The sequence below is a fragment of the Streptomyces roseifaciens genome (assembly GCF_001445655.1).
Taxonomy (GTDB): domain Bacteria; phylum Actinomycetota; class Actinomycetes; order Streptomycetales; family Streptomycetaceae; genus Streptomyces; species Streptomyces aureoversilis.
Genome location: NZ_LNBE01000001.1, coordinates 116,624 through 174,294 on the forward strand (window position 1 = coordinate 116,624; position 57,671 = coordinate 174,294).

Below are 57,671 nucleotides of genomic sequence, written 5' to 3' on the forward strand. Positions count from 1 at the left end.
CGGCGGTGACGAGCAGGAATGGGAGCTGACCTGGCGCAGGACGGTGGCTGCATGCGCTGCCGAAACCGTCGGCGCGGCCCCGGACCGGACCATAGAGGCGGCCTCTGCCCCCTATGCCGGCCTGGCCTCTTTCCAGGAAGCCGATGCCGACACGTTCTTCGGCCGTGAGAATCTCACCGGCAAGCTGGTCGAACACCTGAAGAAGAAGCGATTACTTGTTCTGTTCGGAGCTTCGGGGTCGGGAAAGTCCTCGGTACTGCGGGCCGGAGTGCTTCCCAAGTTCTCCGGAACACCCGCCCTGGTTTTCACTCCCGGCCCACATCCATTGGAAGAATGCGCGATCCAATTGGCGGCCCGAGCCCGGATCACTCCGGGCCCCCTGTACGCCGAACTCGCCGCGGAGCCGCGCACGCTGCACCGTGTCGCGCGCCAGACACTGGCCCGCTCGCCGAATCCGACGGACGGCGACCTCATCGTCATCGTGGACCAGTTCGAGGAACTGTTCACCCTCTGCCGTGACGCGGAGGAACGCGACGCCTTCGTCACCTCACTCCTGCACGCCGCACAGACCCCCGACAGCCGCTGCCGCGTCGCCCTCGCCGTACGGTCCGACTTCTACACCCACTGCACCCGGCTCCCCGGCCTCGTCGACGCCCTGGCCGACGCCCACATCCCCGTCGGTCCGATGACCATCGACGAACTGCGAGCAGCGATCGTCCGGCCCGCCGTCCGCGCCGGGCTGACCGTCGAGGGCGCCCTCCTGGCGGCTCTCACGGCTGCCGCCCACGGCCGGCCCGGGACGCTGCCCCTGCTCTCACACGCACTCCTGGAAACCTGGCACCGCCGGCGGGGCAACGCCCTGACCCTCGCCGGGTTCCAGGCAGCGGGCGGCTTCGAGGGCGCCCTCGCGCAGACCGCCGAAGCCTTCCACTCCGGCCTGAGCGACACCCAGCAGCGGATCGCCCGACAGCTGTTCCTGCGGCTCATCGCCCTGGGCGAGGGCACCGAGGACACCAAACGCCGCGTACCGCGCCACGAACTCGACGACACCTCCGACACCTCCGACACCGCGCAAGTCCTCGAACAGGCCACCCGGGCACGCCTGCTGACCGTCGACGGGGATCGCATCGAGATCACCCACGAGGCCCTGATCAGCTGCTGGCCCCGCCTCGGCCGCTGGCTGAGCGAGGACCGGGACCAGCTGCGCCTGCATCGCGCACTCACCGAAGCCACCGCCGTCTGGGAATCCTTGCACCGCGATCCCGACACCCTCTACCGCGGGGCACGCCTGGCCACCGTGAAGGATCTTCCGAAGGAAGCGCTGACCGCCCGGGAGAGTGCCTTCCTCGACGCGAGCGAGACCGCGGAAAGAACGGAGGCACTGCGCGTCCGCCGCCGGGTCCGCCGTCTGCGCCGGCTCGTCACGGCCCTCATCGTCCTGCTCGTCTGCGCCGTGACCGCCGTCGGCTTCGCCGTGCACTCCCAGCAGACCGTCACCGCGCAGCGCAACCACGTACTCGCGCTCAAGGCCGTCGACACCGCGGCTGCGCTGCGCACCCGCGACCGCTCGCTCGCCGCGCAGCTCGCACTGGCCGCGCACCATCTGGAATCGAACGCGGCCACGCGCAACGGCCTGTCCAGCGTGCTTTCGCGCACACTTGACAGTCACACCCACGCGCTGGCCGTCACCCGCGACGGCCGCACGCTCGCCACGGCGCGCGACGACGGCAGTCTCGAGCTGTGGAGCCTTGCCGATCCCCAGCGCCCCACCCGCCTGGGCGCCATCGACGACCACGCCGACAGCGCCTTGGCGCTGGCCTTCGGCCCACGGGGGGACGTTCTGGCCGGCGTCGGCCGGGACCGCGAGATGCGGCTCTGGGATGTGACCGACCCCCGGCACCCGCACCCGCTGTCGAAGACCTCCACCGGCCACACCGACCTCGTCTTCTCCCTGGACGTGAGCCCGGACGGCAGTACGATCGCCACCGGCAGCTACGACCACACCATCCGGCTGTGGAACGTGAGCGACCCGGCCCGCCCCCGCTTCCTGAACCGGCTGACGGGCCACTCCCTGAACGTCAAACCGGTCGTCTTCAGCCCCGACGGCACGACGCTGGCCTCCGGCTCCGACGACCGCACCGTCCGCCTGTGGGACGTGACCGACCCGCTTCACGCGCCAGCCATAGCCGTTCTCAAGGACCACGACGACTTCATCGATGCCCTCGCCTACAGCCGGGACGGTCGCACCCTCCTCTCCGGCAGCGACGACCACACGGCGCGCCTGTGGGACGTGACCAATCCGCGACAGCCCCGACGGCTGGGCCGCCTCGACGGCCATACCGGCATGGTCACCAGCGTGGAGTTCACCCCCGACGGCCGTACGGTCGTCACGGCCGGCCAGGACGGGACCGTACGCCTCTGGGAAGCGACCGACCGCTCCCACCCCGTCGAACGGGCCTCGCTGAGCAGCCTCTCGGGAGGACTCGCGGTCGTACTCCCTCTCTCGGCGCCCGGCGCGATCGTCACACTCAGCCACGATCACACGATCGACATCTGGAACACCGATCCGTCCTGGGCACTGGCCCACGCCTGCACGCACGTCCGCACCACCATCAGCCGCGCCCAGTGGTCCCGCCACTTCCCCGGCCTGGACTACCGTCCGCCCTGCGCCGGCTGGAACCGGACAAGTCCACACCCTTGACCGGGTTCAGAGGCGCCTCTAATTTTGGAGAGCTCTCTAAGTTTTACCGGAGGGGTGTGCGCGTATGCAGACGGTCGAAGGCGGGCTGCGTGAGCAGCACAAAGCCCGGCGACGGAACCGGATCCTCGAGGCGACGCGCGAACTCCTGCGGGACAGCCCGGAATCGGTGATCAGTACCGAGCGGATCGCCGAGCGGGCGGAGGTCGCCCCGGCCACCGTGTACAACCTGATCGGATCGCGCGACAAGATCTGGGAGGCGCTCGCCGACGGGTTCATGGACGAACTCGAGCGCCGTCTGGCGGCGATGGGAGCCGGTGACCCGCGGGAGGTCGTCAGGTCGACCGTGCGCCTGTTCGTGGACGACCCGGTCGTGTCGCGTCGCATGGTGCGCGAGTGGGAGGAAAGCGGCCTCGTACTCGACCGCAGTCCGCTCACCCAGCTCCGCCGGACGATGGCGGATGCGCGGACACAGGGCCTCCTGCGCGCCGACATCGACACTGACGCGCTGGCCGCCGTTGTCGGCACCGCGTGCGTAGGCGCGCTGCATCAGTGGGTCGTCGGCCTGATCGACGACGACCGGTTCCTCGCGCGCGCCCTGTTCGCGCTGGACGTCGCGCTCGCCGCGGCGGCTGCCGATCCCCACCGCGGCCAGCTGCTGGCGCCGCTGCGCATGCGAGGCGCGGTATGACGGCCGGCGCACTGCCACGCCCCCGAAGCTTCGTGGGCCGCGGCGGGATCCTGCTCGCGGCGGACGAGTGGGGCGAGGCGTCCTCGCCACCTCTTGTCCTGCTGCACGGCGGTGGCCAGACGCGACGTGCCTGGAGTCGGACCGGCCCTCGACTGGCCGCGCTGGGGTGGCGGGTCATCGCCCCGGACCTGCGCGGGCACGGCACCAGCGAATGGTCGGCCGATGGCGACTACGGCCTCCACCTGTTTGCCGAGGACGTCCGGGCACTCGTCGCCGAACTCGGCCACCGGCCGATACTCATAGGTGCCTCGCTCGGGGGCCTGAGTTCACTGCTTGCCGCCGGAGAGGCACCCAGGGCGGCGATCCGCGCTCTGGTGCTCGTCGACGTAGCCCATCGACCGGACCCCCGCGGGGTTCGCCGGATCATCGAGTTCATGCGCCGCCGACCGGACGGTTTCGCCAGCGTCGGGGAAGCGGCCGCGGCCGTCTCCGCCCACCTGCCACATCGCCCACCCCCGGATGACCCCGAGGGGCTACGGAACAACCTGCGACGCCACGGCGATCGCTGGGTCTGGCACTGGGACCCCCGGATACTGGACAGCTTCGACGGCCGGACGGACCCGCCCGGCATGGCGGACCGTCTCCTCGACGCCGCGCGCCACGCCGACGTGCCGATCCTGCTCGTCCGCGGCGGGATCAGCGACGTGGTGCGCGCAGACGTCGCCGAGCAGTTCTGCGACAGGGTTCCCAACGCGCGGCGCGTCGAGGTGGCCGACGCGGGGCACATGGTGGTCGGCGACCGGAACGAGCACTTCGTCGATGCGATCGTCCCGTTCCTGGAAGGGATCGAGTGAGCGTGGGACTCAGCTGAGATCAGGGTGGAGGACTCGGCCCCTGGGACGGCGGTCACATAACATGACCAGCCGGACGAGAGGAAGATCCCCTGTGAGCGCACAGTCCCCGCACGACGGGCCCAAGATGGATACTGCGCTCTACCCGGAGCTCAGCCCCGACGCCGGCGACCCGGGCGCTGGGCTACGGCGCTTCGCGGCAGCAGCCGGAATCACCCTGGCGCCCCTGCGCGTCACGGAATGGTCATCGGCACCTCAGGGGCCGGTCACGCTCGTCGTCGAGGCAGACCGCGGGATCGTCCATGTCGTCCTGGAACGCGACCGGCGCGAAATCCAGGTCGACCTGACGATGCCCTGGCTGGGAGCGGCTCTCTCCGGGCATGCCGAGACGCTGACGGACGTGGCGCAGGCGCTCGACGACTGGCAGCGTGGCGACGCACTCACCGTGATCGCCGGCCGTCGGGTGTGGCTCGCCGCCTCCCCCCGCGCAGTGGCACACGAGGAGGGACGCGCAGTCGAGTACGCGTGGGACGTGGCGAGGGCCGCGACCGCAGGCCAGCGGAATGCTCCCCTCGTGGAAGGGGCGTACAACACCCCGGAGCTGCGCCAACTCGCCCCGTTCGTCACCCACGGCACGCTCACATTCCACCGTTCCCCCATGCCGCCCTTCTCCCATGACCTCTTCGAGATAGGCCCCGCCGAGAACAACAGCTGGCGGGTCGGCAGCCGACAGACATCACTCGGCACGCACACCGTTGTCACCACCGTCGCCGAAGCGATCGCCCTGGTCGTAGAGGCGCTGCCCCCGGACTGCAAGCCGGCCATCCAGGCCAGTGACTCCGAACTCGACTAGCGGCGGTCTGGTCCAACTACGCCGCTCTTGGCCAGCGTCGTCCGATCTACACCAACACGGTGAGTGTCCTGGAAAGGCCCATGATCAGCCGGGCCATGGGCGGTGGCGAGGTCAGATGGGGCTCCCGTGGGAACCGTCCGTATCCCGACGGACGGCCGATCGGTGCAGGACATTGCCATGCAAGTAATCCAGGCAGCCGCTTGGTAGGGCCGGGCGACGGCTGGAAGCCGAGGGGCGTCGCCGCGGTCCATCGATCCCAGGGGCGTTTCACGGAGTGCTGCCGAGGACTCCGGCGGTGAACTTCGCCAGCCGGTCCCGTAGTTCCTCGCGCGGCATTTCCTTCTCGTCGGCCAGGTAGGTGACGAGGTCGGCCCGGGTGGCGGCGAGCAGGGCGTGGGCGGTGAAGTCGCTGTCGCCCTGCCCCGGGATGTGCTGCAGGAGGTCGCGGAGGAGGGTGTGCCAGCGCTCGTAGTGTTCCGTCCGGTAGGGGCTGTCCGTGCCGGTTCCTTCCAGGGCCTGCGCGAGGTGGCGGTTGTCGAGCTTGAAGCACAGGACGGCATCGAGCAGGGCCGGCACACGCTGCAGCGGTGGGGTGGCGGGGCCCAGGGGCGGCGGGCCCTCTTCGACGGCGTTCCTGATGGGTTCGAGTCGTGCCTCGTACAGCGCGCGGATCAGCCCGGTGCGGTCGCCGAAGGCGCGGAAGAGCGTTCCCTTGCCGACGCCGGCCGCCGCCGCGATGTCGGCCATGGTCACTTCTTCGGGGCTCCGGCAGTCTGCGAAGAGGGAGTCGGCGGCTGCGAAGACGGCTGCCCGGTTACGCGCTGCGTCCTTGCGGGGTTTGCGTTCGGGTTCGGGCATGGGGTTCCTCCGGTTGCGATGCGGACCGGCGGTCCGTATCGTTGGCGAAAGAAGCGGACCGCTGGTCCGTATCGTACGGGACGGAGAACCTCATGCCCGCAACGGCCACGCCGGCGGACCTGTACCGCCACAGCCTGAGCCTGCTCCTGGACAAGGACATTCGCGCCTGGGTCGGCCTGTGGGCCGAGCACGGCGTCATGGAGTTCCCCTTCGCTCCGCCGGGTTGGCCCGAGCGGCTGGAGGGACGGGAAGCCATCGCTGCCTACATGCGTGACTACCCCGACCACATCGACCTGCACGGCTTCCCCGACCTGAAGATCCATGAGACCACCGATCCCGCGACCATCGTGGCCGAGATGCGCGGCGTGGGCCGCCTGGTCGCGACAGGAAGTCCCTTCGACATGACCTACATCGCCGTCGTGACCGTCCGGGCCGGGCGCTTCACCTCCTACCGCGACTACTGGAACCCCCTCGCCGTCGAGGAGCTCGGCACGGACTTCGCCCAGGGCGGGGCCCGGTGACCACCACCGCCACCACGCTGGTCACCGGCGCCACCGGTACCACCGGCAGCCGCACCACCGCGCAGCTGATCGCCGCCGGCCACCGCGTCAAGGCCGCCGGCCGTCGGGCCACCCCGCTCCCGGGCGCCGAACCGGTCCGCTTCGACTGGTACGACCCCGCCACCTTCGGAGCCGCACTCGACGGAGCCGATCGCGTCTACCTCGTCCCGCCCGTCGGCGACGCCGACCCGGCCGTGGTCATGCTGCCCTTCCTTCATCAGGCCCGCGCCGCGGGCGTGCACCGCGCCGTACTCCTCAGCTCCTCGGCCATCCCCGCAGGGGGCCCGGCGGTGGGGGCGGTGCACCAGGCCCTGCCCGGCCTGTTCGGCCAGTGGGCGGTGCTGCGGCCCTCCTGGTTCATGCAGAACTTCACCGGCACGCACGCCCACGCCGACAGCATCCGCGAGCACGGCGTCATCGTGACCGCGGCGGGGACCGGCCGGGTCGGCTTCGTCGACGCCGACGACATCGCCGCCGTCGCCGTGCACGCCCTGACCGACGACCGCGCCCCCAATGCCGACCTGGTCCTGACCGGACCGGAGGCGCTCAGCCACGACGACATCGCCGCGATCGTCACCCAGGTCACCGGCCGCCCCGTGGCCCACCACCACCTGACCTACGACGACATGCGCGACCGGCTCGCCGCACTGATGCCGCAGGAGTTCGCCACGATGCTGGCCGGCATGGACCGCGCCATCGCCGAGGGAGCCGAGGACCGTACCACCGACACCGTCCAGCGCCTCACCGGCCGTCCACCCCACGGGTTCCGGGCGGTCGCCGAACGGGAGCTGTCCGGGCGGACAGCACCGGATCACGGACCGGGTCACTGAGAGCGTGCGGCACGGAGACCAGATCCAGGTCTGCCCTCTCCGGTTGGGCCAGTGATCGCATCCCGCACTGCCTACTGGTCGCGGGAACGCCGGAGGCGCTGGCTCCGTTCCGCAACGTGCAGGCCACCGCCATCGTCGACGACCTCGCGCAATCGGTGCAGTAGGCGGCCGCCAGGTCGACGAGGCAGGGCCTGGCCGCACTCCGCCCCGTGGCGAAGAACGCCTGTTCAGTCGATGACGGCGGTGGCCTCGACCTCGACCAGGTGCTCGGGTACGTCCAGTGCCGCGACGCCCAGCAGCGTGGCCGGCGGGACCGGGGCGACCCCGAGCTTCGCGGCCGCCCGAGCGATTCCCTCCATCAGCAGGGGCATCCTGTCAGGGGTCCAGTCGACGACGTGGACGGTCAGTTTCGCCACGTCGTCGAAGGAACCACCTACTCCGGCCAGGGCGGTGCCGATGTTGAGGTAGCACTGCTCGACCTGAGCGGCGAGGTCTCCTTCGCCGACCGTCACCCCATCGGCGTCCCACGCGACCTGCCCGGCGATGAAGACCAGTTTCGACCCGGTCGCGATCGACACCTGCCGGTAGGCGTCGATTTCCGGCAATCCGCCGGGGTTCACCAGGGTGATGGCCATGCTGCCTGCCTCCTTTGCCATGAGGCGCCCGTGAGCTCGCTTCCGCCAAGCCGCGACGCGCTCGCTCTCTTGTGGTTACTCAGGAACCGTAGGAGAGTGGCCGCTGACATGGAAGAACGCACTTTTCAGTGACTGGGGAACCTAATGGTGACCAAGCAGTTCACGGGTTCGCCCGACGAGGCGGACCTGAGGCGCGCGGACTCTCTGGCGCGGGAGATCTTCTCGGACGTCGCCAACAAGTGGGCGCTCCTGATCATCGAGGCCCTGGGGGAACGAACCCTGCGTTTCGGTGAGCTGCGGAACGAGATCGAGGGCATCAGCCACAAGATGCTCACCCAGAACCTGCGCATGCTGGAGCGCAACGGCCTGGTCGAGCGGACGGTGCACCCTGTCGTACCGCCACGGGTGGAGTACACCCTCACCGAGCCGGGCCGGGCCCTGCGGGTGACGATCGACGGACTGTGCGACTGGACCCACCGGTACCTCGGTCACATCGAGGGCTCCCGCCAGCGCTTCGACACCTGACGAGTGGGGCACCCGCTCGCCGCCATGTGGGCCCACGAGCGCGCGCCGCTTGTGCTCACCCGGTGGGCCGAAGCGCGGCCTGCTTGGAGCAGGTCTGGTCGTCGGCAGGCAGTTTGCCGGTGGCGAGGTACTGGTTGACCTTGTTGTCGACGCAGGCGTTCTCGTAGAGGCCGTAGACCGCGTGCCGGTTGGCGCCCTCGACGGTGATCAGCTTGGAGCTCGGCAGCAGACCGTGCAGGGCAACGGCACCCTTGTGTGCGGTGCGCGGATCGCCGGTGGCGGACACGATCAGCGCCTTGGTGTCGTGCTCCACCCGGGTGGGCTTCTCGCGGGGCCGGTCCCAGAAGGCGCACGGGCCGATGTTGTTGGCCAGCGCGCCGAAGCGCGGGTGTATGGCGCGGCTGCGCTCGATGTCCCGCCAGTAGACCTCGGGGTCGCGCGGGGCTGCCGAGTCCCCGCAGATGATCGCGGTCTGCACGCTGCCGTGGTGGGACTGTTCGCCGGTCGTCGCGAGCCGCAGGGTCGCGGCGAAGAGCGGCGACAGCCGGGTCGGCTGCCCGGCCGCGGCCTTGTTCAGCACGGACACCTGCTCGGCGAGGGATGCCCGGGACGTGTCGGTGTCGCTGTCGACGCCGGCGAGCAGAATGAACGGGATCTGCGTGTCGTCGAGCCGGAAGGTCTCCGGGGCGGTGCCGACGGTCAGCGGGCTGCGCGAGGAGGCCTTGACGACGCGGTCGATGGTGGCGAGGACCTCGGCACGGGTGCGGCCGAGGCCGTAGACGTCGTTGCGGGCGGCGGCCCAGGTGGCCCAGTCGGCGAGAGCCTGCTCGTTCTCGCCGACGGACTCCTGGAGCATCCGGGGGCCGAACTTGCGTGGGTCGATGGCGCCGTCCAGGACCACGCGGTCGGTGCGGCCGGGAAACATCTGGCTGTAGACGGTGCCCAGGTAGGTGCCGTACGAGTAGCCGAAGTAGGAGATCTTCTTCTCGCCGAGCGCGCCGCGGATGACGTCCATGTCGCGGGCCGTGTTGCGGGTGGTGACGTGCGGCAGCACGGAGGCGTTGGTGGCACGGCACTTGTCGGCCAGAGTCTTCTGGAAGGCGACCTGGCGATCGAAGCCCGCCCGGCCGAGACCGGCCGAGAAGAGGTTGGTGCCGACGGGCCAGCCGCAGTCCAGCGGGGTGCTGCGGCCGACGAAGCGCGGGTCGAAGCCGACGATGTCGTACCGCGGGCCGGCCTTCTTCATCCACGTGCGGAATTCCGGCGGGGACTCGAGGGCGGTGCCGCCGGGGCCGCCGTTGTTGAGCAGGATCGAGCCGATGCGGTGGCGGGTGTCGGTGGCCTTGAGCCGGGATATCGCGACGGTGATCGTACGGCCCCGGGGGTCGGCGTAGTCGAGCGGCACGGTGACGTCTGCGCATTGCACGCCGGCCTTGTCAAGATCGCGGCCCATGGTGTCGCCCGGGCCCGTGGCGCAGCTGCCCCAGCCGAGGCGCTGGCCGTAGTAACGGTCGAGCCCGGCTTCGGATTTCGAAGTGGTGGGGGCCGCCGCGGCCGTGGTGATGGGGGCCGCGCCCAGGCAGGCGGCGAGGGCGAGGCCCACGGCGGAGGCGCGGCGCACGGCGGAACCGGGGGCGGTCACGACGTCTCCTCGGGGTGCTGGGCGTAAGGGGATCGCTTCGTCCTGTTCTGTATGTGTCTCACACCGTCAGACGCTAGGCGGAGCAGCCGCCCCCACTCACTACGGCTGACCCCCCAAACCTGGTGGGGCCACCCTCAGCTACTCGCGAGGGGGGGAGGCTGTCTCTTTGCCGCGCCGAGCGTATGCACCTCGGCCATCTTTCCGGTGACGCACTACGCGGAGGGCGCGGCGATTCCGGAGTCCGCGGCAAAGGGTGCCTAATCTGCGGTCCTATCGATACGTAAACCGTTTTCCATGACGATCAGACCGCTTGACGCTGAAATACCGATGATGTCGCTATTCTGAAGATCATTCCGATTGTCTTGGCCTGTCGGTTTTGGGATGCCGCCCACCCTGGTGCTCTCAACCTGCAGGTAGGTGGATCAGTGCCGGCCTGACCTGCGGAGATTCATGTTTCACAGCCCTTCACCGTCCATGCCGCCCTACGTAACCGCTTCTCCCCACGCGCTCCCCAGCGCGTCCCATGCTCCCCGGAGGGGACCCGCTCTGCGACGACGTATGCGACTGGGTGACTGTCGGCCTCCGGGGGAGCCCAACGGCCCACCCGGCCGCCCCTCGGTGTGGGGCCGTCCAGCTGACCCGCAGTCAGTTCGCTGACGTCCTGGCGGCTCTTGGGCACGGCTGTGCCCTTCTGCCGCGGACGAACGCGGACAAGCCGTCGACGCGTGGGCGGCACGCGTCCGAACGTGGGCGCGGTACCTGGCCCGGTCTCCCATTGGCGTACTGCACACGGCGCCCGGGCCCGTGGGGGGAGTGAGGCGTACAGCATCGAATTGGAGGTGTGTTGTGTCCGGACTACGCGGCAACGGCATCAGGCGGTTGCTTCGCCCTACGGCTCTGACGGTCGCTCTGCTCACTACATTGACGTCGCCGGTCCCCCTGGCGGAAGCCGCCGGTACGGCGGAGCCGGTGGTACGGCCGTCCGCGCACGCGCGCGGATTCAAGCATCCGGGGGTGCTGGTGAGCAAGGGCCAGCTCGACCGCCTCCGCAAACGAGTCAAGGCCGGCGGTGAGTGGCGGTCGTCGTTCGCCGTCATGCGCCACAGCAGGTACGGGTCGCTCCACTACACCGCGAGGCCCGTCCGGGTCGTGGAGTGCCCGCCGGACGACCGGCCCGGATACGGGTGCGTCGAGGAACGGGAGGACGCGATCGCCGCGTACACGCACGCGCTCCTGTGGTACGTCACGCGGGACCGCGCGCACGCCCGCAAGGCCGTGCAGATCATGGATGCGTGGTCTGCCGTGGTCAGGGAGCACACCGAAGGCAATGCCGCGTTGCAGGCGGCATGGGCCGGCAGCTCCTGGGCGCGGGCTGCGGAGATCATGCGGCACACCCACGGCGGTTGGCCGCGCAACCGGGTGCGGCGGTTCGCCGGCATGCTGCGCACGGCCTACCTCCGCGAGGTGACGGTCCCCGTACCGGACTACAACGGGAACTGGGACCTGGTCATGACCGACGCCGCCATGGGGATCTCGGTGTTCCTCGACGACCGGCGCGGTTTCAACAGGGCCGTGCGCAGGTTCCGCGCCCGTGTCCCGGCCTACTTCTACCTCAAGTCCGACGGCCCCCTGCCCAAGCGCCCGCCGGGCAGCCACATCAGAACCCCCGACAGGACCAGGGAGTACTGGTTCGGGCAGCGGAGGTTCGTGAGCGGCCTCGGCCAGGAGACCTGCCGGAACTTCACCCACATCGGCTACTCCCTCGCGGCCACCGCCCACATCGCGGAGACCGCCTGGCATCAGGGCCTCGACCTCTACGGCGAGGTCGGCAAACGGATGCGGGCAGCGCTCACCCTCCACGCCCGGTACCAACTGGGCGCCCACGCGCCGCGCTGGCTGTGCGGCGGGCATCTGGACCGTGCCATGGGGCCGGACACCGAGGTGGCCCTCAACCACTTCCGCACCCGGCGGGGCATCTCGATGCCCCAGGCCCAGCGGGCTGCCCAGCGACTGCGGAAGGTGGGAACGGACGACCTCTTCGTCGCCTGGGAAGCCTTGACCCACGCGAAGAACCGCTGAGCGGGGTCGCTGATCGCCGACCGTCGGTCGTCCACCGTCGGTCGTCCCCCCCGACGTCCACCGTCGGACGGAAGCGGGCAGGCACACGCGGTGCGTGAACGCGTGTGCCTGCACGTTACCGTCGGTGGATGCGCATACCACCAGTACAGCCGGTACCGCCGGACCAGGCGTCCGCAGCGGAGAAGGCGGCGAGCTCGGCCCAGGCCGCGGTGCGTGAGGTCGCCCTGCCCATAGAAGAGGCGTTGACCGATGCGGACCACGCCGTCGGCATCTCCCTGGTGGTCGCCTTGCCGCTCACTGACGGCTTTCCCCCGCGCGTACCGCTGGTACAGGTCGCGCAGTCGGCTGCGAGCCGTGACGGCGTGGCCGACGTAGTCGGCGTACGGCCGATCAAGCCGCTTTCGCGCTGGTACCAGGAAGTGCGGCGGGCCGTCGAGTCGATGGCTTCGGGCCGGAGTGCGGTGCCTGTGGATGTCCTTGCGAATGTCCTTGTGGATGTCCGTTCCGATGGCACGGAGAGCCTCGTCGCAGCCATTGAGCAGCGGCTGGGAGTGGTACGGATCGCGGCGGAGGTCGACCTGTCCCACGACGGCGCCTACTCCGCCGCTTGGCGCAAGGACTTCCTACTGGTCACGCGGTCTCACGTCGCCGTGCTCGCCTTGACCGTCGACGACTGACGCACCCGGTGTCAGTCCGTCTGCTGCGCGACGCGCCGCCACCTGCCCGTCCCCACCGAATCCCGTCCCTCCTAGGGAACGAGGACGATCTTTCCCTTCACCCGCCCGCTCTCGATCAGGCGGTGGGCCTCGGCCGCCTCCGTCAGCGGCAGGACGCGTTCGACGTGCACCCGCAGCCGCCCCTGCGCGATGAGCGCGTTGAGCTTCTCCAACGAGGCGTAGTCGGGCTCGACGCCGAGGCTCGCGAAGCGCACCCCCCGCTCGGTCAGGTCCGGCACGGCCGCCGCCCGGGTGGCGCTCACCAGGATCCCGCCGGGCCGCAGTGTCTCCACCGCCCGCGCCGCGTCGTCACCTGCGACCAGGTCGAAGAGCATGTCGACGTCCCGTACGGCCGCACCGACATCGGTCGTGGTGTAGTCGACGAGCTCATCCGCACCGAAGCCGCGCACGAATGCGTGCTTCTCCGCCCGCGCGGTGCCGATGACGTACGCCCCGAGCGCCTTGGCGACCTGTACGGCCAGGTGGCCCGTCCCGCCGGCCGCCCCGAGGATCAGCACCCGCTGCCTGCTCGACACCCGCGCCGTGTCCACCAATCCCTGCCAGGCGGTGAGCGCCGCCATCGGCAGCGCCGCGGCTTCGGCGTGGGTGAGGGCGGCGGGCTTGTGGGCCAGATGGCGGGGCGGGGCGGTGACGTACTCGGCGTAGCCGCCGCCGCGCCACGGGAAGTGCACCAGCCCGTACACCTCGTCGCCCGGAGCGAAGCGGGTGACGCCCGGGGCGACCGCCTCGACCACCCCCGACACGTCCCAGCCGGGGACGAACGGCAGCGTCCCCCAAGGGACCACACCTGCCCGGAACTTCGCGTCCACCGGGTTCACACCTGCCGCCTCGACCCGCACCAGCACCTCGGTGGCCACCGGCTCCGGACGCTCCACCTCCGCCACGCGCAGCTCCTCCGGACCGCCGAAGGCAAGCTGACTGACAGCGCGCATACGCACACCCATCACGTACCCCTCTTACTGAGCTTCTTGCTGATCTCTCACGGTTGCCGCGCGGCACACACCAGCCTGCGCCAGGCACCGACACTTGAGAAGAAGGCACCCTCCTGATACCCAGGTTCCCTATGGATACCTGCAATGACCTGCGGCAATACGGTGGCGCCCATGCCTACTTCCAGACCTGCCCGTCCCGCCCGGTGCTCTCGCTGCTCACCAGCAAATGGGCCCTGCTCACGGTCGGCGCCCTCCAGCAGGGGCCGTTGCGCTTCAACGCACTGCGCCGCCGCCTGGACGGCGTCACGCAAAAGATGCTCACCCAGGCACTGCGCACCCTGGAGCGCGACGGCCTGGTCACCCGCACCGTCTACCCCACGATCCCGCCGAAGGTCGTCTACGAACTCACCGAGCTCGGTCACAGCCTCACCGGCCTGCTGACGGCGATTCAGGACTGGTCCGAGGAACATCAGGACGAGGTGCTCGCCGCCCGCCGGACCTATGACCGGCGGGCGGCAGCCGAGGTGGAGGCGGTGCGACCGGCCGGCGATTAAGGTCTCCGGAAACGCCTCCGTGCCGTGCTCTGGGCACCGCGGTGCCTGCCCCATGACGGTCTCGCTGCGCAAGACCGGAATCAGCTGGATCCGAGGAGTGGGAGTGGCTGGTCGGGATGTGTAACGTTCGCCCTGCGTGCGGGACCGGTGCTGCAGGGTGAGGAGGGGGCAGTGAGCGGGATAGTGATCTATCTGCCGCAGGGGAAGGGAGAGGCCGGAGGGGAGCCGCGCGGTGATGCGGTGACCTTACGGCTGGGCCCGGGGGAGGTGGCGCGTTTCGGGCGGGGCTCGGCGACGTGCCCGGTCGAGCTCCGCCTCGACGACGAGGCGATTTCCCGGTTGGCGGGGGAGATCCGGGTGACGGACGACCACTGGCAGCTGAGCAACCTCAGTACGACCCAGAGCTATCTGGTGGAGAACCCGGAGGGAGCGGGGGAGTACCTGAGGGTGCCGCCGCGGCGGGCCGGAGCGCCCATCCCCTTCGAGTTCTCGCGGGTTGTGCTGCCCACCCGCCGCAGTACCACGGTCGCCTTCCAGGTGTTCGCGCCCGACCACGTCTACCTGGACCTGGACCCGGACGGCATGGGCGACCAGTGGGGAAGCCGAACCATGACCGCGTACTCGCTGGACGAGACGGCCCTCTACTTCCTCGTCCTGGTCGCGCTCTGCGAACCGCGGCTGCGCGACGAGTCCCCGGTCGCGGTGCCGACCACTCCCGAGATCGTCGAGAGGCTCCGCGGCCACGCCGCCTGCGGCCAGTTGACGGCTCGGGCGGTCAGCTCGCACATCGACTACCTGGCCGACGAGAAGATGCGGATCAGCACTCCGGCCGAGTACGGGGCGCGCAGGGAAGCCCGCCGCAACGGCAAGCGGGAGGCGATCGTCGGACTCGTCCTGCGGTTCGGGCTCGTACGGGAGGAGCATCTCGCGCTGCTGCCGCCCCGGGCCGGAACGGGTGCACAGGAGCAGGAGACGGTGAGATGAGACGTGGTGGACCGGCGCGGCGATGCGGCCGGCGGACCGGAGGGAAACCCGGAGGGGGATACGGTGCACGGCTTGGCCGGCTCATCGGGCGGTGACCGCACGGAACTGCTTCCGCGCGGCTACCGCGTGGGCGACTGGGAGGTCACCGAGCCGATCGGGGCGGGCGGCTGGGCAACCGTCTATGCGGGACGATTAGCCGGTGACGGCGATGGCGATGGCGACGATGCAGGCCGGACGGCAGGGCCGGGTCACGGCGGCCTTCGTGGCGGCGTCGCGCTCAAAGTCCTGCCGACCGCCGGTCTTGCACCGCGCCAGGCCCGCAAGGCTGCGGAAACCGCCCGGCGCGAGGTCGAATTCGGCCGCCGGTCCTCCCATCCGAGGCTGATCCGCCTGCTGGACTCCGTCGTGCTCGGCGAACCGGACTCCCCTCTCCTGGACGGCGCCGTCGTGCTGGTCATGGAGCGGGCCGAGCGCAGCCTGCGGGACATGCTCGACGCCGGAGTGACCGAAGCCGGAGCTGGAGCCGAAACCGGCGCCGACGCCGACGCCGTAGGCGTCCGGCTGTTCGCCGAGATTTGTGAGGGCCTGGCCCATCTGCACCGCAGCGGCTGGGTGCACGGGGACCTCAAACCCGACAACATCCTGCTGATGCCGGACGGCTCGGTGAAACTCTCGGACTTCGGGCTGGCCACGGAACTGACCGGCACCCACGGCACCCACGGGTACGCACCTCCGATGGGCACCTTCGACTACCTCCCGCCCGAGCGGTGGAAGGCCCCGCTCGGCGAGCGGGGCGTGGAGGTCCGTCCGAGCGCCGACATCTGGGCCCTGGGCATCATGATCCACGAGGTGTTCGCCGCCGGTGCCTCGCCGTTTCCCGGTGCCACGCCCATGGCCCGCGGCGCCGCGACGCAGGAGTACGCCGAGGGGCGGTCACCGCTCCGCCTGGACAGCGCGGTTCCGCCGTTCTGGCGCGCGCTGGCCGCCGACTGCCTGGCCCCCACCCACGCCGCACGCGCCGCGCACACCGCCGAGAGCCTGCTGGCGCGCATCAGGGACCGGCAGGCCACGACAGCAAAGCCCACGGTGGAGACCGGTACCGGGCATCCGGTGCTACGCCGGCGAAGAAGAGCCCGCGCTGCACTCGCAGCCGTTGCGGCGTGCATGGTGGGGGCGGCGATCTGGCCGTACGCCGTACGCGACGGCGTGTCCAGCACGCATGGCACCCACGGCACGCGTAGCGCGCCCGGCAAGCCCGGCGTCGCGGCGGCCGAAGCGGCCGGCCGCGTCCGGGTCTTCAACGCCGAGCAGAGCTGCCGGGACCGTGCGGACCGGGACCCGCAGTGCAGTCTCGGCCTGGCGATCGACCCCCTCCGGCCGTACACCATCGACAACGTCGTACCGACGCGGGTCTGGCACGGCGATGAGCTCACCGTCGACTGCCTCCTCCCGCAAGGGATGCCCATCATCGACGAGGCGGACACGCAGTCCGCCGCCTGGTACCGCGTGCGCCTCCCACGGGGTTCCGCACGGCCCAACGCCTGGCTGCCCGCCGTGCGGACGAAGGACCATCCACCGGTCCCCGAGTGCCCGCGCCCCGTACCCGTGCGGTGAGCGAGGACTCCGGGAGCGCTGAGAATCCAGCACCGTGTTGTGTCGTGTCGTGCCCGGGCTGTCGCACTTCCCGAGTCCATCAGGAACCCCCGCGCGTGTCACCCCGGATCGTTCCGGATGCCTCGCCCGCGCCCCCGTGACTACCTTGCGGACCCTCGGTCTCTTCGAGCGGGGCCTGTTCATTCGGTCGCCGCAAACCGGTGCGGACGCCGTACACCCACGCAATCCCACTCACCGACCGATCACTCACCGACCGATCACCCACCGACCGATCGGTCACCGACCAGGAGGTCCCGTTGAGCGAGCACCGCCCCACCCGCAGGAACGTTCTGAAAGCCGTCGGCGGGGTCTCCGCCGCCATGGCCCTCGGCGCCGGGTCCGTCGTCGCGACGGCGTCGGCGGCCAACGCGGCCGGCGACGGTTTCGGGCTGCGCATCGTGGAGCGCGGCGAGGGCGACCCCCGCATGTGGTACTACCGGTTCGAGACGCGCGAGATCGGCTGGAAGCCCGCCGTCAACGTCCTCCTCCCCGACGACTACCACTTCAGTGGGCGCACCTACCCCGTCCTCTATCTGCTGCACGGCGGCGGCAACGACCAGGACTTCATCACCTTCGACCGCCCGCCCCTGAACATCCGGGCCTGGACCGCCGGCAAGCCGGTCATCGTGGTGATGCCCGACGGCGGACACGCGGGCTGGTACTCCAACCCGGTCAGCTCGACCGTCGGCCGCCGGAACTGGGAGAGCTTCCACATCAACCAGCTGATCCCGTGGATCGACGCGAACTTCCGGACCTTCGCCGAGTACGACGGCCGCGCCGTCTCCGGGTTCTCGATGGGCGGCTTCGGCGCGCTGAAGTACGCGGCCAAGTACTGGGGCCACTTCGCCTCGGTGAGCTCCCACTCCGGCCCGGCCAGCCTGCGAGGCCCCGCCGGCGGGATCCAGGGCGGCGTCGTCCACTGGGCCAACGCGTCCTCCGCAGCGATCGAACTGGGCGGCGGAACGGTCTACGGCGTGCCGTGGGACCAGAACAGGGTCAGCATGGACAACCCGTGCGAGCGGGTCGAGAGCTACCGGAACAAGCGGGTCTTCATGGTCGCGGGCACCAGCCCCGAGCCGACCTTCTGGGACAGGTTCAACGAGACTGCCGTGCTGGACACCCAGCGGGAGTTCCGCGGCTTCCTCGACAGGGCGGGCATCCCGCACGAATGGCACGAAGTGCCCGGCGGTCACTACGTCCGTCCTGATCTGTTCACCCGCGACCTCGACGGCATCATCGACCGGCTCCGCAAGGCGTAGCGCAGAACGCAGCCGCGTCGGACAGGGGGCGCCTGGCGGGCAATGGCCCGGACCAGGCGCCCGGAACGGTGCTTGCCGGTTGCGTCCAACCGGCGTGTTGCACAAACGAGTTGGTGGCATACGGGCTACGTTTGCCGTGTCATGCACATGGCATCGGCGGAGCGGGGCCGTCATACGCTTCCGGGCTCCTCCGGCGGTGCCGCACCGCAAGGAGGACACCGTCTCGTGAGGCGACCACTCGTCACCGTCATCAGCGCCCTGGGCCTCAGCGTGCTGCTGACCGTACCGGCCGGAGCGGCGACCGCCGCGCCCACGCCGGACACCACGGACTTCACCATCGTGACCGAGCAACCGACCCCGGACCCCGGGGGAGCGCCGTCGTTCGGCCTCGACGACCGCAAGGCCCACAAGGGCCTGCCGGAGGAGAGCGCGCAGGACATGGAGGAGCGCATCACCGCTTCCCGCACCCTGCAAACGCTGAAGAAGGAAGGAAGGACGCCGAGTTCCCTCGCCGAGCGGAAGGGCCCGGACGGGCGCCCCGAGGCCCCCGCCCTCCGGCGCACCGACCCCAACATCAACGTCTGCATGGAGAACAAGAAGACGTACCGGACCTACGGCTGGACCATCGACCACTTCTTCCACTGTCAGGGCACCACCCAGACCCTGTACAAGCAGAAGTGCAGGTGGCTGATCGGGTGCTACCCGGTCGGCTCCTTCAAGTTCCGCGCCACCACCATCGGCGAGGGCTACGAAGGGCAGCGCCGGATCTACTACGGCACGCTCCTCGACGAGATCGACGTCAAGGGCGACGTCTCCGGGCTGAAGCTGCGCCACAGCATCGCCTGCGCGAACCTCAGCGGTTCGCCCCGGTGCACCTCCGAGCCGGGCAATGGGCGCACCGACACCCTCACCGAGTGGATGCGCGACAGCACCGGCTCGTACCACTGGTTCAACTCGGCGCACGCGGGCGACGGGCCGGACAAGCGGGCGTACTACAACATCACCCAGCGGTTCACCGGTATCCAGGGCGGGCGGCACAAGTCCGTGACCACCGGCCGCGGTGGCTTCCGCTGCGACTCGGCGTCCTACATACCGGGGCGGAGCAGCGCGTGCGTCTTCGACGTCGTCGTCCCGGTGATGAGCAGCATCGGCATCCGGGACCGCGAGGTGCGGCAGACCGCGCGCAACATCCGTGACGCGCAGTTCCGGCCGGAGCGCACCAAGCCGGTGTACCGGGCGAAGGAGGTGCCCGGCGCACCGTCCAGCGGTCAGGCGCTGACCCGCAACTACTACGACAAGGCCATGCAGAAGCGCAGCGGTGACCGGGTGCGTGCCACCTGTGAGCGCTACTGGCCGGGCTACGCCTCCCGCGGCCTGCAGTGCGACGAGTATCCCTTCGCGTCGACGTACCAGAGCGCGGGCGCCCAGCCGGCCCATCAGAACTACGCGGCCAAGGCCATTCCGGCGGAGGACAACAGGAAGGGCGGGGAACGGATCGCCGAGTTCTACAAACTCGACCGTATTCTCGACTCCGACGCGTTCTACGTCCACATCCGCAGCTGACCGCTGGAGGTGAGCCGGTGACGGCCACACCCCCGTCCGCCGAACTCCTCGGCGCGCGGACCGCCGAGCCCTGCGTCTCGTACTTCACCTTCTTCCTGCGTGGCTTGGAGGACGGCGCCGATCCGCAGGCGGCCGCGAGCAGCGCCCCCAGGCGCTGGACGGTGCTCGCCGGGCCGGGCGGCGTGCTCTTCCGGTGCGCCACCACCGACTTCCACCCGCGTGTGCGGCTGGAGAGCTGGTCCGGTGAACCGCCGGCGCCGCCGGGCAGCTGGGACACCCTGGACACGGTGGAATTCGAGCTGTTCCGGCACGGGAAGGTGCAGCTCAACGAGTGGGACGGCCATCCGTCGGGCGAGCCGGTCGACCTCGGCGGTCCGGGCGTCTACGGGCTGCGCGCGGCGAGCCTGGGCCGCGTCGCGGCACGGGAGCGGCACACGGCCGGCGAGATGTTCTTCCACGGCACGGAGGAGTGGCTGATCCAGCTCTGGCCGCGCTGAGCCGCGGCCCCGAGCAAGGCGGCCCGCCCCGGGCGGAACGGACGGCCGGGGCGGGCCGCCGCACGCCGGAGCTTCAGCAGCCGGCCGGTAGCTGTTCGGTGCGCTCGTGCAGTCGCCGTGCTTCCTCGGCAGAGGACGCGGGGCCGTGCGGCCGGGCCCCGCGTCAGGCCGCCAGCACCTCCGGGTTGGCGCAGTGGGCCAGGGGCTTGCCGTCGAGGAAGCGGGAGACTTCCGCGGCGACGATCCGGGCCGCCTTGTGGGCGACCTGCCGGCTGCCGCCCGCGATGTGCGGGGTGAGCACCACGCCCGGTGCGGACAGCAACCGGGCGCCGGCCGGTACCGGTTCGGCCGGGAAGACGTCGAACCCGGCGCCGGCCAGGTGACCGGACTCCAGGGCGTCGCAGACGGCGTCGTAGTCGACCAGGGCGCCGCGCGCGCAGTTGACGAGGACGGAGCCGCGCGACATGGCCGCGATCTGCGCGCGGCCGATCAGGCCCCGGGTCTCGTCCGTCACGCGTGCGTGCAGGGAGACGATGCGGGAGCGGCGCAGCAGCTCCTCCAGGGTGACCTGCTCGGCCAGGCCGGCGAGTGCTTCCGCCGGTACGTACGGGTCGTGCACCAGGACGCGCGCGCCCATGGCGACCAGCACGCGGGCCACGCGCGAGCCGATGGCGCCGAAGCCGACCAGCCCGACGACGCAGCCCTCTATCTCGATGCCGCAGGCGTCGTAGTCGTAGTAGTCGCCGCGCCACGTGCCCCGCTTGAGGTCGGTGTGGACGTCGCCGATGCCCCGGGCGGCGGCCAGCAGCAGGGCGAGGGTGTGCTCGGCGGTGGCGGTGGCGTTGCGGCCGGGCGCGTAGCTGACGGAGACGCCGTGGCGGGTGGCGGCGGCCAGGTTGGCGTTGACCGGGCCGCCCCGGCTTATGCAGAACAGCTCCAGGTCGGGGCAGGCCCGCAGGACCCGTTCCGTCAGCGGTGCCATCTGGGTGACGCACACGCGCGCCCCGCGCAGCGCCTCGATCAGGGCGTCCTCCGTGCCCGATGCCTCCTCGACCTCGGCGACCGGCCCGAACGGGGTGTGCGGCCAGGGCAGGGTCAGCTCGTGGACGTCGAGCGGGGTCTCCGGCGCGGCGGCGCGGAGTTCCTCGGTCAGGAGGCGGGGGAGGACGAAGTGGTCGCCCGCGGCAAGGACGGTGGTGGTCACGGTGGTGCTCCAGGGAGGGTCGGACGAAGGGTCAGGCACGGGTGGGGGCGGCGGCGGTGACCGGTGCGTTGAGGCGCAGCAGGGACGCCCGCCCCTCGCGCAGCCGCAGCTCGGTCAGGGCCCCGTTCTCCAGGGCCGGGAAGACGACGCGGTAGCGGGAGAGGGGAATGCCGAGCAGCGCGCACAGGGCGAGGCGCAGCAGGGTGGAGTGCGCCACGACGAGGACGCGGCCGCCGGGGAGGTCGCGCGCGGTTTCCGTCAGGCACGCGACGGCCCGGGCGGCGGCTGCCGCCGGATCCTCGCCGCCGGGCAGGTGGTGGGCCACGGGGTCGTCGAGGAAGGCGGCCAGTTCCGCGGGGAACGCCTCGGCCATTTCTGCGCGCGTCAGGCCCTCGCCCCGCCCGAAGCCGACCTCGGTCAGCCGCTCGTCCACCTGCACGGGCAGCTCCAGCGCGGCCGCGGCAGGGCGGGCGGTGAGCCGGGCCCGGGACAGCGGCGAGCACATCACGGCGTCCAGCCCCTGCCCGGCCGCCCAGGCGCCGAGCGCCTCGCCCTGCCGGCGCCCGCGTTCGGTGAGGGCCACGTCGCTGCGCCCCGCGTAGCGGTTCTCGGCGTGCCATTCGGTCTCGCCGTGGCGTACGAGGAGGAAGTCGGTCACTGCTCGGCCTTTCTGCGGGCGTGCGCCGCCACGGCCGGCTCCAGCCAGCCGCGGCGGGTCAGTTCGTCGACGAAGTCGAGGTAGCGGGGAAGGAGGCGGGCGGTGCGCGCCGGGTCGGGGTGCAGCTCGGTGCGCACCCGGACCATGGCGGCCGCCGCGTCCTCCAGCGTGGCGCCCGAGGCGGTCGCGGCGAGCACCGCCATGCCGGTGGCGCTCCCGGATTGCTCGGGCAGCCGGACGGCGCGGCCCAGGAGGTCGGCGCGCAGCTGCGACCAGTAGGGGTTGCGGGCGCCGCCGCCGGTGAGGGTGACGGGGCCGTCGACGGGGGCGCCGAGGTGGTCCAGGTAGTCGAAGCAGAGCCGTTCGACGCAGGCCACGCCGAGGAGGCAGGCGTGGAAGTGCTCGGCTTCCCCGGCGGGCCGGCCGAGGACGAAGGGGCTCGCTTCCGGGGCGCGGAAGGGGAAACGCTCCCCGCCGGCGCCGGTCAGTGGGTAGGCCACGGCCGTCGAACCGGAGGCTGCGGCCTGGCGGGTGAGGGCGTCGAGGTCGGCCCCGGGGAAGTGCCGGGCGATCACCCCGGCTCCGCTGCTGGAGGCCCCGCCGGGCAGCCACGTGCCGCCGGGGCCCCGGTGGCAGTAGACGACGCCCGCCGGGTCCCGCACCAGGCGGGTGCTCACGCCCTTGAGGACGAGGGTGGTGCCCAGGACGGAGTTCCAGGCGCCCGGTACGAGCGCCCCCGCGCCGATCTGCGCGGCGCAGCCGTCCGTCATCCCCGCGACGACCGGGGTGCCTGCGGGGATGGCGGTGGCGCGCGCCGCGTCGGCGCACACGGTGCCGAGGACGATGCCGGGGCGTACGACCTCGGGCAGCAGCTCGTACGGGACGCCCAGCGCAGACAGTTCCGCCTCCGGCCAGTGTTCCTCGACGAGGTCGTAGCCGGTCTTCAGGGCGTGGCTGGCGTCGGCGGCCGTCTGCCGTCCGGTCAGCCGCCAGGTGATCAGGTCCGCTTGGTGCAGCAGCCGGGCCCCGGTGGGCAGCGGCCCCCGGTCCAGAAGCCACAGGAGCTTGGGCAGGGCCCAGGACGGCTGCATGGAGCGGTAGCCGGATGCTTCCCACACCGCGGCGCCGGTGGTGTTGACGCGCTCGGTGTGGGCGTGGGCGCGCCCGTCGTCGTACATCAGGCCCGGGGTGAGCGGCGTGCCGTGGCTGTCGGCCAGCAGGATCGTTCCCGAGGTGGCGTCGACGGCCAGGCCGCGCACGCGTTCGGGGGCGATGCCGGCGAGGGCTTCGCGGCAGGCGTCGGCGAGGGCCGCCCACCACTGCCCGGGATCCTGTTCGTGGCGTACGCCGTCGCGCCGGCTGGTCAGCGGCCGGGAGGCAGCGCCGACCGTGCGGCCGGTGCCGTCCACGGCGACGGCCCGGGCGCTCTGGGTGCCGAGGTCGAGGCCGAGGTGGACGGCGTCCGGGTCGATGAGAGGGGACGGGGCGGGGGAGGGGGCGTGCTGCGGATGCTGGTGATCAGGCATGTGCGGCGTTTCCTACGGGTGCGGGCAGCGGCATCGGGGCCGGCACGTGCGCGGCTGTGGCGGCGGGCGACCAGCCGAGGGAGCGGGCGGCGTCGCGCCAGGTGAGGAACGAGGCGTGGAGCTCGTCGTAGAAGGCGCTCCGTTCCGGGTCGGGCTCCCAGCCGGCGCGCATCCGGACGTACTTCGCCGCCGCGTCGCGCATGCTGGGCTCCGCCCCGGTGAGCACCAGGCCGGTCAGGAACGCACCCTTGGCGCCGAGTTCGGTGTCGGTGCTGCGGGCCGTGGGCACCCCGGTGACGTCGGCGATCAGCCGGCACCAGGCGTCGCTGGCCGATCCGCCTCCGCACAGGCGCAGTTCGCGGACCTCGGTGCGGGAGGCGTGCAGGCAGTCGCGCACCACGAGGGACAGGCCCTCGAAGACGGCGCGGGCCAGGTGGGCGGGGGTGTGCTCCAGCGACAGGCCCCAGAAGGTGCCGCGGGCGCGCGGGTCGAGGAAGGGGGCGCGTTCCCCGGCGGGGGAGAGGTACGGCAGGAAGGCGAGCCCTCCGGCGCCCGGCCCGGTTCCGAAGGCCAGCTCACCGAGCGCGGCGGGTCCCTCGACGCCCAGGGTCCGGGCCGCCCAGTCCAGGACCTCCGTGCCCGACAAGGTGGGGAACGCGCGCAGGACGCGCTCGCGGCCCCCGTAGGCGATGTTGATCCCGCAGGGCTCGCCCGCGGTGTCGACGTGCCGGGTGACGATCTCGGTGCACAAGGTGGTGCCGAGGATGCCGCAGGCCTGGCCCGGGTCGACCACGCCGGTGCCGCGGGCGGTCGCGGCGATGTCGTAGGGGGCCATGACCACGGGCAGCCCGGCGGGCAGGCCCAGTTCGCCGGCCGTGCACGTGGTGATCTCGGCGATGCGCTCGTCCTCGCCCAGGACGCGCGGCAGGAGGCGGCGGGCCCGGGTGAGGCCGAACAGCTCCAGGATCCGCGGGTCGTAGTCACCGGTGGCGTGGTCGAGGAAGGGCGCGGACGCGTCGGACTCGTCGATCGCCGTGACGCCGGTGAGCTTGAGGAACAGCCAGCCGGCCGCCGTCAGGGCCGTCGCGGAGCGCTCCAGCCGCTCCGGGTCGTGCTCCGCGAGCCAGCTGATGATCGCATTGGGCATGCCGCCGCACGTGAGGGAGCCGTTGCGCCGGTACGCCTCCTCCAGGACGCCCTCGGCCTCCCAGCGCCGCAGCAGACCGCCGGCGCGGCCGTCGGACCACAGGACCGCGGGCCCGGTGGGGCGGCCCCGGTCGTCGACCAGCCAGCAGCCGTCGCCCTGCGCGGTGAGGCTCACGAGCCACACGGAGCCGGCGTCCGGGCCGAGCCGGGACAAGGCGCTGCGCACGGTGCGGACCACACCGTCCCACACCGCGTCCATGTCCTGCTCCGCCCGGCCGGGGCGGGGCCGCAGAACCTCGGTGGCGATGCGCGAGACCGCGATCTCCTGCCCCTGGTCGTCGAAGACGACCGACTTGATCACCGACGTGCCGACGTCGATGGTGAGAACCGACATGACTTCGAGTACCTGCCTCTTCGCAGTGGCCGCGTCACCAGGGACGACGGCCGGTTCGCGGACGTAGCGAAACCCGCCGCCGCGCAGGGCGTCAATCAGCCACGGGCCATTTCCCGCGCCTTGGGACGCACGTGATGTGAGGTCCTTGCCGGCACCGGTACGGGCGGGGCCGGGCCGGGACACGCCGTGTTAGGTTCATGTGAGATTCACATGACGGTGATGGCGACGGTGACGGTGGCGTGGCTCCCCGGTGCGGGGGGGGGGCAGCGGAGAGGAGCGGCGGCGTGACGCGCGCGGACGGTCAGGAGGAGCGGCGCCGGCAGCTGCGCGACCTGGTGACGGCCAAGGGCTTCGTCCGGACGTCCGCGCTGGCCGAGGAGTTCGGCGTCAGCGTGATGACCGTGCACCGCGACCTCGACGCGCTGCAGGCCCAGGGATGGCTGCGCAAGGTGCGCGGCGGCGCGAGCTGCCTGCCGTCGACGCAGTTCCACGGCAGCGTCGGCGAACGCATGACGTCGATGACGCGGACCAAGCAGCGGCTGGCGCGCGCCGCGGCCGACCTCCTGGCACCGGGCCGGGTCGTGATGATCGACGACTCCACGACGTGCCTGGGCCTGACCGGGGAGATGGCCGGCCGCACACCCCTGACCGTCATCACCAACGCGCTGCCGGTCGTCTCCACGCTGGCCGGGGAACCGGGGATCTCGCTGATCGCCCTCGGCGGTACCTACTTCCCGGCCTACGACGCCTTCATGGGCCTGCACGCCGCGCAGAGCGCGCAGGCGTACCGCGCCGACGTGCTGTTCATGTCGACGACCGCCGTCACCGGTGGCCGCTGCTACCACATGTCGCCGGAGACGGTGCAGGTCAAGCAGGCGATGATGGCGTCCGCGACCCGGCGCGTGCTGCTCGTCGACCACACCAAGTTCGCCAACCAGGGGCTGTACGCGCTGGCCCCCCTCACCGACTTCGACCTGGTCCTGGTGGACGACGCCGCCCCCGTCCCGGAGGTGCGGCGGCTGCGCGAGCAGGGCGTCGAGGTGCGCGTCGTAGCCGGTCGCTGACGCCGTCGTCCCCGGTCGCTCGCGCCGTCGTTCCCGGTCGCTGACGCCGGTGGGCGCGCGTGGGCTCGCTGACGCTGCCGCGGCCTGTCCACCGACACGGTCGAGGTCTGTGCGACCCATGTGAACTTCACGCACACTTCACGTTGCCGGAGCGAGCTCAAGGCTCCCGCCATCACCTTCCTGAACAGGGCCGACGCCCCGTCGCCGAACCCGCGTGACGCGCACCGGACGGCGATTTCACGCCACCGTCCGTACCTGCCGCGGGGGCTTTCCCCCGCCGCGTTGACGCCCGCACCGCCCCGTTTCATCGTGGCGCTTCGTCGTGGCGTACCGACGCACCCGCCTCCCGTGCTGCGCCGCGCCCCCTCCCGCTCCGCACAGCCCCCGGAAGGTGGTTGCCGTGACCGTTGTCATGGACCCTGCATCGTCGGCCGACCGCGCCCCCCGAAGACACTGGCTGGACCGTGCCGGCCTGCCCCGGTCCCTCGCCTGGGGCTACCTCGGCGTCCTCGTCTTCATGATCGGAGACGGCGTCGAGTCCGGCTACCTGTCGCCCTACCTGCTGGACGAGGGCCTGTCCAAGCAGCAGGTGGCACTGCTGTTCAGCGTCTACGGCGTGACCGCCAGCGTCGCCGCCTGGTTCTCCGGCGCGCTGTGCGACTTGTGGGGGCCGCGCCGCGTCATGACGCTCGGCCTCGGCATCTGGATCGTCCTCCAGACCGCCCTCCTGCTCTTCGCCCTCCCCACGACCGACTTTCCCCTCCTGCTGATCAGCTACGGCCTACGGGGCCTGGGCTACCCCCTCTTCGCCTACGGCTTCCTCATCTGGGTCACCGCCGTGACGCCCCGGCGGCGGCTCGGCTCCGCGGTCGGCTGGTTCTGGTTCGCCTTCACCGGCGGCCTGCCCACCCTCGGCTCCCTCGTCGCCAGCTTCGCCGTACCGCGCATCGGCGCCTACGGCACGCTCTGGCTCGCGCTGGGGCTGGTCGCCGCGGGCGGTGCCATCGCCCTGCTGCTCGTCCGCGAACCCACCGGCAGCCACCGCCTCGCCCCCGCCGGAGAACGCCCCCTCGCCACCCTCATCGGCTCGCTCGCCATCATCTGGCGCAGGCCCCGCATCGGGGCCGGAGCGGTCGTGCGGGCCATCAACACCGCGCCGCAGTTCGGCTTCCTCGTCTTCCTGCCGGTGTTCTTCACCGAGACGCTCGGCTTCACCCTGAGCGAGTGGCTGCGACTGCTCTCCGCGATGTTCGCCACCAACATCTTCTTCAACCTCATTTTCGGCGTGGTCGGCGACCGCATCGGCTGGCAGCGCACCGTCGCCTGGTGCGGCGGCGTCGGCTGCGCGGTGACCACCCTGCTGCTGCACTACGGGACGGTCGCGGCCGGCGACGACTTCCCCATGGCCGTGGTCCTGGTCAGCCTCTTCGGCGCCACGCTCGCCGGATACGTGCCGCTGTCCGCCCTGATGCCGTCACTGGCACCCGACCACAAGGGGCAGGCGATGTCGGCCCTGAACCTGGGCGCGGGCGCCAGCACCTTCCTCGGCCCCGCCATGGTGGGCCTCCTCCTCGGACCCCTGGGCGTCGAGGGACTCATGTGGGTCTTCACCGCCCTCTACCTCACCAGTGCCTTCCTGACGGCGTTCCTGCGCCTGCCGGTCCCGGCAGAAGGCGCGGACCGCTGAACCGGGCGGGCGAACGGCGCCGTGCCTGGGCGCCGTTCGCCCGCCCGCAGGATGTCCGGCGCCGGTCACCCGTCCCCTTACCCGGTCGGCGCCTGACAGGTGAGGTCCTTGTCCGGGAGCCTCCCCGTGGTCAGATAGGCGGTGGCACTTCGGTCCGCGCAGGAGCCGGTGCCGAAGACGCCGTGTCCCTCCCCGCCGGCGACGGTGACCATCCGGGAGCCGTGCAGAGCGCGGTGCATGCCCTGGCTGACGGCCAGGGGCGTCTGGGGATCCCACTCGTTCTGCAGGATCAGGGCACTGACCTTGTTGTTCACCGTTGTCGCGGGCTCGCTGCCCTGCTTCCAGAAGGCGCACGGCTTGATGTTGGACGCGAAATCGCCGTACAGCGGATACCGGGCCTTGTCGCGGATCGCGTCGCGGCGGTACTGCTCGGGGTCGTCCGGCCACGACGTGCGGGTGTCGGCGCATATGACGGCCCAGACGCTCGCGGCTGCATTGTCCGAGGGGATGTCATGGGTGGACGCTGGCGGAACGGGGCCCGGGTCCTGCCCGGGTGTGCCGGACGGCGCCGGCTTCTTGCCCTCGGCGGCCTGCTTCAGTTCGGCGACCTTTCGGGCGGCGTTCTGGACGCGGAAGAACATGGCACGCTCGGCGCGGATGTCGTCGCCGGTGAGGTTCTTCCCGTCGTGGCCGATGGGCTTGCGATCGGCTTGGGCGACCAGGTCCCAGAAGGTCTTGCGAACCTCGGCCGGGGTGTTTCCCAGTCCGTACGTCGTGTGTCGCCGGGCGGTCCATTCGCTCCAGCGCGTGAAGGCGGGTTCGGTCCCCTCCGCCATCCCCTGGAAGACGCCCCGTCCGAACCGCGCGGGGTCGGTTGCACTGTCCAGCACGAATCGGTCTGTTCGCTGGGGGAACATCTGCGTGTAGACGGCGCCGAGGTAGGTGCCGTAGGAGAACCCCAGGTAGGAGAGCTTCTCCTCGTCCAGCACGGCACGGATGACGTCCATGTCGCGAGCGGTGTTGCGGGTGGTGAGGTGCCGCAGCCTGTCACCCGCCTCGGCCCGGCACTTGTCGGCCACCGTACGGGCCCACTCCACATCCTTCGCGAACGTCTCGGCCTTGTACGGGCGCTCGAAGTTCTGTTCGTCGTCAGTCAGACCGCAGCTGACGGGAGAGCTCCGGCCGACGCCCCTCGGGTCGAACCCGATGACGTCGTACTGTCTCTTCACCTCCTCAGGGAGGTTCAAGTTCGGGTCGACGGGCATGTCCAGGCCCGGCCCGCCGGGGCCGCCGGGATTGAGCAGCAGAACGCCACGACGTTCCTTCGCGCTGCTTGCCTTCAGCCGGGATACCGCGATGTCGATCTCCTTGCCGCCGGGATCGCTGTAGTCCAGCGGCACCTTGAGAGTCGCGCACTGAAAGGCGGCGGGGCTCCCCGCGTCGCAGCGCTGCCACCGGGGCTTCTGCTGTGCGTACTGCCGCAGAGGGTCCTTCGCTGCGGAGGCCTCAGGCGCGGAAAATGCTGTTGCGGGTGTCAGCGCCGAAACGAAAGCTGTCGCGATGCCGACGCTCAGGAGAGGTGCTATTCGTCTGTTTCGCACGGTGGTGCTCATCCTTACGGGGGGAAATGGTGAAGGCGCCGTCCGCCCTGCTGCGTGCGGGCGGGCCGTCCTCCGGCCAACTGTTCAGGGCAAGATCCTGGCCTCCGGGGGCTCGGATGCACATCGCGGGAAGGCGGGAGAAAAGGCTCCCTCGATCGGGGGAGGACCCCCGGTGAGCTACCTGGTCATACTGGGCGGATTATGATCAAGAGTGTCCGGCCGCTGCTCCGCGGCTCCACGTATTCGGGTGCGCTGTTCGCCTATTGCGGCGCGTTGGCGAGCCTCCCACTGCTGCCTGTCGCAATGCTGCCGGCGCTGGCGTGGCCATCCGCTCCCTACGGAGTGCAGCTCGTTCTCATCCTGCTGCTCTGGGCGGCGCTGATCGGCGTGGCCGGGCTGGCCCGCCCCACGCGGCGGGTGCTGATCGCGTCCGCCCGCCGGCTGCTGAGGGTGCCGTTGCCGGATCCTGTGGCCGCACGTCAGCCCGCGAACTCACCCGAGATCGGGCCGAGCCCTGCCGCGCCGGCCCCCGCCGCTGACCGCTGGCGGACTCCCCTCTGGCTGCTGCTGCACGTGGCACTGGGGTGGACGGGTGCGCTGGTGAGCGGAATGCTGCTCCTCGCGGGTCTGACCCTCCCGCTCGGCGCCGAGGCGGGGCTGAGCCTGTTCGGTCGGTCGGTATGGGTGGTGGGTGGCTGGCAGAGCTGGGCTGTGGCGCTCGGATGTGTGCTGCTGGCGGCGGTTGTCTGCGTGGTGGTGGCGAACACTCTGCGGTGGTTGGCGCCGAGGCTGCTCGGGCCGTCGTCGGCCGAGCGGCTCGCGCTGGCGGCCGAGCGGGAGCTGGCCCTGGCCGAACGCAACCGACTGGCCCAGGAGTTGCACGACTCGATCGGGCACACGCTGACGGCGACCACGATCCAGGCGGCGGTCGCGGGCGAGGTGCTCTCCGCCGACCCGGTGGCGGCGCGGGCCGCCCTGCGCAGCATCGAGGAGTCGGCCCGGGCCGCGCTGGAGGACCTGGACTACGTGCTGGGCGTGCTGCGCGAGCAGGAGTCGGAGACCGCGCCCACCCGCACCTTGGCCGACCTGCCCGAGCTGCTGGACCGGTTGCGGCATGCGGGCGCGGTGGTGGAGCCGGAGCTGTCGGGCGAGCTGACGCAGGTGCAGGGGACGCTCTCCCGGGCGGCGTACCGGATTCTGCAGGAGGGCCTGACGAACGCGTTGCGGCACGGGGCGGGCGGTCCGATCGAGGTTCGCGTGGCGGCCGCGCCGGGCACGCTGGAGCTCAGTGTGGTCAACCGGACCGGGGCGGGGACGAGTCCGGGTACGGGTACGGGCCGGGGTGCCTTCCCGACGTCAGGGCACGGCCTGCCCGGGCTGGCCGAGCGCGTGCGGCTGCTGCACGGTGAGATCGAGGCCGGCCCGGTGGGGCCGCAGCACTGGCGGCTGGCGGTCCGGCTGCCGGTACGGTTGTCGGCATGATCGGCTCTGATGCGAGCACAGCCCTCGCAACCAGCCCTGACGCGCGCGGAGCCGTCATGACCGGCACCGGAACCGGCACTGGCACCTGCCCCGCCACCACCGGCCCTGCCGGCACCCCCGTCACACTCCTGATCGCGGACGACGACGAGGTGACCCGCAGCGGTCTGTGCACGTTGCTTGCCGCGCAGCCCGGGATCGCGGTGGTCGGGGAGGCCGGCGACGGCGTCGAAGCGGTCGAGCAGGTGCGGCGGCTGCGGCCGGACGTGGTCCTGATGGACGTACGGATGCCGCGTCGCAACGGGATCGAGGCCACCCGGCAGTTGCTGGCCGAGCCGACCATGGCCGAACCGCCGAAGGTCGTGGTGATCACCACCTTCGAGAACGACGACTACGTCACCGCCGCGCTCAGCGCGGGGGCCAGCGGGTTCGTACTCAAGCGGCTTCCGGTCCGGCAGATCGCGGAGGCGGTGCGGGTGGTGGCGGCCGGGGAGGCGATCCTCTTCCCGGCGGCACTGCGCCGGATGGTCACCCCCCGCCCGCTGGCCTCCGCCGAGGCGTTGCCGAAGGCGGCGCTGACGGGGCGCGAGGAGGAGGTGCTGCGGCTGATGGCCACCGGCATGTCCAACCCGGAGATCGCGGAGTCGCTCACGGTGAGCCTGGAGACGGCGAAGACGCACGTCGGGAACGTCCTGACCAAGCTCGGCGCGCAGAACCGGACCCACGCGGTGGTGATCGCGTACGAGTCCGGTCTGGTGGTACCCGGGGTCACCGGCTGAGGCGGTCGGCCGACGACTCCACCGAACTCGCGATCCGTGCCCACGACGGCCTGACCGTGGCCCTCGCGGAGGGGCGCGGGGCGGGCGAGGCCGGCGGGGGACAGGTGACGTCGGAAGCCTTCCGCTTTGGCGCGCCCCCAGCAATCGGTGCTGAAGCGCTGAGGGCGCGCCCGGAAGCCAGTGGCGTAGCCCTCAGATGTCCTGACCGCTGCCGCCCAGGGGGATCCAATACACGTGATAATAGCCCGACCCGTTGCCGACCTTGGGGGCGTAAATATTCACTGTTATGGTTTCTCCCTTATGTACTGGCGCCGTGGCTGAATTCTTTGCTGGGGCACCAGGCCGGTAATAGGCCTGCGGGATCGATACCGAGTACGAGGCGCCACCCGACACGCTGATGTCAGCTTCCCAGTAGGCGGTGTTCTCCTTGACGTTGGCGTCGGCCTCGGAGGTCAGGCTCTCGAGCCAGACGACCATGAATCCGTCGGTCGGTGCCGTGTAGGTCCACTGCTGGTTGCCTCCCAGATAGTCCCGCGCCTTCAAGTACGCCCCGTTGAAGAGGTCGACTGTTCCGGAAGCAGTGAACGCACCCTTGGCGTGAAGTGCCCCGTCCACCACAAGGGCCTGCTTCGCGTCGAGTTCGCCGTTCACCGTGAGTGCCTGCAGCCCGGCGGCGCCAGTCACAGCGATGCCACTGTCCACTGTGAGCGTGCCGTTCGAGGCCAGGATCTTGTCCACCGTGACGGTGTCCTTCGCGGTGATGCCCTTGACGGCCGTCAGCCCCTGAACGTCGGTGGAACCGGTCACCGTCGCATTGCCGTCCACCTCCAGCCCCGTGACCTTCGGGTTCTTCACCGTGACCGTGGTCGTTTGGTAGTGCGTGGTCTTGTCGGGGGTGATGTACGAGAGCTGGAAGGTCGTGTCGCGGTCGATCGTCGCGCTGTACTCGCGCTTGTCGGCGGGGTACGTGTTGCCGCCGTACGTGACCTTGTACTGGAGCGTCGTCGGGCCGTTCCACGTGAGGTGGACCGTGGTGCCGGCCTCGACCTCCAAGTTGTCCGCCGTGAAGTCGGAGACCGCCATGACCGGGATCTTCGGCGCCGGGAACTTGGTGAGCGCCAGCTTGGTGAAGCGCGGGCTGTCGGGCCACTTGTCCGTGCTCGTGGTGGCGACTTCGCGGATTTCGATCCGGGCCGTGCCGGGACGGGAGCTGATCTTCAGGTTCTCCAGCGTGATGGTGATGCCGGAGACGTCGACGGCCGAATCGGCCTTGTTCGGCTTGGCCACGAAGTGGGCGTAGTCACCCGGCGGCAGGATGGTCTGCGTGCCCGGCTCGATGCGCGTCACGGTCCAGTCCGGCGCCTGTCCGTCACCCGCGTCGGCCTCGACCAGGCTCTGGGCGAGATCGCCCTCCGGCAGGGAGAAGACGATTTCCCGGCAGTAGACGGTGTCGCCGCCGCCGTTGGAGACCACGAGGTGCAGGGCCGTGGCAGGGTCGTCGGTACCGGTCGCCGCGTACAGCGGGAACGGTTCGCTGATGATGGCGTAGTCCAGCAGAGGGGCGTCCGGCTCGCTCACGGAGTCGGCTCCTTTCGGGATGGGGTGCGGGTGCTGGTGCTGCGGAGTCACTTGGTGTCGAAGCCGCCGGTCAGGCGCAGGAAGCCGGTGCGTACGGTCGGGCCGTCTTCGTCCAGCCGGGCCGTCTGGTCGATCTGCACGATCGGCTCATGGGCCCACTGCGCTGCAGGGTCGGCTCCGGCGGGTACGTCGGGGACGACCAGTTCGGCCCAGTCCCACGTGCCCTGCGGGGAGGTGGGGTGGGGCATGGCGAGGGCGTTGACGAAACCGGCCGATGCACCGCCGGCGCCGGCGCCGGCGTCAGCGCCCACGTCCTTGGCCGGGACCTTCCGCGTCGTGGTGAGCACCGGGCTGAGCCGCAGCGCCACCTGCATCGCGGCCATGGCCGTCCGCGTGAAGCGCGACGGGAGCTGGAGCTTCGTCACCGGGAGGACGTCCGTGGTGGCGTGGACGGTGGCCTGCGGGTCGAGCAGCAGCGTGAGGTGCGTCTGCTGCGTGGAGTCCGCCCGGAGCCGGGGCCGGTTGGTGTCGGACTCCGCCACATAGGTGGTGCGCGTCTCCGGCTTGGCCACCGCGTAGAACGTCCCGTAGTCGCCCTCGGAGAAGTAGCCGATCAGGCCGTCGCCCTTCTGCCCGGCGTTGCCGAGCCGGACCGGCCACCGGTAGTCGAGGTGGGCCATCTCCGGGGGCGTGGGCTTCCCGTCCGGGCGCGTGCCCCATGCGGCCTGGGTCCTCCAGTCCAGCGCGTACTGCCAGCCCGCATCAGCGACGGGAAGGCCGTCCAGCTCGAAGCCGAGTCGGACGCGGACCAGGGCGAGCGGACGCCCGAGGAGCGCGCCGAGCACCTCGTCGCCGTACGGGTTGCCCGGGTCGATGCCGGCGAGCGCCTGGTCGACGGTGTCCAGCAGGTCCGCGAAGGCGTCCGGGCCCTTCGCGGCCAGCTCGCGGGCGAACGCGTGGAGCTGTGGCCGCGAGTCCCGCAGGTCGTCGATCGTGCGCACCCGGGAGTCCGGCAGGGGACCCCAGCCGAGCGCGGTCGTCACGTTGCCGCCGCCGTCCTCGCGGAGTTCGACGCGCAGTTCGCCGAGCGGCTCGCCGGTCGGTGCGTAGCACAGCAGCGAGCGGTCGACGTAGTTGGGGACGATCCACGCGCCCACCGGTGTGGTGTTCGCGGTCAGGTCGACGAGCTGTGCGTCGTCGTGCTCGGCGACGAAGTCGAAGCGCAGCCGGGCTGCCTGGAGCAGGCGTGGCGGCAGCTGGACGAACCGCCCCGGGTTCGTGGGCTCGACGGTCTTCCCGTTGGTGTGCAGGCTGTCGCCCACCTTCGGGACGAAGTTGTCGGCGTCGCCGGGCAGCAGGACGTCGAGGCTCTGGCCGAACTCGTCGACGATGCTCAGCCTGCGCAGTTCGAACTGCCCGGCCCGGATCTGGGTGAAGCCGGAGTCCTGCCAGCCCTTGAACGGCTCGGGCAGCTTGCCTGGATCGGGCAGGTGGCGGAACGCGTCACCGATGAGCTCACCGATCCTGCCGGGAGGACTGACGCCGGGCGCCGGGTCGCGCAGGGCGAAGGCGTCCGTGAGTCCGTCCAGCCGCTGCGAGAGCAGGTCCAGGTCCTTGATCTGGGCCGCCGCCGCGGTGAGCGCCTCCGCCGTCTCCGCGTCGGGGTGGTCGGCGGCATGGCGCTCGAGCCCGCCGCTCATCGTGTGCTGCGGCAGCGGTACGAGGAAGCGGCGCCCGGTCACCTCGATGGCGTTGGCGGCGGCCGAGCCCTTCGTCCACTGGTAGTGGCTGCCGTCGAACGTCCAGTTCGGGTCGTTCAGGTCGCCGTAGGGCACCTGCCAGTGGTCGACCCGCCACTGGAACAGCAGCGGCTTCCACGGCTGCCGCCAGGGGGCCGGGGCGATGTCGGGCGTGTACTTCCCCGCGTTCTTCGGGTCGATCACGCACGCGAACTCGATCAGCAGGGCCGGCACGACCGACGGCAGCCCACTACCCGTCGTGAGCGGGGCGAAGGGGTTCGCACGCCCGTCGCCGACGATCTGCGACGGCATACGGCAGGGGAGGGGCGAACCGTCGCCCGCCAGCGGCTTGTGCGCGGTGTGGCTCTTCGCCCCGGCCAGGACCACTGTCGGGTCGGTGGCCTGGTAGAACGGCGGAAGCGTCTCCTTGCGCAGCTCGTAGCCGTCGGGCAGCGGGTGGCCGTTGATGCAGTCGGTGATGTCCTTCTGCTTCTTGTTGCGGAGGTCGTCCTGTGCGGCGGCCACCCGGGCGGCGAGGCCGTCCTCGTTCGACGGGTCGATCTCGGCGCGCAGCCGGTCGCGGCTGTACTGCGGCGGGATGAGCGGCAGGCTGTGCATCCACCACAGGGCGTACAAGCGCTGCTGGAGCGCGGTGAGTTCACGCTCGGCCTCGTCGTACGCGTTCTGGTGGCCGTTGAGCTCCGCCAGCCATGCCTCCTGCTCGGGCGTCACACCGGACCACGTGACCGACTTCGGGTCACCGGAGGCGTTGCCCTTGCCGTTGGTGTCGGCGAGCCGCCATACGTAGCCGCCCGGCAGCTGCTGGAACCAGCCCTTGTGCATGGCCTGAGCCGTCACGACGTCGCCGTCGGGCTCGTCGAGGGTGTTCAGGAAACCACCGGCGAGGGCGTGGAGCAGGGCCGGGTCGGTGGTGTGGTCGATGGCGTTGCCGGAACCTTCGGGCAGGGCCGCGCGGGCCTTGGCGACCAGTGCGGCGTGCGCCTCGTCCGCGCTGCTCCCGACGGCGATCCGGTCGCGGACGTCCGCCTTCTGCGGGCGGTCGGAGTCCGGGGCGGTGCCGCTGCGGTCCCACTGCACCTGGACCGCGCGGCCGCAGTAGGCCGTGCTGCCGGGCGTCCACTTCTCCGGCAGGTCGGCGACCGTCCAGCCGAGCCCGGCCAGTACGGAGCCGGCCGTCGCGCCCGTGACGTCGAGGCGACGGCGCAGCTCCTCCTGCGCGGGGTCCGAGTACCAGCCCACGACCTGGTAGTTCACGGTGGCGGTGTCGACACCGGTCAGCGGGTCGTGCAGGGAGAAGACGTTCTCGTGGTACGGCTGGTAGACGTGGAAGGTCATGATGCCGGGGCCGACCGCGGTGAGGAACAGTTCCTTGCGCGAGGCGTCGGTGGGTTCGCTCCACGCGGTGCCGTCTGCGCCGATGGGCTGCTTCTTGCCGATCTGCGTGGTGATGATCGTCGAGCGGTACGGCGTGTTCGCCGGGTCTCCGGCGTTCGGCCTGACGGGGTGGATGAAGCGCGACGTGCCGTCCTCGGGGTCCAGGTAGTCGCTCTCCACCACCCAGCCGGTGGTCAGGTCGTCCCTGCCCTGCACCTGCCGGACGACGAGCCAGCGGTTGGGGACGAGCGGGAACTCCGTACGCCCGCCCGGGGTGCGCGCGCCGCCCTGGCGCAGCGCGTCGGGCAGCTCCCAGCGCACGTGGACGCCGTCGTACTTCTTGTAGGCGTCGTCGCTCTCGCCCTCCTTGGTGGCGTTCCACTGGTCCTCGTCGGTGAACGGGGCCACCTCGGGGCTGAGACTGTGCCGCAGCAGATTGAAGTTGGGCCGCCAGCGGCGGAAGCCCTGGCCGTCGCGCTGGCGCAGGTCTTGGTTGACCACCAGGGCGTCCACGTTCACCGGGACGATGAGGGTGTCGTCGCGGTCAGCCATTGGGGTGGTCTCCTGTCGTGGTGAGGTTCTGCTCTTGGGCAGCGGTGGTGAAGGTGCGGCGCTGCGCGGCGTTGATCATCTGGATGGCGAACTCGGCGGGGGTCAGCGGCCGGTCCTTGATGCCCAGGGCCTTCCCCAGCCCGTCGGCGAGTTTCGCGACGTTCAGCACGGCGTCGGGGTCGGCGGGGGTGCCAGGAGCGCGCAGGTAGTCGCCGAGCCCGGGCGTCGCCGGGAAGGGATACCGCTTCGGGTCCAGTTCCTTCCCGAGGTCGTCCCCCGAGAGGGCCCGCAGCCGGATGATGCCGTCCTTGACCGGATCGGTTTCGTCGTCGTTGTCCGGCTCGTCGATGCCGAAGTGGACGCCCTGCTGCGGCTCGGCGATCTCGACCCGGCCCGGCACACCCTCGACGAGGACGAGGAGGACGTCGTCGGCGAGCGCCTCGCGGCGCAGGATCGGCAGGATCGTTTCACCGTCGGTCGCCCCAGGGTTCGCGTACGGGCGGACCTCCAGCGCGGGCCAGCCGCTGACGAGCTGCGAACGCAGCAGGAGACCCGTGACGGGCGCGGTGAACGGCGGCAGCGGGGCCAGGCCCTTGGGCCCGAAGACCAGCTCGTCCGAGGTGAGGTCGCGGGTGTGGGCGAGTCCCACGCTCAGCGCGCCGTCGAGCAGCGTCGCGGTCCAGCCGGGGTCGACGTAGAAGAAGCGCAGGCTTTCCGAGGGCAGCATCCGCGTGTCGGGCACGAGGTGCGCGAACGGCACGCCCGTGAGGTTCCGCAGGCCGAGCAGCCGGTCCCGGACGAGAGCGAGGTCGTCGTCGTCCGCGTCCACCAGGGGCTTGTCCGCCGAGGTGAGCCGTGCGTGCAGCTCCGCGTCGGCGCGCAGGCGCTCCACGGTGAGGCCGGCGGTGGCGGGCAGCGTGGTCGCAGCCGGCGCGGGGGTGACGGCGGGGCGCCGTGCGAGGGCGGCGACGTCCTGCCGGGCGCGGGCCGGCGCGGTGAGGACCTCACCGAGGTGACCGGCGAGGCCGTTCGCCACCAGGTGCTCGATGCGCGCCCGCGCCCCGGTGGTCGCCTCGCGGCCCTTCTTCTCCGCCGCCTGTTGCACCTTGCCGCGCAGGCGCAGCAGCGCCGCGCCGAACTGGTGGTCGGCCAGGGCGACGCCCCGGCCCGCGGTGAACGCGGTCGCGAGGCTGACGTCGTAGACCCCGTACTGCTCCAGGTGGATCAGCGCCTCGGCTGCGCAGCGACGGCGTTGGCGATCGGACTGCGGCTCGGCCGGCCGGGGGATCAGCGGGCCCCGGTACCAGCCGAAGGTGGAGCGCCCGGACTCGGTGCGGCACGAGACCGGCAGATAGCCCCGGCCGAGCCGGTCGGTGACCTCCTGCTGGTCGGACCCGGACAGCGGCCGGTCGGGCAGCGGTACGCGCAGCAGCAGCGCGGAGCCGTCCTCGCCCTCGCCGTCCACGAAGTGCTCGGTGAGCGCGGCGAATCCGGGTGCGTGGTCGGGGATCGTCTCGAACGCCCACGACCACAGCGAGATCAGCCGCACCGCCTGCTCGGGGCCCTCCGTCTCCTTGGCGCCGCCGGGCAGATACGGCAGCCAGCCCTCCAGGGAGACGAGGTGTGCGACGTAGCGGCCGCCCGTGGCGCGGGGCAGCCGGTTGCCGACCACGACCGCGTAGTCGCCCACCTGGTTCAGGTCGTCGCCCAGCGCGGCACGCTGGTGCTGTTCGTTGACCCGGCGCACGTGGGTCAGGAGGGGCAGTTCGCCCTGGGTGGGGGCGACGGCGCGGAATACGGTCCTGGGCACCAGGAGGGTGCGGCACGCCTTCTGCTTGTCGTCGTCAGTGATCGGGTCCGCGTGCTGGTCGAACGGGGGCAGGAGGACGCCGTCCTCGGTGCCGGTCAGGTCGGCCACCGTCCGCGCATCGGTCTGCCCGAGGCAGTGCGGGTCGGTGCCGGGCAGCTCGCCCTCGCCGAAGACGAGGAGGGCCAGCCACGGCAGGCGCGTGCCATCCTGGGCCGTCGCCTCGTCCCGTTCCCACGGCAGGGTCGCGCGGTCGAGCGTGACGTGCGGCAGCACGTCGTCGTACAGGCCGCTGGCGCCCGGCGTCGGGTACGCGCCGTGGATCCACTCCGGCTGCACGGTGAAGCGCGGCGCGCGGACCTCCACCTCCTGGGTCACCGGGGTGTCCAGGTAGTTGTCCGTGTCGACCCGGTTGCCGCCCTTGGTGAGGGACTGGTGCGCGGTGAGGGTGTAGCGCCCGGCGGTGAGCTTGGGCACCAGCGAGTCGACGAACTGCACGTTCAGCGACGGGTCGGGATCCAGGGCGTATTCGGAGGGGCTCATGCCGCACCGCCTTCGGTGATTCGGGTGACGCTGGGAACCGCCGGGGTGTCGGTGACCGTCGGCGGTACGGTGACGGCGAGCGCCACCGGGTCGTCCTTGAGGGGGACGGTGACGGGGAGCAGGACCGGCGGGTCCGACACGACGTCCACGACGTGGAGCGGCAGGGCCTCCCGGTCCTCCGGGCCCTTCGCCCGGGCGACGTACAGCCGGTCACCGGCGGCGGACACCGCGAGCGCGATGGGCCGCGCGCCCACCCACACGGGCTCGGCGGCTTCCCGCGGCAGGTCGCCGGACGTGTCGAAGACCGAGACGGTGCCGGTCACGGCGTTCGCCACGTACAGCCGCTTGCCATCGGCGGAAGCGACGAGCGCGCTCGGGGCGGTGCCCGTGCGCAAGGTGGCGGCGACCGCCTTGGCGGTGACGTCGATGACGGTCACCGTGGACCTGCCCGGGTTGAGTGCGTACACCCAGCGGCCCTTGGGGTCCGCGGCGAGGCGCGTGGGGGAGGGGCCTGCCGGCAGGTACGCCTTCGCGGTGGGGTTGACCAGACTGCTGACGTCCACCTTCACGACGCAGTCTTCCTCCGGCAGCGCAATGTAGACCGACTTGTCCCAGGGCAGGGCGGTGACCACGTCGGCGGGCTCGGCCGTCCTCCAGTCCGCTGTCAGAATGCCGTAGGTATGGCCCGAGGTCGGTGTGCCGCCCTGGAAGTCGAGGATCAGCATCTGATCCGGCTGCGCGTAGGTGACGTACGCCCACGCGTGGTCCGGCGAGAAGGCCATGCCCTTGGCATGCGTCGGAACCGAGAGCGAGCCGGGCTTCAGGTCGACTGCCTTCCCGGGTGGGTTGGCGGAGATGTCGAAGGCGTCGAAGTGCTCTCGTCCAGGGGAGGCGGTGGACAGGCGGCTGCCGTCCGGGCTGACGGCGAGGTGGGCCGGGCCCGGGTTCGCCAGCGTGATCGGCTCGTACACCGTCAGGCCCTGCGCGTCGACGGGCGTCACGGTCGCCCCCGCACCCAGCACGTACAGCCGCTCGCTCGCGGTCGGCGGGCCGGGTACCGGGGGCGCGGGCTGCGCCGTGACGTCGCCGGCCACGAGGCCGTCGGTGGCCGTGAGCCGTTCGTTGGCGCCGGGGCCGGGGCTCACGCCCAGGTAGTCCATCGCGGCGAAGAGCCGGTCGCGGGACTGGTCGACCAGTGCGCCGGTCCGGCCGCCGGTGACGGCACCCACGCGCGCGTGGGCCGCCGGAGCCGGCGCGCTTTCGGCGACGAGCTCCACGGCAACCGGCTGCGCGGGCTTGAGCTGGGCAGGCCCGAGCTGCGCGACGCCGGACTGCGCGACGCCGGACTCTGAGGGGGCGGATTCCGCGATGGCGGCCTTTGCGGTGGTCGGCTTCACCAGCGGCAGCTTGCCGTTGGGCGTGCGGTCGTCGTGCGCGATCGTCCCTGCCTTGATCGGCCCCGGAGTGCTGCCCTGCGTGGGCGGGGGCAGCCGCAGGTCGATGCCCGTCAGCTGGTCGTCGACGCGCTGCTTGCTGCCGATGTTCAGTTTGCCGTCGTACGGGCCCCACAGCGCGGCAGGCAGGCTCGCCGTGTTTCTCGTGCCGGTCCACTGGCTCAGGTCCTGGGCGCCTGCGTTCCTGCCGACGAGGGCGACGGTGAGCGTCGAGTCCAGCTTCTCGCCGCCGCCGTGCAGCGGGCGGATGTTGACGTCCGTGCCCTCGACCTTGTGCTGCTTGTCCTCGCCGAGGTACAGCGTGCCGACCGGGACGGCCGTGCGGACCGCGAAGGAGAAAACACCGGTGCCGACGGTCCACAGCCCCACCTCGTCCTTGGACTCCTGCGGTATCAGGCCGTCCATGGGCACGAGCCGGACGGCATCCCCGGGCGCGGGGAGCTGCTTGACGACGTCCGGCCACAGCGCGGCCTTGTCGTCGCCCGCGCTGCCGTCACCGAAGCCGATCGTGAAGGAGATGAACCAGAGGTGGACGGTGACCTCACCGCCCGTCGGCGGTCCCCAGAGGTGCAGGGACGCGCCGACCTCGACGCTGATCGTCTCGCGCACCAGCCACAGGTCGAGCACGTAGCTGACGCCGATGCTCACGTCGATCCCGGCATCGAAGTGGAACGGGGCCCACTCGATGAGGATGTGGGCGTGGGCCGTCAGCCAGGCGTGCAGGTCGCCGGAGCGGAAGTTCACGTCCAGCGCGCCACCGGCCATGATCGCGCCGGGGGTGAGCGCGAAGTACGAGCCGCCGCTGATGGTCAGCTCCGAGGTGACCGGCCAGTTGAAGCCCAGCCGCGGCACCTGCGGGTAGTAGGCGGGCACGGGGTAGTGGGGGTAGTAGCCGCCCAGCGTGAGGACGAAGTCGCCGGAGTTCGGGCCGTCGAACCAGGTGTACAGCGCGAATCCGCCGGTGAGCACGCACGCCTCGTCGAGGAGGAACGAGCCGGGTGCGAGCTGGGCGGTCAGCTTCAGCACGCCTTCACTGGCGCGGTACTTGGCGGACAGCCCCAGTCGCACCCGGGCGTACGCGGGCAGGGACTGGTCCTTGGGGAAGCGCGCCTCCGCCGTGCCGAGCACGGCGACGGCGAAGTCGTCACCGACCTCCAGCACCAGCAGCGCCTGGCCGTCGAGGAATTCGAAGACCTTGAACTCGAGTCCGGCTGCGAACCACAACTGCCCGGATGCGGATCGTACCCAGGGGACCTGGCCGTCCTGACCGTCCATCAGGTTGCTCAGGACCTTCAGTGGGTCGGTCTCCGGGGACGACATGTCCGCGAGGAACGGGAAGTTCAGTACCTCGTCGCCCTCGGGCAGCCGCAGGTCGGTGTTGAGCCCGAAGCCGGCCATGATGCCGGTGATCTGCACGGGCGGCGGGCCGCCGAACTCGCCGTTCACCTTGCCGAACAGGAAGAAGGACGGCTGATCGGGGTGCGCCGTGGGCCGTGCGTACGCGCCCAGCGCCGTGAGGCCGAACTCCTCCGCCGAAACGGCCAGCGCACCCTCGACCAACGGGTTGTACTTGTCACTGGTCCGGTTGACCAGGGCTCCCTTGATCGCCAGCGGCGGGCGGGAGTAGCCGACGCTCAGCCCGTCCAGCCGGAACTCCGACTGCACGGGCTTGGACAGGCGGATCCCCATCCCCAGACCGTCGACACCGACGCTGAGGCCGGCCATGCCGAGCGTGGCGTCGAAGAGCACCCACACGGTGTCGCCGGCGAGGCCCACGCCGACGCGGCTCAGGTTCAGCGGGCCGACGTTGCGCTGGACCTTGACCCAGGCGACGAGGGGGAGCCCGGCGGGGGCGGCCGCTGCGTTCTGCGTGTCCTCGGTGTTCTCGGTGACGGGGGTGCCGTCCTGCGTGATCACCTGCGGCCGTGCGGGAGCCTGGGCGGGGGCCGTGGCCGTGCCGAGGGCCGGGGCCGGACCCGGGGCCTTGGGCTTCTTGCTGTTGCCACGGACGACGACCGATGTCGTCTCCGAGTGGCCGGGCAACTGGAGGTCGACCGTGAAGGCCAGACCCTTGCCCAGGCCGTCGGTGGGCAGCAGCGGCAGCGTGCCGTCGCTCGCCGCGAGCGCCTTGTTGAGCTCGCGGACGCGGGCGGTGTCCAGTGGGTCGGAGGTGAGCAGGACGCCCAGCCCGCACACGCCGAGGTCCTGGCCTTCGGGTATCTGCCCGTGGAGCAAGGGCACGCCCGAGAGCCTGGCGTCCAGCCCGACGCCGACGCGCAGGGCCCACGCGCGGGTGCCGCCGGTGGGCCGGTCCGACACGACGACGAGCGAGCCGCCGTCCTTCTCCTTCGCGGCGAACACGATGGACCTGCGGGCGGACGCATATCCGACCGTGAGGCCGGTGACGGCCAGACCGGCCAGGAACGCCGGCGGTTCCGCCACGCCCAGCAGGGCCGCGACGTCGGTGAAGGTCACGCCCTTGGAGTCCTCGCAGCTCGCGCTGAACTCGGCGTGCTGGGCGTCCTTGACGGCGAACGTGAGCGTGCGGACGTCGTTGTCCGGAGCGGGAGCGGGAGCGGGAGCGGGAGCGGGAGCGGGAGCGGGAACGGCCAGGACCAGGGTCCCCTCGTATTCCTGGTCGTACGTCTGGCTGTCGCCGGACTTGGACAGGGTCGCCTTGACGTCGAGGTCGGCCGTGGCGTCGCCCAGCGGGAACCCGGCGTCCACCTCGATCCGGAATCCCTTGAAGTCCTGGCCCCGGTCGTAGGCCAGCATGAGGCGATGCAGGGCGATGCCCTTCAGGACGGGCGGCGGGGTGACGCCGAACAGTCCGAAGAGCGCCTCGGCGACGTGCCATTCCCTTCCGGCCTCGGGCTCCACGACGAATGCGTAGCTGGTCCGGTCCGCTGCGAAGTCGAGGGCGCAGGTGATGAGGAGCGGATCCCCGCCGCCGGCGGCGAGCGCAGCCTGTGCGTAGAGCTCGCGGACCGCAGCACCGTCCACGATGCGGATTTCGTAGACGAGCAGGACGTCCTGCAGACCCAGGGTGCCGAGGACGGACATCACGGCGTGCTTCTTCAGCGAGAGCCCGATCTGGACACCGGTGACGGGGGCGTCGTCGGGGTTCGCCTCGTCATCACTGAAGAACCAGAGGGAGAGGTTCGGGGTTTCCTTGGTGATGATTCCGGTGACGCAGAGATTGTTCGGGTCCGGGACCATCTCGGTGAGGGTGGTCCCCATGGTGAACCACTTCGAAAGGGCGTCGAGGTTCACCGCGCCCTTGAGGTCCCCTAACTCGTCCGGGAGCCCGTCGGGCAGCGCCAGTTCCGGGGTGGGAGGCGAAAGGCTTTTAAGCCATTCCTTGAGTTCGCCGACGGTCATCGCCACAACGCATTCCTCCCTGACCGATTGGCCGCGCCGGGCACGGGCCGCCGTGAGTATGTGGATGTGAAATTCGGGCGCACACTATCAACGGCCGAATCCGGAGCGGCGATGATCAAGCCAGGTGGTGCGCGGGAGGACGCGGAGCTTTCGTCGGATTCCACGGTGAAATCCAACTGTTGACCGTTTTGTCGATATGTGTGACGAGCTGTCACCAATGCCTGCCGGAAAGCTGCTGCGACCTGCGGTGGATCGCGACCGGGTGGGCCGAAAGCGGACCCGGGGATGACCTTCGCGGGGTGGTGGCGTCGCGACCGAGCGTTACGTGATCACGTCCAAAAGTAGTCGCTGCGCTTCGGTGCGCGCCCGGTGGCCGGGCCGCCACGTGCTATTTTCCCCGCGCCACGGAAAACTGACGGAGGGTGGACATGGCAAAAACAAAGCCCCGGATCCCGAATCGGGAAGCGAATCTCCGGCACGGCGGATACGCGTCCGACACGTGCCCCCGCTGCGGTCATGTGAGAAGCGGGAGCAAACCGCGACACAGCGTTCCGGAACTTGTCGACAGCAAGCAACTGAGGGACGCCGTCGGCGAGATATACCACGCGATGCAGGCGGACAAGAAGCTGGCCCCGGATGCTGCCGTCATGCTCGGAGTGCTGGAAGCGCGAATAGGCGGAACCGAGTACTACCTTGCGGCTTGCAGCAGCGGGCTCATCGATGTCGGCCCATACCTCAAGGAGATCACCTACCACAAGGGTGCCTGGCGAGTCGCAAACCCGGATGTCCCCAGCGTCGAGCACAATCCGCTGAAGTGGAGGGGGGAATGGAAGACCGTCAAGGGGAAGCAGGTGGACATCCCCTTGACGGCGAACGGCGTGGAAATACCGCGTATCGGCCAGACCTGCGCGGCCGTCAAACTGCTGCTCGAACTGGGAAACCGCGTTGCGCAATCCGGAAAGCAGGGCGAGGGCGAGGTGGACTACGTCCGCATGAGCGAGCAGTACTACGTGGGCCCCGAGAACACGACTGCCTCACGTGAGTGGCACGGGAAGGGCGCGACCTGCTCATGGACGGCGCACTCGTGCGGCCCGTGCAACATCCGCATCCCCTACCTGATCTGTGACGTCACTTCCAACTGGATCGAGAACGCCTGAGCGCTTCGCTGCGAACGCGGTCCGGGCGGGCCCTGTCCCTGCGGGCCCCTCCGGTTCAGCGGCACAGGGCCGTGTCCACGAGGCTTTCCACGCGCTTCATGGCTTCCTTGTCGGTCGGCTGCAAGGTCACCGCGACGTTGGCAGCGCGGCCGTCGTCGGTGGCGCCGCCCCGGGTCTCGTATCCCGTGGTGCTGCCGCCGTGGCCCCAGTACACGCCGGGGCGGCACGACAGCGGCGTGCTGACGAGCCCCAGTCCGTAGCGGGCGCCGGAGGCGAACGGTTCTCCGGCGGGGACGGTGGTGCGCATTTGGGCGAGCTGGGCCTCCGGGAGGAGGCGGCCGCCGAGGAGCGCGGTGTAGAACCGGTTGAGATCGGAGTTGGTGGAGATCATCTGCCCTGCCGCCCAGCCCCAGGAGGGGTCCAGTTCCGTGCCGTCGCGCAAAGGCGCCCCTGCTGATTCCTGGTAGTAGCCCTTGGGGTGCGGTTCGCGGATGGTCGCGTCACCGGGGGCCGGGAAGTAGGTGTGGCGCAGCCCGATGCGCTTGATGATGCGCTGGTCGATCTCCTCGGCGAGAGGGCGGCGCGTGACCTTCTGGACGATCAGGCCGGCCAGCACGTAGTTGGTGTTGCTGTACTCCCACTTCTTCCCGGGATCGAAGCGGGCCTTGTGCTGGAGGGCGATGTCGAGGAGGTCGCGAGGCTCGTAATGCCGGACATCGTCGCCGAGGTACTGGACATAGTTGGGAAGCCCGCTGGTGTGCTGCAGGAGCTGGCGGACGGTGATGCGGGATCCGTCGATGTCCTCCCCGCGGACGAGGTCCGGCAGGTAGGTGTCGACCGGTGCGTCGAGGCGGATCTTCCCCTCACCGACCAGTTGCAGTACGACGACGGCGGTGAACGTCTTGGTGTTGCTGCCGATCCGCACCTGTCCGTCCCGGGGCACCTTCGAACCGGTGGCCAGGTCGCCGACCCCTGCGGTGTAGGTACGGGTGCGGCCTTCACGGTCCTGGACGCTCGCCAGCGCGGCGGGCAGGGCGTCGGAGCGCACCAGCGCGTTCAGGCCCTGCTGAACGGTGTCCGGCTTGGCGGTGGCAGACGCCGCGGGCGGCACCAGGGCACCTACCGCCATGGCGCCGACGACCACCGCGACCGCGGCCGGCACGGCTCTACGCCGGCCACCCCGCCGCTGCCCGGACGAACGAAACCTCTGCCACGCCTGCTCACGCACGAGCCAACTCCTACGGAAGACATCGGGAAACCAGCGATCCATGTGCTGGATATGTGCCGGGCCCAACATTTCCGGATGCAACCACCTGGGACGATCCTGCTACCCGCCCAGGCCGAGGTGGGGCTACCCCCCCGGTGCCGACCGACGGGACGGGACCGCGGACGGGGCCGGACGACCGGCTCCGTCCCGCACCGACGCTGCCTGGCACGGCGGGTGCCGCTGGGGTCGACCCTTTCGGCCGCTCAACATGGCGGCCGTCACCCGAACGGCGTACTCGATGTGCGAGGGCGACCAGGCCACCGTAGGGTCGTGGGTCCAGGTGTCCGCTCTGTCGAACATCTGATCCCCTCATGGAGGTCACCATGAACCGTCGAACCTACGCCCTCGCAGCAGCCCCCATAGCCCTGCTGATCGGCCTGGCAGCCCCGGCGGCGGCCGCGGACGGCCCGCAGCCGAACACGCCCAAGGTCCCGCGAGCGGTTTGCGACACGCCGGCCAAGGACGCCGTGCTCACCGCTGAGGAAGGCATCGCGCTCAGGAAGTGCACCAACGCGAAGGTCGCCGTCAAGACCTGGCACTGGATGGGCAACTACGGCTCGCCGTACGACGTGGCCAACGCGGCCAACGGCGCGGGAATCGGCGCCGGCGAGCTCATCACCCAGGAGCACGCCAACGGCCTCCGCCCGACGTTCATGTTCTACTGATCCCCCTTCAGTGGAACACGCTCGCCACGGCGGCCCATCCCGCATGACCGAGCGATGATCGCCGACCGCACGCCATCCTGGCGTGCGGTCTCGGCGTATACAGGGGCTGCGGACACTTTCACCGGAGGCCGGCCGATTCCCCCGTGCGAAGCCGACGCTGCGGCACGACGCACACATGGCCTCATACAACGAAGCCCCTCTCCTGGAGACAGGAGAGGGGCGCAAGATCACTTCTTCCGGCGCTTGCGGGGCGCGGGCACGATCGGTGCCTCGGTTTCGCGGGCGGCGGCGTAGAAGGGGGCCATTACCTCCTCGTACTGCTTGAGGGATTCGGGCCCCAGGTCAACCTCGAGCCACTTGGGCACCTGGATTTCCTTGATTTCCGTCATCGGGGAACCGTCATCGTCCACCTCCCCCGTCAGGTCCTCCATTTCCTCGGTCACCGTTACGGCGAACTTGACCGTGGTCAGATTGTCGGTCACCTCGGGGGCGAGGTCGTCGAAGTCGATCCGCTGGACGAAAATCGGCGTCGTGATCGTCTGACCACCGACCTCGATCGTCTTTACCCCTTCTTCCACGCCGGGCTGACCCTTGTGGGATTCGTCTACCTCAATGAATTTGGTGCCCATGGATGGCGCCACTCCTTTTTGCTGGTGTGTGCGCAAAGTCTAGTGGAGCAGGGGCTGTTGACGCCAATTCAGAGGAGAGAGCCGGTCCCTCCTCGGGCGGGGCGACCCGGCGCTCCCGGGAAACCGCCGGCAATGTGACCCCGAGCTCTTTTCGTATTGGAGAAGCGGACCGGCGGAGAGCGGTCGCTCTTCTCAGGGGCCGTACGGATTCCTACCCTTTGGTGAGAACTGTGCCCCGGGGAAGGGAGACCCCCAGGAAGACCAGAGTCTGGTGAACGGACAAGGGAGGAGGGAACTCGGAGCCCTGGTAGGGCGGTGTCCGTCTCCGGGAACGCCGGCCCGGCCCGGCCCGACTCAGCTCGCGCATCGCGTGTCCGCGACCGCGCTGACGTGGGCCGGTTTGAGGGCGTGTCCGGTGAGTCGAGTGACAGGACCCACCAGACAGACCTCGTCATGGCGCGTGCGCCATGACCGAACGACTCAGCTCAACGGCCGCCGGCGAGCACGGACCCACGTCACCACAGTCATGATTGCGGTGAAGTATGCCGTGCCGGCCACATAAGCCACGTCCTGGACGTACTGCTCGTAGCCGTCTGCGCGCAACTGAAACGCGAAGGATACAAGTGCAGTCCCGAGTACTGCGAGCCCAGCCGACAGGGCGCCAAATGGGACCTGTTTCATTCCATGTCCTCCCAACGGTGAAACGACCTGGTCACCACCCACCCTACGTGTGCGCTGGCCTCTGGATGCCGGGCATCCGGGCGAAGAGCGCCCGCAGTTCTTCCGCAGTGACAGCGTCCCCGCGCCCCCGGGGCTCAGGTGTACGGATGAACTGCCGGTCGCGGGGCGCGACGTCGCCGAGAGGTCCGGCGGCGCGCAGGATCACGTCGAGAGCCCGGTCCGGAGAGGCGGTGTAGAGCCCGCTGGCCCACGCCGCATTGGCCTCGACCACTGCCCAGTACCCGTCGACCATGCCCACATCGACGACGATGGCGGAGGGCAGCGCTGTGCCGGCCTCGGCGAGCACGTCGTCGCCGAAGGCCCTCGCCGCGTCCGACAGCGGTCCCAGCGCCATTCGTCCTCCCTCGGCGTACCGGCTCCCTGTGTGCACTTTCCCGTCGAGGCAGTGGAGCCGGTATTCGGCTGTGAACTTCACCGTGTCGCTGACCAGCACCGGCGTATCCCGATCCACGGCGTCCGGCCCGGGCAGACGTGATCCGTCGGCATAGACCATCGCCTGTATCTCTTTGTCGTTCGGGGACTTGACGAATACCGGCCGCCGGAGGGCGTAGGCCTCGGCGATCGGCATGATCCGTACATCGCGTCGGGTGAGCTCCCATGGGAGCCCGGCCAGCCAGTCGCGTGGTGCTTCGAGCGGCGCGATGCCGTAAGCCGGTGCCACAACATCCGCGAAACGCGGGCCCGCGTGCAGGTGCTCGGCGCCGCGTCGGCCGTCGGGCAGTGTGAGTGACGTGAACTGCGTGGTTCGCAGGCCGCGTCGGTGGGCCGCCTCGCGGACCGACTCGGCGGAGGCGGTCAGTCGAGGGGGGAAGAGCATGGTTCTCATGGCAGAGGATCATGTCTCATCGCTCGTCATGCCTGTTCGGACTCCCCGCCGAGTGACTCCGCGTTCGGGTCACCGTTCGAGATCAGGCCATAAGGAACAGGCCAAGATCCCGGGGGTTTACCCCATGGCCGTACTCCGACCCCGGCGCATAGGCTCTCTCGGCGTCCCCCAGTGGGTTCTCCTGACGACCTCTCAAGAATGGTGATAGTCCATGCGTACGCGCCTTCGTCTGCTCACTGCCGTCGTGACGGCCGGAATTGCCATCAGCGGGATCAGCGCGTGCGGACTGGCCAGGAAGAACTTCGAGGACGACACCACGCTGTCGCAGAAGATCACCTCCGTGCGACTGGAGAGCGGCTCCGGCGGGGTCACCCTGCGCGGCAAGGAAGGCACTGCCGAGGTGCGCCTGCACCGTTACGTGGAATACGGAGGAGACCGCCCGGACGGTGTGACACACCGCGTTGAGAACGGAGTCCTGGTGCTCCGTGGCTGCAGTGACGACTGCTCGGTGGCCTACACGGTCGACCTGCCGGCAGGCATCCCGGTGACCGGTGAGACCTCCAGCGGCGCGATCGATTTGTCCAGGACCGGCGCAGTGAAGGTGAAGACCGGCTCCGGCGCCATCGATCTCAGGGACGTCGACGGGGCGGTCGAGGTGCAAGCCTCCAGCGGCGCGATCACCGGACGGGGGCTCGGAAGCGGGCCCATCGCCGCCGCAACCTCCAGCGGAGCCATCGACCTGGCCGTGTCCTCACCCCAGGACGTCCGGGCGGAAGCCGGCAGCGGCGCCGTCACTCTCACCATGCCTGACGGGAGGTACCGGGTAGCCGCCAAGAGCGACAGCGGAGGCAAGGACATCGCCGTCACCGACGACCCGTCCGGCACGCACCGGATCGACCTGACCACCGGCAGCGGCGCCATCACCGTCAAACGCTCCTGACGAGCAGCCTGACACGGACCGGCGGATGACGGCCGGGCCTACGCGTACGAGTGCAGGTGCCCGGGCGGGAGCTCGACGGCGCCGCCCGGGCAAGCCGCAGAGGTGCTCCAGGGGTGCCTGGATCGAGCGTCAGAAGGCCCGAAACGCCGAGCTGGTCACGCTGACTTCGTGCTGCTGGGTGTGTAGGGCATGAGGAGGCCGACGACTCCCAGCAGTGCGGCGATCCACAAGGCGGCGACATGGCCGCCTCCGGCGGCGAGAGCCCAGCCGGCAAGCAGGGGTCCTGCGGCATTGCCCACGTTGAAGGCCGAGATGTTGGCCGCCGAGGCGAGTGTCCCCGCGCCCTGGGCAGTGACACGAACCCGCTGATCCCGCCGTTCGTCCGGGTCGCGACGGCCGCCTGCCGTGACTGAGGGCGGACCACAGCTGTTGCCGTCCGTCAGCCGTGGGGGATCGGTAGAACGACCGATGTGCTGGAAGGATCTTGGAACCTACGTTGGCCGCATGCAGTCACTGAACACACCCAAGCCGATCGAGAGCGGCGACGCTCCTGAGATCACACGCATCCTGGCCCGCTCCTTCGCGGACGACCCGATGATGCTGTGGCTCTTCCCCGACGAAGAAGGGCGTGAGGGCCGCCTCGCCCAGTGGTTCGACGTCATGCTCACGCACAAGTACGGCCCTCTCGGTCACTGTGAACGCACCGACGCGGCAGCGGCCTTCTGGACCCCGCCCGGCACGGCCGAGCAGCACCCGGACGAGGAGACGCTGGCCCGTATCAACGGGCTGCTGGGCGAGCACGTGGCCCGGCTGGGAGAAATGCTGGAACTGGTCGGCGAGGCGGCCCCACGGGAACCGCACTGGTACCTGGCGGTGCTCGGCGCCGACCCGGCGGCCCAGGGCAGCGGCCACGGCGCCGCCCTGCTGCGTTCGGGCCTGGCCAAGGCGGACGCGGCCGGACTGCCGGCCCACCTCGAATCGTCGAAGCAGTCCAACATCGGCTTCTACGAGCGGTTCGGGTTCACCGTGCGGGACGAGATCCACGTCCCCGGAGGCGGCCCGACGCTCTGGTCGATGTGGCGGGAGGCCCGCGGGGACGCTGACCGGTAGGCCCGGACCTGGCCGAGGGGCTGCTGGTCCAGTCGACGGGCCGGCCTCGGGGCCGGCCTCGGTGGAGCGCCTCGGCGGGTAGGTCAGTTCCGTGTCGTGCCGTCGGCCTTGCGGCGGGAGAGCAGGCGCCGGCGCACCAGTACCAGGGGGACGGCGCCGGCGAAGGCCACCGCGGTGGGGGCGGCGACGGCCGCCTTGCCGATGCCCTTCTGGTCGAAGGTGGCGGGGACGGGGAGGGTGTCCCAGCGGCCGACGGGCCAGGCGATGACGATGGCGCGGCCCACCACGTCGTCCACGGGGACGAAGCCCCCGTCCTCGTCCTGGTGGTAGCGGGAGTCCTGCGAGTCCTGCCGGTGGTCGCCCATCACCCACAGCCGGTCCTTGGGCACCGTGACCTTGAATTGGACTTCCGGATTCATGCCGCACGGGGTGTTGCCGGGGAAGACGTAGGGCTCGTCCAGCGGCTTGCCGTTGACCTTCAGCGGGCCGGCGCCCTTGCACTCGACGGTGTCACCGGCGACGCCCACGACCCGCTTGATGAGGTCCTTCTCGTCGGCGGACGGAACCAGCCCGATGAAGCCCAGCGCCTTCTGCACCACGTTGGGCTCGGGCGTCGGATGGCCCTCCATCCAGTTTCCCGGGTCGTGGAAGACGACGACCTCGCCGCGCTCGGGCTTCGAGCCGAACCACCGGGTCAGCTTGTCGACCAGGACCCGGTCACCCGGTTGCAGGGTGTTCTGCATGGAGTTCGAGGGGATCGAGAACGCCTGCACCAGGAACGTCTTGATCAGCAGCGCCAGCACCAGCGTGACCACGATGAGCAGCGGAAGTTCCTTCCAGAACGACCGCTGCGCCTTCGCGGACCTTCCGGTTCTCCTCCACCTTCTCGTCTTTCCCGCCGACTCCTCGGGCCCCTCACCCGGGCCGTCCTGTTCCGGCTGAGTGCCGACCGCCACGTCCCCCACGTCCCCCACGTTCCCCACGTCCCCTCCTCGCTCCGGCCACCGCCCGCTCCGTCCGCGGTGCGGGTCCCGGCACCCCTGGTCGAGCGGGATGTTCCGGTGATGTCACCTTATGCGAAGGGGAGTGACGGCGGCCGTCCGCGGAATCCGCTCCCCGGCCCTCCCGCGCGCCCGCCGGATCCTTACCGGGCCAGTTCGTTGTCGGCCGCCACCTCGCAGGCGGCGGCCGTGGACCGGCGTGCCGACAGACCGAGCAGGCCGAGGACGGCGAGGGCGGCCAGCGAGGTGCCGGCCACCATCCACATCGCGGTCTGCATGCCCTGGGAGAAGACCTGGCCGTAGACCTCGCCGATCTCCGGTGCGCTGAGGGAGGTGTGCTGCCGGAGCAGCGCCGTGGCGTGCTCCGGTTCGCCGACCACGGCTTGCGTCCAGGGGCCGGTGGGGGCGTGGTGTTCGGCCAGTTCGGCGTTCAGCGTGCGTTCGCCCTGAAGGCGGTAGAGGTTGATGGCGGCCGCCAGTCCGATGGCTCCGCCGAGGTTGTGGAAGGTCCAGGAGGATCCGACGGCGAGTCCCGCCTGCCGCTCGGGCACGGCGGACAGCGCGGAGACGGTGGCGGGGCCGAGGATGAACGCCCAGCCGAGGCCCATGGCCACCAGCGCGAGGGCGAGGTATCCGATGGAGCTGTCAGGGGCGATCCGGGCGAGCATCAGGGCCGAGACCGTGAACGCGGCGAAGCCGGCGGCCAGGAGCTTCCTTGGGCCGTAGCGGTCGGTCAGCCGGCCGACGCCGGGGGAGAGCGCTGCCATGACGGCGGTGCACGACAGCAGTAGCGCTCCGGTGGCGTAACCGTCGTAGCCCCGTACGCCGCTGAGGTAGAGGGGCAGCAGGAACAGCACCGTGGCGTAGAAGCAGGCCAGGGCGAAGTCGGAGACGATGGCGCCGAGGAAGGCGCGGTGGCGGAAGAGCCGGAAGTCGATGATGGGGGTGGCCGCGCGGCGTTCGACGGCGTGGAAGGCGACGAGCGAGGCCGTGGCGAAGGCCAGCAGGCCCAGGGTGCGGGCGCTGGACCAGCCCCAGTGGTCGCCGAGGGTGAAGGCGAGGACCACGGCGGGGATGCCCAGGCTGATCAGCACGAGCCCGGGCCAGTCCAGGCCGGGGGCGTCCTGGTCGCGGGACTCCTTGACGCTGAAGGAGCACAGGACCAGGGCGACGGCGATGAGGGGGACGTTCAGCCAGAACACCCAGTGCCAGCCGACGGAGGACACGATGACGCCGCCGAGCAGCGGGCCGACGGCCAGGCCCAAGCCGTTGACACCGTAGAGGGCGCCGATGGCACGGCCTCGCTGCGACCGGGGGAAGGCGTTCTGGACGATGGCGCCCGTGGAGGTGTAGAGGACGGCTCCCGCGGCGCCTTGGAGGAACCGGAAGGCGATGAGCCAGCCGGTGTCCGGGGCGAGTCCGGCGCCGAGGGAGGCCAGGGCGAAGACGACGGTTCCGGTGTAGAGGACGCGACGCCGGCCGTAGGTGTCAGCCAGCCGCCCCATCGTCACCATGAACATCGACAGGGCGACGATGAACATGTTGACGATGAGCTGGAGGTCGGTCACGGAGGCGCCGAGATCGGCCTGGATCTGTGGGGCGGCGGTATTGACGATGGTGAGGTCGATGCAGCCGAGGAAGCTGATGAGGCTGACACCGGTGAATGCCCACCACTTGCGGTCGGTCGATGCTGTCACGGTGATTTTCCCCTACACCGGGTCGAAGGGCGGCTAGATGATGTCCTGGGCGGTGGCGGCCCGTTTCTTGAACTTCAGGGGGAGCCATTCCGCCTTGCCGGGATATGCGTCTTCGACGAACAGCCGGCGAGTCTCCGCCATGGCCACCGTCATGGGCTGCGGGTAAATCACATAGTCGTATCCGCGGTGCGCCCAGGTCGGCATGATGACGGGGCATTCCTCGATGAGGTAGGACAGGCAATTCCGGGACGCCGCGGCGACATCCGCTTCCGGATCGCGTGCCGTGAGACGGTCGAGGAACTTTCCGACGGTGCGGAGCAGGGCCTGCCGGTAGCGCGGGTCGTGCTCGTAGGCGTCCTCGACGTGCTTCCGGAACTGCGGGTAGACCGGATCGCGCAGTGCCTCGTCCCAGCGGAGGACATCGCTGATCGCGGAGATCCGCGCGAGCGTTTTCTCGTTGCGCTGCAGCCACTCGTCCCCCGCCCTGAGTGCGCGGTCGTAAGCGTCCTGCCGGGAAAGCCCGAGATAGTTGGTGCGCTGCAGAGTATCAGCCACGGCAATCGTCAGCTGCTGAAACCCGCCGCGTCGGATGAGTTCCACCGTGGCGCGGAGTTTGTCGCCCTCGTGATAGCGCTGGCCGACGCTCACCAGCAGGACGGCCCGTTTCCCGGCGAGAGAGAGCGACTTGCCCCTCTCCCCGAAACTCGCCTTGCTGCGACCGTCGAGGACATAGGAGTGCTGGACGAGGCCTGTGCGGCTCTGTCCACTGAGACCGTTGATGCCGGCCGTGTCGTCGGAGCCGTCGGCACCGACGAATTCGTTGATGTCATGGCCGATGCTTGTGACGTTGTTGTTCACCGTCAGCTCCACAGTTCGAGCGGGCGGTCGGTGCCGTAGTAGCCGAGGAAGTGCCCCAGAGTGATGCGGGGCTCGTCCCCCGACGGGCGCACGGCGTGGATCTGACGCGGGTTGAGCAGGAGCAGATCACCCGGGGCCGGCTTGACGACCTCCACGGGCGGGCCGATCTTCTCGCGGTCGATTCCCCAGGTCCGTCCGCCCATGAGGTGGCGGTAGGCGTCCTCGCCGGGCTCGGCCCCCCACAGCTCCAGCTCTCCGCCGGTACGCGGGATGTTGATGTAGATGTTGACCGAGAGCTGCGCCACGAGGCGGCGCGCGTGCTCGGCGGGCAGGTTCCGCTCGAGGGCGTCGGTGTGCGGATTGAGGTCGACGTTCTTGTCCTGGTAGCGGCAGATGCCGATGAACGCCTTGCGGCCTTCGACGTGCATCAAGCCGGCCCCCGCGGCCCAGGTCTCCTCCAGCAGCAGCCGCAGGACGTCGCTGGGCGAGGCATAGGGCGCGAACAGGTCGCGCATCCGCTGGATGTTGGTGCGCGCCTCGGCGTGGTAGCGATCGCGCGAAGCGCTGTCACTGATCTCGGAGTAGGCGAATCCGATGCGCTTGAACTCCGCGGCCTGACTCAGACTTCCCCGGTCGGGGTGGTCGAAGAGCTGCCGCCGCGCCGAGGCGAGGGCCTCCGGGTGCACGAACCCCGGGACGTGGACGGCCAGCGTGGTGCCTTCGACGACCGAGAGGATGTCCTCTTGGGACAACTGGCATGACGTGGTGCGCTTGACGTTGATGATGGTCCCCCGTGTGTGCGGCCCGCGTGCCCGGCAGTGAGGCGCGGGGGCGTTTTGCAGGTAATGCCATCATCTCGGCCGTTAATTACCGGATCCTCATGCTGTGTATCGATTCACAGGTGCACCCTTGGATGAGGCAGATGCACCGGCCGTTCCTCCCGACGACGGAGACGACCGCGTGGCGCCTCCGTCGTGGGGCAGGGGGCGCACCCCGGATACTCGCCATGGGCGCGCGCCTGCGCGTTCACACCCCGCCCGGCGATGCCCGGTGCGCCCCGGGCTGACGTCACAACCAGCTGACACGGGCGTCCGCGATGTCCTCCTCGGCCAGGCCGGCGGGCGGACGGGCGAGCTCCCCCTTGGCCACACCGTCGAGCAGCCTCCGTACCGCCGCCATGATGTCGGGGACGGCGTTGCGGAGGTCGGCGGCGTCGCCCGGACCCGCCTCGGAGGCCGGGACGTCGGCCTCCGTCAGGAGGGTGTCGAGGTCCGCCAGCCTGCCGGCCACCCAGTCCAGCGGTGCGGCGGAGAGTTCCTCGACGAAGACGCGCGCGCCCGGCTCCCAGCCGTCGAACCTCGGGTGGTGGTGCGCCCGGTCCAGGCTCCCGGACGGGCCCGCCACGGACTCCAGGAGATCGGCCCGCCACACCGGGCGGTCGACCACGATGGGCCGCGACGCGTAGATGCCTCCCGGCAGGTCTCCGGACCGCAGGACGCGGACCTCCAGGCGCACCCCTCGTTCGGCGCCCTCCTGCCCCGGGACCGGGTCGGGATCCACGAAGTACATGTCGCTCGCCACCACGCCGATCCGCTCGAAACCGCAGACGTACAGCATGTGCCCTCCCGAATGCCCCGACTGACGGAACCGCTGTCCTCAGAGTGAGACGATGCCCGCAGGTACGCCAGAGGGCCCGATCGAGCCACGGGCGACTGCCCGGACAGCCCCCACTCGCGCCGCCATCGGACGTCACGCGATCCCGCCCTCGCCGGACCTGCGCCCGCGCCGGCGCGGCACGCTGATCGTCAACGTCGGGGACAACCACGCCGCGACCACCCGCGAGGCGGTTTTCGTCTCCTACTCATCGCGCTGTCGGCGCACCATCTCGGTGATCCAGACGGGCGCGAACGGAGACGTGCAGCCCGGGGAAGTCGGGTAGTCCTTGAGTACCTCCAAGCGCTCACCGATGTCGATTGCACGGGTGCGGTGCTCGGCGTGCTCGATCCCGATCTGGGCCAGGCAGTGGTTCATCGCCCACTGCAGGCGATCCGGGGCGTCTTTCATCTCCGCATCGATGACGTCGAGCAGCCCCGCGAGGTCGAGGCCCTCGGGATGCTTGGTCACGCGTTCGGTGGTCAGCGCCCAGCCGGCGCTCGCGACCACTGGATCCGGATCGGCGGACCAGGCCAGGCGCAGCTCTTCGGAGTGCGGGTTCTTCTTCACCACGTAGTTCACGAGCCAGTCGTGCACCTTGGGTGTGCGCGCCTCGCGCAACATGCCGTCCAGCTCGTCACGTTCGAACGCCTTCGGGCGGCAGATCAGGGTCGCCAGCAGCCTTGCCGCGGTGTCACCCGTCTCCCAGAGTTGGCACGCGAGCTCCTGCTGCGTCTTC

General features: G+C 70.6%; 46 protein-coding genes and 1 pseudogene (2 of these 47 running past the window's edge). 24 read left to right on the forward strand and 23 right to left on the reverse strand.

Going from position 1 to position 57,671, the window contains the following annotated elements; translation table 11 throughout:
* The 5 genes and pseudogenes from AS857_RS00460 to AS857_RS40795 all read left to right on the forward strand — a co-directional run.
* Positions 1 to 2,701 carry the 3' portion of an nSTAND1 domain-containing NTPase gene (locus AS857_RS00460; RefSeq protein WP_144440668.1) on the forward strand. It extends 209 nt beyond the left edge of the window, so 2,701 of the gene's 2,910 nt are visible here — the last part of the coding sequence; its start codon lies beyond the left edge, outside the window; the stop codon is at positions 2,699 to 2,701.
* 64 nt (positions 2,702 to 2,765) lie between these two features.
* Positions 2,766 to 3,389 (forward strand): TetR/AcrR family transcriptional regulator, encoded by a 624-nt coding sequence (locus tag AS857_RS00465; RefSeq protein ID WP_058041071.1) that lies wholly within the window; start codon positions 2,766 to 2,768, stop codon positions 3,387 to 3,389.
* Positions 3,386 to 4,243 (forward strand): alpha/beta fold hydrolase, encoded by an 858-nt coding sequence (locus AS857_RS00470; RefSeq protein WP_058041072.1) that lies wholly within the window; start codon positions 3,386 to 3,388, stop codon positions 4,241 to 4,243. Before AS857_RS00465 ends, AS857_RS00470 begins: the two co-directional genes overlap by 4 nt.
* Positions 4,244 to 4,589: 346 nt before the next feature.
* Positions 4,590 to 5,093, forward strand: a complete 504-nt coding sequence (locus AS857_RS00475; RefSeq protein ID WP_245699545.1) for a DUF6193 family natural product biosynthesis protein — start codon at positions 4,590 to 4,592, stop codon at positions 5,091 to 5,093.
* A pseudogene (locus AS857_RS40795) lies at positions 5,090 to 5,300 on the forward strand (hypothetical protein); the annotation flags it as partial. The gene AS857_RS00475 and the pseudogene AS857_RS40795, both read left to right, overlap by 4 nt.
* A 60-nt stretch (positions 5,301 to 5,360) precedes the next feature.
* On the opposite strand, the gene AS857_RS00480 reads toward AS857_RS40795, so the two are convergent.
* Complete coding sequence (locus AS857_RS00480) at positions 5,361 to 5,951, reverse strand: TetR/AcrR family transcriptional regulator (RefSeq protein WP_058041074.1); 591 nt, start codon at positions 5,949 to 5,951, stop codon at positions 5,361 to 5,363.
* Between the two features lie 92 nt (positions 5,952 to 6,043).
* Between AS857_RS00480 and AS857_RS00485 the strand changes: the two genes are divergently transcribed.
* Together AS857_RS00485 and AS857_RS00490 are read left to right on the forward strand one after the other, a co-directional pair.
* The gene (locus AS857_RS00485) at positions 6,044 to 6,472 is read left to right on the forward strand and encodes a nuclear transport factor 2 family protein (RefSeq protein WP_058041075.1); all 429 of its coding nucleotides are present in this window, start codon (positions 6,044 to 6,046) and stop codon (positions 6,470 to 6,472) included.
* Complete coding sequence (locus tag AS857_RS00490) at positions 6,469 to 7,341, forward strand: NmrA family NAD(P)-binding protein (protein ID WP_058041076.1); 873 nt, start codon at positions 6,469 to 6,471, stop codon at positions 7,339 to 7,341. Before AS857_RS00485 ends, AS857_RS00490 begins: the two co-directional genes overlap by 4 nt.
* A gap of 227 nt (positions 7,342 to 7,568) precedes the next feature.
* Here the strand turns inward: AS857_RS00490 and AS857_RS00495 are convergent, their stop codons facing one another.
* Positions 7,569 to 7,976 (reverse strand): RidA family protein, encoded by a 408-nt coding sequence (locus AS857_RS00495; RefSeq protein WP_058041077.1) that lies wholly within the window; start codon positions 7,974 to 7,976, stop codon positions 7,569 to 7,571.
* Between the two features lie 144 nt (positions 7,977 to 8,120).
* Between AS857_RS00495 and AS857_RS00500 the strand changes: the two genes are divergently transcribed.
* Positions 8,121 to 8,501: a winged helix-turn-helix transcriptional regulator gene (locus AS857_RS00500; protein WP_058041078.1), complete on the forward strand. Its 381-nt coding sequence runs from the start codon at positions 8,121 to 8,123 to the stop codon at positions 8,499 to 8,501.
* A gap of 55 nt (positions 8,502 to 8,556) precedes the next feature.
* Here AS857_RS00500 and AS857_RS00505 read toward each other — a convergent pair whose 3' ends face one another.
* Positions 8,557 to 10,143, reverse strand: a complete 1,587-nt coding sequence (locus tag AS857_RS00505; protein ID WP_058041079.1) for an alpha/beta hydrolase — start codon at positions 10,141 to 10,143, stop codon at positions 8,557 to 8,559.
* A gap of 879 nt (positions 10,144 to 11,022) precedes the next feature.
* Between AS857_RS00505 and AS857_RS00510 the strand changes: the two genes are divergently transcribed.
* Together AS857_RS00510 and AS857_RS00515 are read left to right on the forward strand one after the other, a co-directional pair.
* Positions 11,023 to 12,222 carry an alginate lyase family protein gene (locus AS857_RS00510; RefSeq protein ID WP_107105473.1) on the forward strand — a complete coding sequence of 400 codons (1,200 nt, stop codon included), beginning with the start codon at positions 11,023 to 11,025 and terminating at the stop codon, positions 12,220 to 12,222.
* 128 nt (positions 12,223 to 12,350) lie between these two features.
* Positions 12,351 to 12,899 carry a hypothetical protein gene (locus AS857_RS00515; RefSeq protein WP_144440669.1) on the forward strand — a complete coding sequence of 183 codons (549 nt, stop codon included), beginning with the start codon at positions 12,351 to 12,353 and terminating at the stop codon, positions 12,897 to 12,899.
* Positions 12,900 to 12,970: 71 nt separating this feature from the next.
* Here AS857_RS00515 and AS857_RS00520 read toward each other — a convergent pair whose 3' ends face one another.
* Positions 12,971 to 13,891, reverse strand: a complete 921-nt coding sequence (locus AS857_RS00520; RefSeq protein ID WP_058041081.1) for an NADP-dependent oxidoreductase — start codon at positions 13,889 to 13,891, stop codon at positions 12,971 to 12,973.
* Between the two features lie 131 nt (positions 13,892 to 14,022).
* On the opposite strand from AS857_RS00520, the gene AS857_RS00525 reads away from it, so the two are divergent.
* The 6 genes from AS857_RS00525 (at position 14,023) to AS857_RS00550 (ending at position 20,401) form a co-directional block, all read left to right on the forward strand.
* Complete coding sequence (locus AS857_RS00525) at positions 14,023 to 14,445, forward strand: winged helix-turn-helix transcriptional regulator (protein ID WP_058041082.1); 423 nt, start codon at positions 14,023 to 14,025, stop codon at positions 14,443 to 14,445.
* 171 nt (positions 14,446 to 14,616) lie between these two features.
* Entirely contained in the window at positions 14,617 to 15,429 is an 813-nt protein-coding gene (locus tag AS857_RS00530; RefSeq protein ID WP_173864713.1) for an FHA domain-containing protein, read from the forward strand.
* A 63-nt stretch (positions 15,430 to 15,492) separates the two neighbouring features.
* Positions 15,493 to 17,043 (forward strand): serine/threonine-protein kinase, encoded by a 1,551-nt coding sequence (locus AS857_RS00535; RefSeq protein ID WP_420823900.1) that lies wholly within the window; start codon positions 15,493 to 15,495, stop codon positions 17,041 to 17,043.
* Between the two features lie 296 nt (positions 17,044 to 17,339).
* Positions 17,340 to 18,341: an alpha/beta hydrolase gene (locus AS857_RS00540; protein WP_058041083.1), complete on the forward strand. Its 1,002-nt coding sequence runs from the start codon at positions 17,340 to 17,342 to the stop codon at positions 18,339 to 18,341.
* 225 nt (positions 18,342 to 18,566) lie between these two features.
* Positions 18,567 to 19,904, forward strand: a complete 1,338-nt coding sequence (locus tag AS857_RS00545) for a NucA/NucB deoxyribonuclease domain-containing protein (RefSeq protein ID WP_058041084.1) — start codon at positions 18,567 to 18,569, stop codon at positions 19,902 to 19,904.
* Positions 19,905 to 19,921: 17 nt separating this feature from the next.
* Complete coding sequence (locus AS857_RS00550; RefSeq protein ID WP_058041085.1) at positions 19,922 to 20,401, forward strand: hypothetical protein; 480 nt, start codon at positions 19,922 to 19,924, stop codon at positions 20,399 to 20,401.
* Positions 20,402 to 20,564: 163 nt separating this feature from the next.
* Here the strand turns inward: AS857_RS00550 and AS857_RS00555 are convergent, their stop codons facing one another.
* From AS857_RS00555 to AS857_RS00570, 4 genes are read right to left on the reverse strand one after another with little or no spacing between them, the layout of a single operon-like run.
* A complete protein-coding gene (locus tag AS857_RS00555; RefSeq protein ID WP_058041086.1) occupies positions 20,565 to 21,605 on the reverse strand; it encodes a 2-hydroxyacid dehydrogenase in 1,041 nt (346 codons plus the stop codon).
* Positions 21,606 to 21,636: 31 nt separating this feature from the next.
* Positions 21,637 to 22,263 carry a histidine phosphatase family protein gene (locus tag AS857_RS00560; RefSeq protein WP_058041087.1) on the reverse strand — a complete coding sequence of 209 codons (627 nt, stop codon included), beginning with the start codon at positions 22,261 to 22,263 and terminating at the stop codon, positions 21,637 to 21,639.
* Positions 22,260 to 23,789 carry an FGGY-family carbohydrate kinase gene (locus AS857_RS00565; RefSeq protein WP_079109952.1) on the reverse strand — a complete coding sequence of 510 codons (1,530 nt, stop codon included), beginning with the start codon at positions 23,787 to 23,789 and terminating at the stop codon, positions 22,260 to 22,262. Before AS857_RS00565 ends, AS857_RS00560 begins: the two co-directional genes overlap by 4 nt.
* The gene (locus tag AS857_RS00570; protein ID WP_058041088.1) at positions 23,782 to 25,329 is read right to left on the reverse strand and encodes an FGGY-family carbohydrate kinase; all 1,548 of its coding nucleotides are present in this window, start codon (positions 25,327 to 25,329) and stop codon (positions 23,782 to 23,784) included. Before AS857_RS00570 ends, AS857_RS00565 begins: the two co-directional genes overlap by 8 nt.
* Positions 25,330 to 25,613: 284 nt before the next feature.
* Here AS857_RS00570 and AS857_RS00575 point away from each other — a divergent pair, with 284 nt between their 5' ends.
* Both AS857_RS00575 and AS857_RS00580 read left to right on the forward strand, forming a co-directional pair.
* On the forward strand, positions 25,614 to 26,393 hold the full coding sequence (locus AS857_RS00575; protein WP_058041089.1) for a DeoR/GlpR family DNA-binding transcription regulator: 780 nt from the start codon (positions 25,614 to 25,616) through the stop codon (positions 26,391 to 26,393).
* A 400-nt stretch (positions 26,394 to 26,793) separates the two neighbouring features.
* The gene (locus AS857_RS00580) at positions 26,794 to 28,080 is read left to right on the forward strand and encodes an MFS transporter (protein ID WP_245699516.1); all 1,287 of its coding nucleotides are present in this window, start codon (positions 26,794 to 26,796) and stop codon (positions 28,078 to 28,080) included.
* Positions 28,081 to 28,157: 77 nt separating this feature from the next.
* Here AS857_RS00580 and AS857_RS00585 read toward each other — a convergent pair whose 3' ends face one another.
* Positions 28,158 to 29,693, reverse strand: a complete 1,536-nt coding sequence (locus AS857_RS00585) for an alpha/beta hydrolase (protein WP_079109953.1) — start codon at positions 29,691 to 29,693, stop codon at positions 28,158 to 28,160.
* Between the two features lie 189 nt (positions 29,694 to 29,882).
* Here AS857_RS00585 and AS857_RS00590 point away from each other — a divergent pair, with 189 nt between their 5' ends.
* Positions 29,883 to 31,163 (forward strand): sensor histidine kinase, encoded by a 1,281-nt coding sequence (locus tag AS857_RS00590; protein WP_058041092.1) that lies wholly within the window; start codon positions 29,883 to 29,885, stop codon positions 31,161 to 31,163.
* Positions 31,164 to 31,219: 56 nt separating this feature from the next.
* Entirely contained in the window at positions 31,220 to 31,939 is a 720-nt protein-coding gene (locus AS857_RS00595) for a response regulator transcription factor (RefSeq protein ID WP_058041093.1), read from the forward strand.
* A gap of 192 nt (positions 31,940 to 32,131) precedes the next feature.
* Here the strand turns inward: AS857_RS00595 and AS857_RS00600 are convergent, their stop codons facing one another.
* Genes AS857_RS00600 through AS857_RS00615 form a run of 4 tightly spaced genes read right to left on the reverse strand, consistent with a single transcriptional unit; the run spans position 32,132 to position 44,388 of the window.
* On the reverse strand, positions 32,132 to 33,517 hold the full coding sequence (locus AS857_RS00600) for a hypothetical protein (RefSeq protein WP_058041094.1): 1,386 nt from the start codon (positions 33,515 to 33,517) through the stop codon (positions 32,132 to 32,134).
* A 47-nt stretch (positions 33,518 to 33,564) separates the two neighbouring features.
* Positions 33,565 to 37,203 carry a hypothetical protein gene (locus AS857_RS00605; RefSeq protein WP_058041095.1) on the reverse strand — a complete coding sequence of 1,213 codons (3,639 nt, stop codon included), beginning with the start codon at positions 37,201 to 37,203 and terminating at the stop codon, positions 33,565 to 33,567.
* The gene (locus AS857_RS00610; RefSeq protein ID WP_058041096.1) at positions 37,196 to 39,553 is read right to left on the reverse strand and encodes a hypothetical protein; all 2,358 of its coding nucleotides are present in this window, start codon (positions 39,551 to 39,553) and stop codon (positions 37,196 to 37,198) included. Before AS857_RS00610 ends, AS857_RS00605 begins: the two co-directional genes overlap by 8 nt.
* Positions 39,550 to 44,388, reverse strand: coding sequence for a DUF6603 domain-containing protein (locus AS857_RS00615; RefSeq protein ID WP_058041097.1), 4,839 nt, complete (start codon positions 44,386 to 44,388; stop codon positions 39,550 to 39,552). Before AS857_RS00615 ends, AS857_RS00610 begins: the two co-directional genes overlap by 4 nt.
* 428 nt (positions 44,389 to 44,816) lie before the next feature.
* Here AS857_RS00615 and AS857_RS00620 point away from each other — a divergent pair, with 428 nt between their 5' ends.
* Positions 44,817 to 45,545, forward strand: a complete 729-nt coding sequence (locus tag AS857_RS00620; protein WP_144440671.1) for a hypothetical protein — start codon at positions 44,817 to 44,819, stop codon at positions 45,543 to 45,545.
* Positions 45,546 to 45,600: 55 nt separating this feature from the next.
* On the opposite strand, the gene AS857_RS00625 is transcribed toward AS857_RS00620, so the two are convergent.
* Positions 45,601 to 46,707, reverse strand: coding sequence for a serine hydrolase domain-containing protein (locus AS857_RS00625; protein ID WP_079109954.1), 1,107 nt, complete (start codon positions 46,705 to 46,707; stop codon positions 45,601 to 45,603).
* Positions 46,708 to 47,135: 428 nt separating this feature from the next.
* On the opposite strand from AS857_RS00625, the gene AS857_RS40800 reads away from it, so the two are divergent.
* A complete protein-coding gene (locus tag AS857_RS40800) occupies positions 47,136 to 47,477 on the forward strand; it encodes a hypothetical protein (protein WP_245699517.1) in 342 nt (113 codons plus the stop codon).
* Positions 47,478 to 47,704: 227 nt separating this feature from the next.
* Here AS857_RS40800 and AS857_RS00635 read toward each other — a convergent pair whose 3' ends face one another.
* From AS857_RS00635 to AS857_RS00645, 3 genes are all read right to left on the reverse strand, one after another.
* Positions 47,705 to 48,106 (reverse strand): hypothetical protein, encoded by a 402-nt coding sequence (locus AS857_RS00635; protein ID WP_058041100.1) that lies wholly within the window; start codon positions 48,104 to 48,106, stop codon positions 47,705 to 47,707.
* Positions 48,107 to 48,586: 480 nt separating this feature from the next.
* A complete protein-coding gene (locus AS857_RS41785; protein WP_058041101.1) occupies positions 48,587 to 48,787 on the reverse strand; it encodes an SCO3870 family protein in 201 nt (66 codons plus the stop codon).
* Positions 48,788 to 48,830: 43 nt separating this feature from the next.
* Positions 48,831 to 49,673: an ATP-grasp domain-containing protein gene (locus AS857_RS00645; protein ID WP_079109955.1), complete on the reverse strand. Its 843-nt coding sequence runs from the start codon at positions 49,671 to 49,673 to the stop codon at positions 48,831 to 48,833.
* A 211-nt stretch (positions 49,674 to 49,884) separates the two neighbouring features.
* On the opposite strand from AS857_RS00645, the gene AS857_RS00650 reads away from it, so the two are divergent.
* On the forward strand, positions 49,885 to 50,613 hold the full coding sequence (locus tag AS857_RS00650; RefSeq protein ID WP_058041102.1) for a DUF4097 family beta strand repeat-containing protein: 729 nt from the start codon (positions 49,885 to 49,887) through the stop codon (positions 50,611 to 50,613).
* A gap of 504 nt (positions 50,614 to 51,117) precedes the next feature.
* Complete coding sequence (locus AS857_RS00655; RefSeq protein WP_058041103.1) at positions 51,118 to 51,723, forward strand: GNAT family N-acetyltransferase; 606 nt, start codon at positions 51,118 to 51,120, stop codon at positions 51,721 to 51,723.
* A gap of 83 nt (positions 51,724 to 51,806) precedes the next feature.
* Here AS857_RS00655 and lepB read toward each other — a convergent pair whose 3' ends face one another.
* The 6 genes from lepB to AS857_RS00685 all read right to left on the reverse strand — a co-directional run.
* On the reverse strand, positions 51,807 to 52,688 hold the full coding sequence (gene lepB, locus AS857_RS00660; RefSeq protein ID WP_058041309.1) for a signal peptidase I: 882 nt from the start codon (positions 52,686 to 52,688) through the stop codon (positions 51,807 to 51,809).
* A 179-nt stretch (positions 52,689 to 52,867) separates the two neighbouring features.
* Complete coding sequence (locus tag AS857_RS00665) at positions 52,868 to 54,421, reverse strand: MFS transporter (protein ID WP_058041104.1); 1,554 nt, start codon at positions 54,419 to 54,421, stop codon at positions 52,868 to 52,870.
* Positions 54,422 to 54,454: 33 nt separating this feature from the next.
* Entirely contained in the window at positions 54,455 to 55,279 is an 825-nt protein-coding gene (locus AS857_RS00670) for a tRNA-dependent cyclodipeptide synthase (protein WP_245699519.1), read from the reverse strand.
* 2 nt (positions 55,280 to 55,281) lie between these two features.
* Positions 55,282 to 56,031: a 2OG-Fe(II)-dependent halogenase WelO5 family protein gene (locus tag AS857_RS00675; protein WP_216823925.1), complete on the reverse strand. Its 750-nt coding sequence runs from the start codon at positions 56,029 to 56,031 to the stop codon at positions 55,282 to 55,284.
* A gap of 316 nt (positions 56,032 to 56,347) precedes the next feature.
* Positions 56,348 to 56,896: a hypothetical protein gene (locus AS857_RS00680; protein ID WP_058041106.1), complete on the reverse strand. Its 549-nt coding sequence runs from the start codon at positions 56,894 to 56,896 to the stop codon at positions 56,348 to 56,350.
* Positions 56,897 to 57,136: 240 nt separating this feature from the next.
* Positions 57,137 to 57,671, reverse strand: partial view of a DNA alkylation repair protein gene (locus AS857_RS00685; protein WP_420823901.1) — the 3' portion only. It continues 137 nt past the right edge of the window; the window shows 535 of its 672 coding nt (coding positions 138-672); its start codon lies off the right edge, out of view; the stop codon is at positions 57,137 to 57,139.

Coding starts and splice junctions, on each gene's coding strand:
- AS857_RS00465 (WP_058041071.1), top strand. CDS start 2,766: ATGCAGACGGTCGAAGGCGGGCTGCGTGAGCAGCACAAAGCCCGGCGA.
- AS857_RS00470 (WP_058041072.1), top strand. CDS start 3,386: ATGACGGCCGGCGCACTGCCACGCCCCCGAAGCTTCGTGGGCCGCGGC.
- AS857_RS00475 (WP_245699545.1), top strand. CDS start 4,590: ATGCCCTGGCTGGGAGCGGCTCTCTCCGGGCATGCCGAGACGCTGACG.
- AS857_RS00480 (WP_058041074.1), bottom strand. CDS start 5,951: ATGCCCGAACCCGAACGCAAACCCCGCAAGGACGCAGCGCGTAACCGG.
- AS857_RS00485 (WP_058041075.1), top strand. CDS start 6,044: ATGCCCGCAACGGCCACGCCGGCGGACCTGTACCGCCACAGCCTGAGC.
- AS857_RS00495 (WP_058041077.1), bottom strand. CDS start 7,976: ATGGCCATCACCCTGGTGAACCCCGGCGGATTGCCGGAAATCGACGCC.
- AS857_RS00500 (WP_058041078.1), top strand. CDS start 8,121: ATGGTGACCAAGCAGTTCACGGGTTCGCCCGACGAGGCGGACCTGAGG.
- AS857_RS00515 (WP_144440669.1), top strand. CDS start 12,351: ATGCGCATACCACCAGTACAGCCGGTACCGCCGGACCAGGCGTCCGCA.
- AS857_RS00520 (WP_058041081.1), bottom strand. CDS start 13,891: ATGCGCGCTGTCAGTCAGCTTGCCTTCGGCGGTCCGGAGGAGCTGCGC.
- AS857_RS00525 (WP_058041082.1), top strand. CDS start 14,023: ATGGATACCTGCAATGACCTGCGGCAATACGGTGGCGCCCATGCCTAC.
- AS857_RS00565 (WP_079109952.1), bottom strand. CDS start 23,789: ATGCCTGATCACCAGCATCCGCAGCACGCCCCCTCCCCCGCCCCGTCC.
- AS857_RS00570 (WP_058041088.1), bottom strand. CDS start 25,329: ATGTCGGTTCTCACCATCGACGTCGGCACGTCGGTGATCAAGTCGGTC.
- AS857_RS00585 (WP_079109953.1), bottom strand. CDS start 29,693: ATGAGCACCACCGTGCGAAACAGACGAATAGCACCTCTCCTGAGCGTC.
- AS857_RS00590 (WP_058041092.1), top strand. CDS start 29,883: ATGATCAAGAGTGTCCGGCCGCTGCTCCGCGGCTCCACGTATTCGGGT.
- AS857_RS00595 (WP_058041093.1), top strand. CDS start 31,220: ATGACCGGCACCGGAACCGGCACTGGCACCTGCCCCGCCACCACCGGC.
- AS857_RS00605 (WP_058041095.1), bottom strand. CDS start 37,203: ATGGCTGACCGCGACGACACCCTCATCGTCCCGGTGAACGTGGACGCC.
- AS857_RS00610 (WP_058041096.1), bottom strand. CDS start 39,553: ATGAGCCCCTCCGAATACGCCCTGGATCCCGACCCGTCGCTGAACGTG.
- AS857_RS00615 (WP_058041097.1), bottom strand. CDS start 44,388: ATGACCGTCGGCGAACTCAAGGAATGGCTTAAAAGCCTTTCGCCTCCC.
- AS857_RS00620 (WP_144440671.1), top strand. CDS start 44,817: ATGGCAAAAACAAAGCCCCGGATCCCGAATCGGGAAGCGAATCTCCGG.
- AS857_RS40800 (WP_245699517.1), top strand. CDS start 47,136: ATGAACCGTCGAACCTACGCCCTCGCAGCAGCCCCCATAGCCCTGCTG.
- AS857_RS00635 (WP_058041100.1), bottom strand. CDS start 48,106: ATGGGCACCAAATTCATTGAGGTAGACGAATCCCACAAGGGTCAGCCC.
- AS857_RS41785 (WP_058041101.1), bottom strand. CDS start 48,787: ATGAAACAGGTCCCATTTGGCGCCCTGTCGGCTGGGCTCGCAGTACTC.
- AS857_RS00645 (WP_079109955.1), bottom strand. CDS start 49,673: ATGAGAACCATGCTCTTCCCCCCTCGACTGACCGCCTCCGCCGAGTCG.
- AS857_RS00650 (WP_058041102.1), top strand. CDS start 49,885: ATGCGTACGCGCCTTCGTCTGCTCACTGCCGTCGTGACGGCCGGAATT.
- AS857_RS00655 (WP_058041103.1), top strand. CDS start 51,118: ATGCAGTCACTGAACACACCCAAGCCGATCGAGAGCGGCGACGCTCCT.
- AS857_RS00680 (WP_058041106.1), bottom strand. CDS start 56,896: ATGCTGTACGTCTGCGGTTTCGAGCGGATCGGCGTGGTGGCGAGCGAC.